Below are 57,671 nucleotides of genomic sequence, written 5' to 3' on the forward strand. Positions count from 1 at the left end.
ACAGCTTCTTGTTCTTCTTTTTTCTTATTAACTTCATTTAAGTCATTTTCAATAGATAATTTAAGATTATTTAAATTATCTTGTTTTTCTTCAACAGTTTTTGCATCATTTTCAAGTTCACTTTTAGTAGTATTAATTTCAGAAACTATTTCTTTATCTATAGAAATAATCTTACTCATAGCTTGTACTCTATAGAATAAATCAAATAGATTATCAGAAGTAATTAAGTATAAAATCATACTAGAAGCTACATTAGTTTTGTACATGGAGCGTAATCGTTTATCCATAGTAGCTTCTCTTTCTTCGATTTGAATTTTAGCATCTTCTATTTTTTTATTAATATTTTCAATTTCGATTTCAGTATTTTCAATTTCAGAATTATTTTTATCTAATTTTAAATTAATACTTTCTATTTCATTATTAAGCTCTGCAATCTCAGAATTAAGCTCTAATGTTTCATTATCTAATTGCTCATATTTCACTTTATTTTCCTGGATTTCTTGTGTTTCTGAAGAATCTTGATCTGCAAAAGTTATAGTTGAGATATTCATAACTATAAGTAAAGTAGCTATAGCAGATAGTAGCCTTCTTTTATTCAAAAAGTCCCACCTCCAATAAATTTATAAGATGCTAATTAAATTATATTCATTATACTACAGCAAATATTTATATATGGCAAGTTAAATGGATATTTATTTATAGGAATATGTAGTTATGATATAATTTGATTTGATTTTAGTAGAATTATTGTTAATAAAAAGTGGATATATATAAGTTTGCTTATTTTAGTTAATTTCAATTAAACTAACACAAACTTATATATATCCAATTAAAAATTGAGGGAAAAAAGTTTAAGGATAAGTAGTTAAACTAAAATTATTCTTAAACTATTAAGTCTATTTCATTAATTTTACCAAAATAGCTTTTTGAACATGAAGTCTATTTTCTGCTTCTTCAAAAATTGTATCTGAATGTTTTTCTAAGATTTCTTCAGTAATTTCTTCTTCTCTATGTGCAGGTAAGCAGTGGAGTACAATGGCATCTTTTTTTGCTAATTTCATAAGTTCAGAATTAACTTGATAGCCCTTGAAGGCTTTAATTCTTTCATTAACTTCCTTTTCTTTTCCCATGCTAGCCCAAACATCAGTAATGATTACATCAGCATCTTTTGCAGCTTCTTTAGGATCATTAACTATATTAAAGTAAAGATTATTATTTTCTGCTATTTTCATACCCTTATTAATATAATCCTCTTTAATCATATAGTTATTAGGAATTGCTAGTGAAATATTCATTCCAGAAGTTAGACAACCAATAAGAAGGGATTGTGCCATATTGTTTCCATCACCAATATAGGCAACCTTTAAGTTATCTAAAATATTTTTACTTTCTCTTATAGTCATTAAATCAGCTAAAACTTGACATGGATGTTCATCGTCAGTAAGACCATTTATTATTGGAATATCAGAACATTCTGCAAGAGATTCTATTTCCTTTTGAGAAAAAGTTCTAATCATTATGCCATTTAAATACCTAGATAAAACTCTAGCAGTATCTTGTATAGGTTCACCGCGTCCTATTTGCAAGTCATTTGAGCTTAAGAATAGTGGATAACCACCAAGTTGATACATTCCAGTTTCAAATGAAACCCTAGTTCTAGTAGATGATTTTTCAAATATCATTCCAAGTGTTTTTCCATCAAGATGATGATGCTTTATTCCATGCTTAAGCTCATATTTTAATTGGTCAGCTATATTTAATATATCTAAAATTTCATCTTTCGATAAATCTTCCATTTTCAATAAATCTTTTTTCATAAATACCCCCAAGTTTAATTGATAATTAGAAATTAATAATGCATAATTATGGAAGTAATTTGTTCGAAATTACTAAAAATTTATTTTAGAAAACTCCATTAGGAGTTTTTTCATCAATTTTACATTTTAAATTCTTCATTTTAAATTATGCATTATGCATTGACATGGTTTCTTTTAATATTTCAACGCCTTTTTCTATTTCTTCTTTGCTTATTATTAGTGGTGGAAGTAGTCTAACAACGTTCTTACCAGCTGTTAATACTAATAAGCCTTTTTCTAAGGCTTTATTTTGAATATCTGATGGAGTAATAGTACCATCAATTTCAATTCCTATCATTAAGCCTTTGCCACGAATATCTTTAATTAGTGGTGAGTTTATATCTTTTAATAAGGACATTAAGTATAACCCGTTTTCTTCTATTTCCTTCAATTTATCCTTATTACATATTTTATCTAAAACTACTAATGCACCAGAGCATACAACAGGATTTCCTCCAAAGGTTGTGCCATGATCTCCAGGATTAAAAGTTTTAGACAATTTTTCATTGCATAGAAAGGCACCAATTGGTAAACCAGCTCCTAGCCCCTTAGCAACTGTAACTATATCAGGCTTAATGTTATAATTCTCATATCCAAATACTTTTCCTGTTCTGCCTATTCCACATTGAACTTCATCAAAAATTAGTATAATATCTTTTTCTCTGCAAACCTCATAAATACTACTAACAAAATCATTTTTTAAAGGATTAACTCCACCTTCCCCTTGGATAGATTCCATCATGACAGCACAAACCTCATTAGATAATTTGTTGCTAAAATCATCTATATTATTAGCTTCAAAATAATCAAATCCTTCAGGAAAAGGGAAGTAGTAATTATGAAATTTATCTTGTCCAGTGGCAGTTAAAGTAGCAAGTGTTCTACCATGGAAAGATTGCTTTAAAGTTAGAATCTTATTTCTATTTGGACCATATTTTTCAAAGCTATATTTTCTAGCAAGCTTTATAGCACCTTCATTAGCTTCAGCACCAGAGTTACAAAGAAATACTTTACTCATTTCTGATATGTTAGTTAGCTTTTCAGCTAGTTTTAAAGTATTTTCATTTAAAAATATATTTGATATATGTTGTAAAGAACTAGCAGTAGCAGTTATAGCCTTAAGCCAATCCGAATCCCCATAACCAAGACTATTTACTCCAATTCCACTAGTAAAATCTATATATTTATTTCCCTTATCATCAAAAAGATATGAACCTTCCCCTTTAACTAAGTTAACAGAAAGATAAGAATAAGTTGACATTAAAGGTAAATTATTTTTCATTTTAAAAAGCCCCCTTTTTTAATTAATAATGAAAAATGAAGAATGTAGAATTATGGATGGAATTTGTTCCAAATTACTAAAAATATATGAATTTAGAAACTCCTTTAGGAGTTTTTTTATTAATTTTTCACTTTTCATTATTCATTTTACATTGTGCGATAGTACAATCAATAAATCATTGTTCCAATACCTTCATTTGATAATAACTCTAATAAAATTGAGTGGGGTAGTGTCCCATCTATAATATGGGTTGTTTTAACTCCCATTCTTATTGCTTCAACACAGCAATTGATTTTGGGAATCATTCCGTCTTTTATTATATTATCTGCATAAAGTTTTTTTACTTCATGAGGACGTAAAGTTGAAATTAGAGTAGAAGGATCTTTTGAATCTTTCATAAGTCCTGGAACATTAGTTAAAAGTATTAATTTTTCAGCATTTAGTGCAGAAGATAACTTTGAAGCACATATATCTGCATTTATGTTGTAGGAAATAGAACAATCCTCACTTATAGCAACTGAGCCTATTACAGGGATATATCCAGAAGATAGTGCAGTTTCAATTATTTTAGTATCTATAGAGGTTATTTCTCCAACATATCCTAGATCATCAGAGCTTTCTAATTTTTTAGCTTTTATAAAAGATCCATCTAATCCACAAAGTCCAAGGGCTTTGCCACCAACACTTTCTATTAGAGATACTATATTTTTATTTACTTTTCCCCCAAGTACCATTTGAACTATTTCCATAGTTTCTTTATCAGTATATCTAAGTCCATTTATAAACTTACTTTCTTGTCCTATTTTATTTAAAAACTCAGATATATCTGGGCCACCACCATGAACTATTACTGGCTTTATACCAACACATTGTAATAGAACAATATCTGTTGCAACGTTTTGTCTAAGTTCTTCACTAGTCATTGCATTTCCACCATATTTAATTACTACTATTTTCCCAGCAAGTGATTGTATATAGGGAAGTGCTTGAGTTAATACTTTAGCATGTTCTATATAATTCATTTTTATACCATCCTTTAGCTTCTATAATCTCCATTGATTTTTACATATTCGTAACTTAAGTCGCATCCCCAAGCTGTAGATAAATGTTCACCACTATTCATATTAATTAAAATAGTAATTTCATCTTGTAATAATATTTCCTTTGCCATAACTTCATCGAAGGGAAGAGGCATTCCATCTTTACAAATTTCTATTTCTCCAACTGAACTTTTAAAAGACAAATCTACTTTATTAGGATTAATATTTACTCCTGCATAGCCAAGAGCACATAAAATTCTTCCCCAGTTAGCATCACTACCAAAGATTGCAGTTTTAACTAAAGGAGAGTTAATTACACTTTTTGATAGAAATTCAGCATCTTTTTCACACTTACAATTGCTAACAATACATTCTATTAGTTTAGTAGCACCTTCTCCATCTTTTGCAATCATTTTAGCTAAGGTAATATTAAGTTTATTTAAAACTTCAAGGAAGATATAATAACTTTCATCTTTTTTAGTTATTTCTTCATTTTTAGCAAGACCATTTGCTAGCACTAAAACCATATCGTTAGTGCTAGTGTCACCATCTACACTTACTCTGTTATAACTTATTTTAACGCTTTCTTTTAACGCTTCATTTAGCATTTCTCCAGAAATATTTAAGTCTGTTGTTATAAAAGAAAGCATAGTTCCCATATTAGGTTCAATCATTCCAGAACCTTTTGCCATTGCCCCAATAGTAATTTTTTTATTATTAATAGTAAATTCAAAGGCTAATTGCTTTTTAAAAGTATCAGTAGTCATTATTGCACTAGCTGCATCTTCAAAGCCTTCCTTTGATAATCTTTCAGTAAGTAATGGAATTCCATCTTTAATAGCATCTATATTTAACGGAACACCAATAACACCTGTAGAGGCTACTAGAACATCACTAGCTTTAAGTTTAAGAGCTTTCCCCTGAAGCTCTGTCATTCTTTTGGCCTTTATTAAGCCATCATCACCAGTACAAGTATTAGCATTTCCACTATTTATAATAATAGCTTGAGCCTTTTTCTTTGATAAATGCTCCTTTGTTATATAAATAGGAGCTCCTTTAACCTTATTTTTTGTATAAACACCAGCAGAATTCGCTGGAACTGTTGAATATACAAGAGCTAAGTCTAGCTTTAAATTATTTTTTTTAAGACCACAATGAATTCCAGATGCAAGAAATCCTTGAGGTGCAGTTATTCCTTCATTAGATAATAAATGCAAAATAAGTCCCCCTTTTTATAATGTAAAATGTAGAATGTAAAATGAAAAATTGTGCTAATAATTTGCATTAAAATAAATTATTACAAATTAGCATTCTTAATTTAGAAGAATGAGAAATTAATTCCTAAATTTTCAATTCTTCATTTTTCATTTCTTAGTGTCCTGGTGACACTAAGAATAATCCATTTTTTTCTTCAAAGCCACAAACTATATTCATATTTTGAATTGCTTGTCCTGCAGCACCTTTAACCATATTGTCTATAGCGCTTACTATAATAATTCCATCTCCTCTATGGTTTAGATGAAGAGATATATTACAGTTATTTGTATATTTAACATCTTTAATAGAAGCTATATCTCCTAATGGCAATATATTTATAAAAAATTCATCTTTATAAAAGTTTGTATATAGATTATGAATTTCTTCTAAGTTTATTTTTTCTTTAGTTTCTTTTTTGGGAATACAGTAGATTGTTGAAATTATTCCTCTATTTATAGGAAGTAGGTGAGGAGTAAAGGTTACTTGAACTTTTTCTTCTGCAATTTCAGATAAACATTGCTCAATTTCTGGTGTATGCCTATGACCACCTATACCATAGGGTGAGAAGTTTTCATTAAGTTCAGGGTAGTGGGACTTTAAAGTAAGTCCTCTGCCAGCTCCTGTTGCTCCTGATTTTGAATCACAAATTATATTATTAAGATTAATTAAGGAATTCTTTAATAAGGGCATTAAAGCAAGCTCTATAGATGTAGGATAGCAGCCTGGATTTGCTATTATTTTATATTCCTTAATTTTCTCTCTATTAAATTCAGGTAATGCATAAATACTTTCTTTATGAAGATTTTTGTATTTATAATCTTTGTTGTACCACTTTTTATAGTCTTCTTCTTTTTCAAGTCTAAAATCTGCCCCAAGATCTATTAAAATCTTATTTTCTTTATGAACTAAATTTGCTATTTCCTCACTTAATCCATGGGGAAGAGCAGCAAAAATTACATCACACTTTTTTATTACATCTTCTTGATTTTCACATATTAAATTAGTTATTCCATAAAAGTTTTTATATATAGACGAAATACTTTCACCTTCGTAAGAAACAGAACTAATAGCTTCAATTTTAACTTTTGGATGATTTAATAAAAGTCTAAATAGTTCAGCGCCTACATAGCCAGTTGCCCCAATTATTCCTACTTTAAGCATTTAATTGCCTCCTTAGTTTTATTTATTGACTCCAATAGTAATTCAAGTTGTGCTTTAACTGAAGAGGAGCTTGGACCTCCAAACACTTTTCTTTCTTCTACACAGTTTACTAAATTTATTGCTTCATATATATCTTCTTCAAATATAGGAAAGAAGGTCTTAAATTCTTCTAAAGTAAGATCATCTATGGATATATTTTCTTTTATACAATGAAGAACAATAGCACCAACTATTTCATGAGCAGTTCTAAAAGCTAAGCCTTTTTTTACTAAATAATCTGCTACATCAGTAGCATTGGTAAAGCCTAAAGATGCTCCTTTTCTCATAGTATCTTTATTTACTTTTAAAGTATCTAGCATACCGGCAAAGGTCTTAAGAGAAAGACTTGCTGTATCTAGTGCATCAAATAAGGCTTCTTTATCTTCTTGCATATCCTTGTTATAAGCTAGAGGCAAGCCTTTCATAACTGTAAGAAGAGTAATTAAATCTCCGTAAACTCTTCCAGTTTTTCCTCTAACTAATTCAGCTACATCTGGATTTTTCTTTTGAGGCATTATGCTACTGCCTGTACTATATTCATCTGATAATTCTATAAAACTAAATTCATTTGTAGCCCAAAGGATAATTTCTTCAGAAAATCTTGATAAATGCATCATTATCATAGATAAGACTGAAAGAGCTTCAATAGCATAATCTCTATCGGATACTGAATCTAAACTATTTACTGTAATTTGTGCAAAGCCAAGATCTTTTGCAATCATATGCCTATCTAAATTATAGGTAGATGTAGCAAGAGCTCCACTACCTAAAGGCATTTCATCTAACCTTTTATAGCAGTCTAAAATTCTACTAATATCTCTTTTAAACATTTCAGCATAAGCTAAAAGATGATGAGAGAAGGTTATAGGTTGAGCCTTTTGCATATGAGTATAACCAGGCATTATAGTATTTATATTTTCACAAGCCTTTTTATATAAGATTTCTTGAAGATTAATTACATCATTAGATAAGCTTATTAAAGCATTCTTTAAATAAAGCTTAGTATCTAAAGTTACTTGGTCGTTCCTACTTCTTCCTGTATGAAGTTTTTTTCCTTCATCACCAATATAATAGGTCAAAGTTGCCTCGATAAAGCTATGAATATCTTCAGAAGCCTCATCTATTTTAATTACTCCATTTTCAATTCTTTTTAATATTGTTTCTAAACCTGCAGCGATTTTATTACTATCTTCCTTTGGAATTATATTTTGCTCTCCAAGCATTTTTACATGAGCTAAGCTACCTAAGATATCTTCCTTATACATTCTAGAATCTATCTTTATAGATGAATTGAAATCATTAACTAAAGAATTAACTCCTTTTTCAAAACGTCCGCCCCAAAGCTTCATGATTATTTGCCAGCTTTCTTTATTGCTTCATTCATCTTTGATTTTACTGTGATAGGTAGTCCAAATAAATTAATAAATCCTGCAGCATCTTTTTGATTATAAACAGCATCTTCGCCAAAGGTAGCATAATCTTCACTATATAATGAATAAGGAGATTTCATTCCTGCATTAACCATATTTCCTTTATATAGTTTTAGTTTTACTTCACCAGTTACTGTTTCTTGAGTTTTATTAACAAATTCAGTTAATGCTTCTCTAAGAGGTGTAAACCATTGGCCATTATAAACTAATTCAGCAAATTTTAAAGCTATAATTTCTTTATAATGGGAAGTTTCTTTATCTAAACAAAGTTCTTCTAAATCTTTATGAGCCTTGTATAAAATACTTCCACCAGGAGTTTCATAAACACCTCTAGATTTCATACCAACTAATCTATTTTCAACCATATCCATTATTCCTATGGCATTTTCTCCGCCAATCTTATTAAGTTTTTCTATTAAAGTAGGTCCATCTAATTCTTCACCATTTAAAGCAACTGGAATACCCTGTTCAAACTTCAATGTAATATATGTTGCTGTATCAGGTGCTTTTTCCAATGTATTAGATAGCTCTAATATTTTTCCGTAATTAGGTTCATTAGCAGGATCTTCTAAATCTAAACCTTCATGACTTAAGTGCCAAAGGTTTTTATCCTTGCTATAATTAGTTTCATAACTTATTGAAATAGGAATTTCTCTATCTAAAGCATATTTAATTTCTTCTTCTCTAGATTTAATATCCCAAATTCTCCATGGTGCTATAATGTCCATATTAGGGGCAAAGGCTTTAACAGCTAGTTCAAATCTAACCTGATCATTTCCTTTACCAGTACAACCATGACATATAGCATCAGCACCTTCAGCTAGTGCTATTTCCACAAGTCTTTTTCCTATTATAGGTCTTGCAAAAGAAGTTCCAAGAAGATATTTACCTTCATAAACTGCATTAGCTTGAATAGTTGGGAAAATATAATCTTCTACAAATTCCTTATTTAAATCTTCAATATAACACTTAGATGCCCCAGTTTTAAGTGCTTTTTCTTCTAAGCCTACAAGTTCATCCTTTTGTCCAACATTACCAACTACTGCAATTACTTCACAATCATAAGTTTCCTTAATCCAAGAGATAATAATTGAAGTATCAAGTCCCCCAGAATAAGCAAGTACAACTTTATTATATTTTTTCATATTAATTAGCCCCCTTTTTGTAATTAAGACTGAAAAATTAAGAATGAATAATTTAGGATGTAATTTGTTCCAAATTACTAAAATAGATTTTTTATAAATTTCTTTAATTCATTTCTAAATTTTCATTATATTTCTAACTTGTTTATAATTATACACTTGATGGTATAATTATGCAAGGATATTTTTTATATTTATGCAAAATTTACGTATAATTGTTGAATAACATCTTATATTGCGAATAATTAACTTATAAATATGTAACTGTTAATTGGAAGAAGGATAATTTTAGATTAAATTCACTTGGTTATTTTTAGAAGAAAATTGAATAGTGTGGAATTTACAAAGTATGCTATAATAAGTTCATAATAGTAGTAGATATTGAGAATAGAAAAAATATAAAGTTAAGGAGGTATATATGAGTAATTCTACAAGATTGTATAGTTATATTATAACCTTAGTTAGTATGTCTATTTTATCAAAAATAATAAAAAATCCTTTTTTAGTATTTTTATGTTTATTGTTATATTTTATAATTTTATGGTTTTTACTTAGTTGGAAAACATTTAATGCTAAATGGGTTTGCGATGAATGTAATAAAAATATCAATATTTCATTTTTAAAAAATATAAGAAGTTTCTTTTCTTTTAAAAATAAGATATATTATCGCAAAGTATATTGTAACAGATGCAAAGAAAAGAAATGGTTTAGATGTATTTTGGAAGATAAATAAAAGTAAGTCTATATGAATTTAAATACAGTATTATTCAAAATATATGGTGTTATTATGCTAGAAGTTGAATTTGTAATAGTAGTTATGGTTTTTATAAGTGTAGAATTTATTTTTAAAAAGGCTTTTTATAAGAAAATTGATACACAATTTTAAATTTACATCATATAGGAGCTTGGAAGAATGAATATTAGAAAAGCAACAAAAAAAGATCTATCAAGAATAGCAGAAATATATGTTTTTAATAATCGAATTAATTATTGGCCAATTTTTAAAGATGATGGATTTTCATTTGGAGAATTGCAAGTAGTTACTATGGTTGATAATTATTTTGGAAAAGATGAAATATTAAAAAATATATTAGTTTATGATGATGGTTTAATAAAAGGATTCATTCAAATGAATGGGACAGAAATTTGTAAAATATATGTAGATACCTTTTTTCAAAGTAAAGGTATTGGAAAAGAACTTATAGAATATGCGATTAATGAGTATCACGCTAATACTCTCTGGGCATTAGAAAAAAATAAAAGGGCAATTTCTTTTTATAAAAAACATGGATTCAATTTAACTGGTGAAAAGAAATTTGAAGAAGATACTATAGAGTATTTAGTTCAGTTGACAAGATAAAAGTATATTCAAGGCTTCACAAAAGATTATAAAAATTTTATATATAAATGTTGAGCAATTCTAAGTCACATTGATAACGAGTGAATATTTTAATATAATATAGGTAATAAATTAATCAAAAGATAAAATAATAAATATAGAGGAATAATATAATGTCAAAAACATTAAAAGAGTTAAACCTAGAAGACGATTTCCTATTTGCGAAAGTAATGAGTAATAAGGAAATTTGTAAAGAGTTTTTAGAGAAACTTCTAGAAATAGAAATTGAAAAGATAGAAATGCCAGAAAATCAAAAAACAATAGATTTACTTTTAGAAAGTAAAGGTATTAGATTAGACATATATGTTAAAGATGAAAATAATACTGTATATAATGTAGAGATGCAACGAGGAAAGCATAGAAGTCTTCCTAAAAGATTAAGATATTATCAAGGAAATATTGATTTAGATTTAATAAGTAAAGGTGATGATTATAGGAAACTTGGTAAGAGTTATATTATATTCATATGTACATTTGATTTATTTGAAGCTGGAAGGCATAAGTATACATTTGAAACTGTATGTGTTGAAGATAGTAGTATAAAGTTAAAAGATGATACCAATAAAATTATTTTAAACACTACAGGAGTTATTAAAGATTTAAGTGATGAACTTATTGAATTTTTAAAATATGTAGAGCACTCAGATGATAAAATAGCAGAAGAAGCTACAGGAACTTTGGTTAAAAATATTCATAAAAGAGTAATTGAAGTTAAGAATAATCCTAAGGTGGAGGTTGAGTTTATGACACTATTAGAACGAGATAGAGAAAAGTTAGAAGAAGGAAGAGAAGAAGGAAGAGAAGAAGGTATTGAACTTGCGAAGAAGGTGTTCAAACTTTTAAGTAAAGGAGAGTCAATCTCTAATATAGCAAAAATATGTAATATATCCGAAGAAAAGGTTAAAGAAATAATAGAATAAAAGATGTTAATAAACCCCAAAAAGTGCCTACTGATTAGGCACTTTTTATTATAGAAGATTTTTTATGTTAGGCATTTGCAAATCTCTTAAGTGTTCTGCAGTTGAACGAACCGCATGAAGGGTTGCAAGAGATTCAGCTCTATCATCTCCTCTTATATATAAAGATAGCTTTAATGCATCATTTTTTAAAACATCATAATCAACATGATTTAAATAAATAGCTGGTACATCAGCTTCTTCTATTATTAGCTCAATTAAAGCCACTGCATCTTCATAGGCTTTATCTTCGTCATAATTATTTAAAGCTTCTTCTATTAAATTGCATTTAACTATAATTTCATTACAAAGGTCAACAAACTTGTTGTTTAAGAAAAAAAGCCCTATAACTAAGGCTATAAAAAGACCAATAGATATAATAGTATTTTTCATTATGTAGCCTCCTTATCTCTATGAAGCTGATAAATAAATTTTCCATTAGTATCTGTCATAGCAATTACAACATCTTTAATTGAATTGACTTTATGTTTTTTTAGTTCATTTATAACCCATTCGTCACCTTTATTAGAAGAAGTTAATGAATTTCTATTAAATTCCCCATCTAAAACATAGATAATAGGTAATTTAGGTTTAGAATTACTATTATTATTTGATGAAGAATTGGAGTTATTTGAAGATCCGTTAGAATTATTATTAGAAGTTAGAAAAGACATTTGTCCGTTGTTTTCTAATATCCCATATTCAATTTCACTTAAGTCGAAATATCCAGCAAGACGTATTTCTTCCATAAGTTCATCTAAATTAATTTGTTGTTTTTTTAAATTTTCATATTTAATTTTTCCTCTAGCAATTAGAATACAAGGTTCTCCTTCAAGTATTTGTCTAGCTTTTTGGCTTTTAAGCTGTAGTAAAGATAATAAGGTTTTAATAAATAGCAGAGTTACTATAGGAATTACACCTAAAATCAAAGGTAATCTTGTATCTTGCATTGGGAGAGCAGCTAAATCAGAAATCATAATAGTGATTACAAATTCATAAGGTTGAAGCTCTCCAATCTGTCTTTTACCCATTAGTCTTATTACTAGAACAACTAAGGCATAAAGAAAGATAGTTCTTAATAATACTATAAACATATAACCACCTCGCAATAAGTATTATTTGTGTAAAGGCAAATTTTATACTTATATCAATTATCTATGTAGAATTTTTGAGTAATAAGTATATAATATTAGATAAGCTGTTAGAATATACTGACAAATATAACTGGCTTATGGCAAGGAGGAGAGACATGAGTAAATTTAAGATTAATTATGAAAATAAAGAGCATTTAATTGAAGAAGGCATTACTTATAAAGAGTTATTAGAAAATCATTTGAAAATTAATCCTTATGATATAGCATTATGTAAATTAAATAGAGAATATTATGAGCTATTTAAAAATATTACAGAAGATGGAGAACTAGAACTTATTACTTTTGATAGCTCAATTGGATATAAAATATATGCAAGAACATTACAATTTATATTTATTAAAGCCACTTTAGATCTATTTGATAATTCAGTAATTACAATAGAACATAGCATTGGAGATGGAGTCTTTGGGGAGCTTCATAAGGAAGAAGCTTTGAAAGAGGAAGATATAATTAAGATTAAGGAAAAAATGACAGAGCTTATAAATAAAGATATTCCTATAAAGAAAATAAAAATGAAGAGAAGAGAAGCTATTGAAATATTTAAGGGATATGGAATGGATGATAAAGTATCCTTATTGAATCATGTATCCTTTGAGTATGTAAATCTATATGAATTAGATGGAAGATATGATTATTTTTATGGACAAATGGCAGCTTCAACAGGAGTAATTAAGGCTTTTGACTTAATGTATTATAGCCCAGGATTCGTTTTAAGATATCCTAAAAGAGAAAATTTAAACGTAGTAGAAGAATTTAAGGAAAATAGAAAACTATCTCAAATATTTTTAGAAACTGAAAGATGGTTAAGTATTTTAGGTGTTGGAGAAGTAGGATCTTTAAATGATAAAGTTGAAAATCACGAACTTAGAGATTTGATAATGGTTTCAGAGGCTTTACATGAAAAAAAGATTGCCCAAATAGCTGATATGATTAATGAAAGAAAAGAAACTAAGATAGTTTTAATAGCTGGTCCTAGTTCATCTGGAAAAACAACTTTTGCCAATAGATTATCTGTGCAACTAAGAGTAAATGGATATGTACCAGTTCCAATATCATTAGACGATTATTTTGTTGATAGAGAGCATACTCCAAAGGATGAAAATGGTGAGTATGATTTTGAAAGCATATATTCTTTAGACTTAGAATTATTCAATTCTCATTTAGGAAGTTTATTAAAAGGAGAAGAGGTAGAAATTCCAAGTTATAATTTTAAAAAAGGCGAAAGAGAGTGGCTTGGAAATAAACTAAAACTACCTAATAACGGAATAATATTAATAGAAGGAATTCATGGTTTGAATCCAATGCTAACATCCTCTATAGCAGATAAACAAAAATTTAAAATATATATATCTGCTTTAACTCAATTAAATTTAGATAATCACAATAGAATAGCAACAACAGATATAAGAAGAGTTAGAAGGATAGTAAGAGATTATCTATCAAGAGGGTATGGGGCAGAAGACACTTTGAAAATGTGGCCATCTATTAGAAGAGGAGAAGAAAAAAATATATTTGTCTATCAAGAAGAGGCAGATGTTATGTTTAACTCCACTTTAGTATATGAGTTATGCGTATTAAAAAAATATGCTTTAGAAGAATTAGATAAAATAGATTCAGATAGTCCAGTGTATATATTAGCAACTAGACTTAAATCATTCTTAGGATTCTTTAAAGAAATAGATAAAGACTATGTACCAACTAATAGTATTCTTAGAGAATTTATTGGTGGTAGTGATTTTTATAAATACTAAATATAATAAAGAGTTGATAATATTTAAAAGATCTCCTACTTTGTAATTTATTTTACAAAATAGGAGATTTTATGATTTTGTTTTAAAAAGTAAAATGATTCAGAAATCATTGCTAAGTTTTTACTTACAAAACCTTTCACCAACTGTAAGTGTTTTATTTTAATAATTCCATTTATAATAATTTTAGAAGATGATAATTAGAAATAAATGAAATTCCGGAGTTTTATTTGTTTGATATAAAGAAATGATGCGAAAGGTGATTACAATGAATGAAAGAATATTAGAAGTTAAAAATTTGAAAAAATATTATGGCAAAAAAGATTCTGCAACTAAGGCTTTAGATGGAATTAGTTTTCAAGTTATGAATGGTGAATTTATTGGAATTATGGGAAGTAGTGGTTCAGGAAAAACAACGTTGCTTAATTGTATTGCAACTACAACTCATCCTACGGAAGGTAATATTTTATTAAATGGAGAAAATGTTGAGAAATTTAAAGGAAATAAATTAGCAGATTATAGAGGGAATAAGATAGGTTATCTATTCCAAAATTTTGAATTGCTAGAAAATTTAACAGCAAGGGAAAATATTTTACTTCCAATAGCTATTCATAATAAATTACAGAATAATAGTAAGGAAGAAGTAGAAATTCTAGCAGAATATATGGAAATTAGAGATGTATTAGATAAATTTCCTAATGAAATTTCAGGTGGACAAAAGCAGCGTGTTGCGGCAGCAAGAGCTCTGATTTTAAATCCACAAATTATTCTTGCAGATGAACCTACAGGAGCATTAGATTCTAAGAATGCAAAATCCTTAATGCAGAAGCTATCTGATTTAAATGAGGAGCAAAAATCAACTATTTTAATGGTTACTCATGATGCAAATGCAGCTAGCTTTTGTTCTAGAATTTTATTTATACAAGATGGAAAGCTCTTTCATGAATTAAGACGCAAAAAGCCAGAGGAATCTAGACAAGATTTTTATGAAAGAATACTTCTAGTTATGGCACAACTAGGAGGTGGAAGTGCAAATGTTTTATGATTTAGTTAATAGAAATAGTAAGAGAAATAGAAAAGAGAATGGATTATTTTTTATATCATTAATAATATCTATTATTGCATTTTATATTATTTTATCTCTTGAAAAACAAGATGTTATTATATTTTTAAAGACTATGGAAAGTCAAGCAGTACGTAAGTTGTTCTTACTTATTCCAACATTATATGGATTATCATTATTCATTTTATTTTTTCTTGTATATTTTGCAGGAAAATATCAGTTAGAAAGAAGAAGCAGGGAGCTTGGAATGTACTTAATGCTTGGTATGAAACGTAGTAAGTTATTGTTAATGCTTTTTGCGGAAGAACTATGGAACAGCCTATTATCATTAATAATTGGAATACCTTTTGCAGTATTTATATCGGAAGTTATAAGCTTAGTAACAGCTAAAATAGTAGGGCTTGGAATAATAGGACATAGTTTTTCATTTTCCTTTTCAGCTGTTATAGGGACTATATTTGGGTATTTTATTATTAGATTTATAGCACTTATTATTTTAAGTGGTAAATTTTCAAAGAAAGAGGTTGTAGAATTACTTTCAGAATCTCAAAGTGAAAAGAAAAGAAAAATAAATAAGGTTATCGTCAGTATTAAATTAATTGTAGGAGTAATATTACTTTCAGTAGCATTTATTATAGGAATTAAGGGAATAGTATGGAGAGAATTAAAGTTTATGGCACTAATAGTTATACTGGGGCTTTTGGGAGTTTTTCTATTATTCCAAGGAATTGGTGTTTTATTTGAAGGAATACTTAAAAAGAAAAATAATATTAGTGGATTAAAGATGTTTACTTTCAGGCAAATACAAGAGTCTGTTTTCTTAAAGCCAAATACTTTAGCTGTTTCATCATTATTAGTGTTAATTGCAATTAGTTGTTTTGCATATGGGGTTCCAGTAGGTTATCTATTTAATTCAAAGGAAGCCCATATTATGGATTATACTTTTGAGGCAAATAAAGAAGAAGTAGAAGCAATAATAAAAGAACTTGATTTGGAAGCGTATATTGATGGAATATATGAAATGAAGATAGGAATGTTTTATAATGATAAATTTTCAGCAGAAGGGTTAATAAAAGCTGTAGAAAAACAAGATGATTCACAAGGTAAGGAAATATTATTAAATAATCTTCAATATCTTGATAGACCTTATTTAATTTCGCTAAGTTCTTATAATAAGCTTTTAGAAATACAAGGGAAGGATCCAATTAAATTAAATGATAATGAGGCAGCACTTTATGAAGACCCAGACTTTAATTTTAGCTCTATTATAGAGTTGGCTTTAAAGGAGAGGCCTATTATAACATTAGAAGATGAAGAGTATAAATTAAAAGATATATGCTATTCGGATAACATTATAACAGATAGTATGATAACCATAAGTACGGGATTAATAGTTTCTGATGATGTGTTTAAGAAATATACTGATGAGAATAATGTTAGTACTTATATTAATATGACTTTAGATAAGGACTTTGTTAAGAAAAAAGGTTTAATGCAGGCAATCAGTGAAGTTAATGAAAAACTTAATACTACAGAAGCAGTTTATGATGAATATAATGGGGTACGATATGAAAGTTATCTTCAAAATATTGGAAGAGAATTATTTTACACTGTTGCAGCAAGCTATACGACAATATATTTAGCTGTTATTTTCCTTATAATAGCTAATACAGTAATGGGTGTACAATTCTTAATGCATCAACAAAAAACTAAGAAGAGATATCAATCATTAACATATCTAGGTGCAAATTATGAAATGCTATGTAAATCTGCTAGAAATCAAATAACGTGGTATTTTTCACTTTCAATAGCAGTTGCAGCAGTAAGTAGCATATTTGCAGTAAGAACATTATTTGCAGGAATGGTTACAACAGCAATGAAAGAATATGTTGGGAAACTAATGGTTATTTCAGCTTCTGTCATTGTATTAATATGTATGATAGAATTAATTTATATGAATATTGTAAAGAAAAGTAGTGATAAAAATATTTTAAAGCTTATGGATATGAAAAGAGAAGATAATTAGAGGTGATGATGGTGAAGAAGATTGTAATTGTAGAAGATGAGCTTTTTATGAGAGAAGAGCTTCAGTATATTTTAGAAAATGAAGGTTATGATACCTTTTGTATAACTAAATTTTCAAATGCAATAGATGAGATTATATCTGCTTCACCAAGCCTTGTATTATTAGATTTAAATTTACCTGGAATATCTGGTTTTGAAATATGTAAGGGACTTAGAAATAAAAGTAATGTGCCAATTCTTGTATTAACGGGGCGTGATCAAATGAAGGATGAGCTACATGCCCTTAATATTGGTGCAGATGAGTATATAAATAAGCCTTGTCATAAAGAACGTTTATTAGCAAGAATAACTAATTTGCTACGTCGTTTAGAAGACAGGACTAATTTTTTAGAAATAAAAGATATTAAATTAGATTTACAAACCTTTACTATTAATGTTAAAGGTAAGGCTACAATTTTACCTGAAAATCAAGGAAAGATAATGGAATTATTGCTTAAAAACTACCAAAAGCTTGTTACTAAAGAGATGCTATTTGAGAAACTTTGGGGTACAACAGAATATATAGATGAAAATGCTCTTCATGTAAATATGACTAGGCTAAAGAAATCATTGCATAATTTAGATACTAATTATAATATAAGTACAATTAGGGGAAAGGGATATTCTTTAGTACCAATAGGAGACAATAAGAATGATTAAAAAGTTAAGTGGAATATTAATAAAAAACAGGATTTGGATTATTGTTATACTTATATTAAATTTTATATTTGGAGTATTGCTATGGTTAGTTAATGATAAGGCTTTTATTTATATTTTCCCTACAATGGTTACTGGATCTTTAATTTTATATCTTTCTATAGTATTTATTCTTTATAAAAATGATTTAAAAAGAGAAGAAGCAATTAACAACTTTTTGAATGAGCCTACTAAAGATAAAGAAAATGAAATTATCAGTTTGTTTTATTATGAAGAAGTAAAAGTAATTAAAAGTATAGGTGAAATTTTAAGAGAAAAGCAAAATACTATAAATACTTATAAGCAAGGAATTAATGAGTATGAGGAGTATGTAGAAGCCTGGGCACATGAGATAAAAACACCATTAGGGTTAATGACCTTTGTATTAGATAATAGAAAAGAAGAAATATCAGAAATAGCATATAAAAGATTACAATATTCAAGGACTAAAATGCAAGAAGATATAGAAAGAATACTATATTATGCAAGGATAAAATCTACTTGTAATGATTATTTTTTCAAAGAGCTATCATTAAAAGAGAGTTGTATAGAAATAATTGAAGAATATAAAGTAATATTACAGGAAAATGGTATAGGGGTAGTATTAGACATTAAGGATTATAATGTTTTATCAGATAAAAGAGGAATTCAATTTATTATAAGACAAGTAATTAGCAATGCAATAAAATATAAAAATATTGAAGTAAGTAAAAAACAGATAGTTATTTCTTCAGATGATAATGAAAAAAATATAAGACTTAATATAAGAGATAATGGAATTGGAGTTAAGGCTTATGATTTACCATTTATATTTGAAAAAGGCTTTACTGGTGAGATTGGAGAACAAAGAAAAAACTCTACAGGAATGGGATTATATTTAGCAAAACAAGTAGCTGACGGCCTAAAAATTAATTTAGAGGTAAATGAAAATTATACTGAGGGATTTGAAATTTCATTAACCTTTCCTAAGGTAATTCATTAAAAGTAAAACATTTGTAGGAGATATATATTTAAGTGATAAATTAATAAGAGCAGGATATAGAATTAATAAAATCCGTGTAGCAGAGTCAATAGTTATTGATTTGCTTAATCCACAGTCACCTAATATATCTACTAATTATGCACCTGTTATAAAAAATTTAGGCTCTGTTAGATTAAATTGTTGATTTACTACGTTAAATTAGGTTGTCTTAATATTAAGACAACCTAATTTAAATGACTTTCAATAATGTGTTGCACAATTTTTTAAAATTGCAAACTTATTTCTTAATTTCTTCGCATACTAATTTTATAAAAATATTCATTTTATTTTCTTCAATTAGTCTATCTAAGTCTTCTTTTGATAAGAATCCCAGTCTATCCATGCTTAAACCGCTACTGCCATCATTAGCATGAAATAAATATACTTCATCCCCTATATCTATTTTTCTATTTCCGCTAAAATAATAATTTGTTAATTTAGATATATCTTCTTCTATTTCTAAATTAGTATATGCCCCGCCAGACATTAGTTTTATTTTATTTTCTTGAATATTTATTGATAGATTAGTATCTTTTATTTTATCCTCTGTTGGTCCATATGCCATACCAAATATCATTTCTTCTTTTACTTTCTCTTTATTTTTATAAATTTCATATACTATCTTCAGTTCATAGCTTTTATCTTTAGGTAAGTTTTTTAAATCATATTTAAATGCTCTGTTTCCAGTTAGTGATAATATTTCATTTTGTTCATCTGTAAATTCTTTAGATTTAATTGTAAAATAGTTATTTTGGGTGCATCCACTAATAATTAAGGCACTCAAAATCGCAATTAAGACCAATACTTTTTTCATCTTTTCCCCCAGTAATTTATATTTTTTAAGTTATATTATTTGCAAAAAAATTGTTTACCCTTAAATAAAATAAATAGTTTTAATATTACTTATTTCTTAGATTAAAAATTCTGTTTCATATTTAAATTTGCATTAAAATAGAATTGTTTGCTTATTATATTATAACCAAATTAATAGTATTTTTCAAATAATTGTAAAATTATTATATAAATTTAGTAACTCTTTCCTTATATCCTTTAATTTTTGTATCAACAAAAGGTATTATGCTATGAATAAGCATATTTTTAGTCTTTATTACTTCTTTATCATTATTGAAGCTTTGTATCCACTTATACCAGCTCATATAGTTAGGTAAAAACTTAGTAGATACTCCTCTAAATTTATACATCCATATTTTAAGATTACTGTGCAATGAATTTACATGATTTATATGATATATATCATTTTTGTAATGTCCTCTGGCTATTTTTTTATGCTCTACTCCAATGTCTTTAGCAAATTGTATATATGATTTATGACTATCTGTGCATATAATCGAATTAGAGTCTATACGTCCTTCATAAAGCCTTTCAAGAGCATTATAAGTAACCCTTCCTTTACATAAAGGTTCTAATATAATATTTCCATTTCTATCGATGGCTGTTGCTATACAAACTTGCTCATTACTTATGCCTCTTTTCTTAACTTCCTTACCTCTTTTACGAGCAGGTCTTGGCATTTCAAATCCGCTCTTTTTATGATTTCCTTTAAAAGACTCGGCAACGAAAGTTTCATCCATCTCTACAATGCCATCGACATCACCAACTCCCATAAAGGCTCTTATGCAATCAAGAATCTTATGTCTCATATAAAAAGATGTTTTTACACTTACCCCTACACTTTCAGCATTCTTTCTTATAGAAAATCCGATAATCATTCCTTTTACATATTCAATCCATGTTTGTAAAGGCAATTTAGTGCAGGATAGTGCAGATTTTGTTAAATCATTAAAGGACTTATTGCATGAGCGACATATATAACGTTGTTTTCCTTTTAATTTACCATTTTTTACTACAGCGGTGGATTCGCAATGAGGACAACATTGACCTTTACTAAATCTTGATTCTCTGAATTCTTTGTTAAGACTTCCATTAGAAGAACCAAGTGTTAGCATTTCACCTATATAGTTAAATAATTCTCTTAGTTGATATTCATTAAGTGAAGTTATATCTGACTTTATATTTGAAATAGTTGTCATAAATCTTACCTCCAATAGTACTAATATCTATATCATAACACTATTTAAGAATTATATGCACATATCAACATTATTATCTAACACAGCCAAAATTTAAAAGAAAGTAATTCTAAAACTTTTAAAGTATCTGATTTTAGAGATTTAGAAGAAGAAATTCATATAATACTAAAAGTTAATTTTGTCGACACTTTTAGGCAGATTTTATAATCTGCTTTTTTTATTAAAGATACTTTAGTGAAATTATAAATAAAATATTTTTATAACATTTTATTATTTATTGATATATAATTTTGCTTCAGAAATTTTATCTTTAGGTATAGGAATAATTAAAAGGTGGACATCTTTATTATTTAGATGGAATCTATTATCATATCTAGTGGCTGATCTACTTATAGTTGCATACTTTATTTCAATATTTCCATTTATAATTTTTTTGCTTTCTAATTGTTTTTCTTTAGGAATATTTAATGGAAATATTTCTTCATTTATGATTATATAATTTTCGTTTAAAATGATACTTTTATTTGTAAAAATAATGTGATCAAGCATACTTATAAACATTTTAATGATTATAGGTAAAAAATAACCAATAATAAATAAAATTAATAAAATTGATAATATAGTTTTATAATGGTCTCTATAATCCTCAACAAAAGCTACAAATATAAGTGCTATAGGAATAATTGTTGAATAGAATTTTATGGCTGCTTTGGATAATGATTCTATTTCAATTGAAAAGTTTAACTTAAAATTATTGATAATAAACTTGCTCCATAACTCATTAGTATATGTCCATTTAATAATATAATCTTTAGGGTTATAAATTTTATAAACTTTATAAGCTTCATATATATATTTAATTGAATATAGCAAGCTTGAAAAAATTCCAATAATACAAAGTGATAGTATAGTAAGGATAATTCCACCTTTAATGGAGTTTTGGGTTAAAATATTCAAATCTATAATACCACTAATTAAAAAAGAAAATACTAAAATAAACATAATTAATTTAATAATATATAAAAAAGAAATTCTAATATTTCTTAAATTTACCAACTAATCATCTCCAAACTTTAGATAAATAGTATTTTGTACAAATTAAATAAACTATATTAAGATGATATCAATAAATTAAATAAAATTCAAATCGTATTTTCCAAATACTTCATTAAGAATCCATTCAAATTTATTTGCAAGAATAAGTTGAATATAACCAAAGTTGAGTTTGTTGTACCATTTCATCAATAGTCATATATAAATCACTTCTTTTTAAAAGTTAATTTTGCTAGCTTGAGTAACTAGTCATTAATTAAAAAGAAGAATTTATTTAATTTGTAAACTAAAAAAGTTATAAAATATAATATGGTACAATATAGAGAATAAGTTAATATATGAAAAAATGAAAGTGATAGTTACTTTTACTTTAATAGGAGGATTTATGAAAGAAATTAGAGTTAAAGAAAATTTACTTAAAATTGCAATCATACACCTAATTGTCTTTGTTGTTTCTACTGTAATATTTATTTGTGATCCATCTAATAGTGATCCTCTGCTTATTGTGGAAATATTACATCCAAATTTTACAATAAAACATTTAGTGATTTGTACCATTTTATTTTTGATATTAGTTATATTATTTAAAGTAGAAAATAAGGTTTTAAATATATATTTGTTAATTATGATGATTATGTCTATCACAATGTCTATGAATTCAAAATTTGGGGGCTATGAGTTTAAGGTAGAAAATCCTTTCATATTGTGGGTTACATATCCACTTGGTTATTATTTATCATTTTGGATTGAAGTGAAAAAAATGACACAGTATAGAATTGTAATAATATCATCTTATTTTATTACTTTAAGTATTCTGCATAAAGTTGCAATTAAGCTTATTAGTAATATTAAGGTTAAAAGGTGATTTAAATGCTCTTTAGAAAGATTATGTAAAATGAAATTATTATTAGAAATATATTAATAAGATCTAAAGAACATTAAAATAACATTAAAATTAAGAAAAGTGGGAATAAATATATTATATGATTTAAATAAATTACTATTCAATAAAATATATGATACTATATTAACTAAACTTTTTAATTAATATGGATATTTATTTGACATAAATATATAATGTTTATATTGAAAAATTATTTACACTAAAGGAGAAAAAATCATGAGTAGCATGGGTGTTTTTGATATATTAGGTCCTATAATGATTGGACCATCTTCTTCACATACAGCAGGGGCTGCAAGACTTGGAAAAGTAGCAAGAACTATTGCAGGTGATGATGTAGTTGAAGTTACTTTTTTATTACATGGATCTTTTGGAAAAACTTATAAGGGACATGGAACTGATAGAGCATTAGTTGCAGGAATAATGGGAATGGAGCCTTCAGATGAGAGACTTAGAGATTCTCTTGAAATTGCAAAGGAAAGAGGAATTAAGATTATATTTAAAGATATAGATTTAGGAGATTATCATCCTAATACAGTTAAATTTTTAATGAAGCTTAAAAACGCTAAAGAATGTGAAGTTATAGGTTGTTCCATTGGTGGAGGAAATATTGAAATAGTTGAAATTAACGGAAATAAAGTTAAGTTTACTGGCGCATATTCTACTATAATCACTTCTCATAGAGATATACCTGGAACTGTGGCAAAGGTTACTAATATTTTATATGATAGTGATGTAAATATAGCATTTTTAACATTAGGAAGAAGTCAAAGAGGGAAAAATGCAACTATGACCTTTGAAGTAGATAGTAAAATATCTGATGAATTAATTGAAGAAATTAAAAAGGTAGATGGAATTGAAAAAGTAATACTTATTAATAAGATAGAGGATGGTGAGTAATATGGAAATAGCGAAATCTGGAGAAGAACTTATTAAAATATGTGAAGAAAATTCTATTTCATTAAGTGAATATGCTATAAGAAGAGAAATGGAAGATAAGGATATATCAAGAGAAGAAGTACTTTCAAAGATGCAAAGAACATTAGAAGCCATGAGAAGTGCAGCAACAGAGGCAAGAAAAAAAGAAGTATATTCTGTAAGTGGATTAATTGGTGGAGATGCTTATAAGCTTCAAGAATATTTAAAAAAAGGAAAATCATTAACTGGAGATACTATGGTGTTAGCAATGGCTATGGCTTTATCATCATCAGAAGTTAATGCATCCATGGGAAGAATAGTAGCTTGTCCTACAGCTGGGTCCTGTGGAATTTTACCATCAGTAATATTAACTGCAGGAGAGAAACTTGGAAAAAGTGATGATGAATTAATAAAGGCTTTATTCGCATCAGCAGCTGTTGGAATGATAATAGGAAGAAATGCAACTTTTGCAGGAGCAGAAGGTGGATGTCAAGCGGAATGTGGTTCTGCATCAGGAATGGCAGCAGCAGCAATTGTAGAAATGATGGGGGGAACTCCAAAGATGTCTTTAGATGCAGCAGCAATAGTATTTAAAAATATCTTAGGACTTGTTTGTGATCCTGTTGCTGGGTTAGTAGAAATACCTTGCGCAAAAAGAAACTCTTCAGGTGCTGTAAGTGCTTTATGTACGGCAGATTTAGTTATGGCTGGTGTAGAATCTAAAATACCATTTGATGATGCATTATCTGCTATGTATAAGGTAGGAAAAAGTTTACCAGCTTCATTAAGAGAAACAGGACTTGGAGGAGTTGCAGTAACTAAAGCAGGTCTAGAACTAAAGAAAAAAGTTTTCGGTGATGAATAAATAATAATGAAAAATTTATAATGGAGAATTAAGGATAAAACTCTTGATGTAGTTTTTAAAATTAAATTTTATTTAAATTATGCATATTAAGGGAAAAGTAGCTGTTGATAAAACATATTTTAAAGTTTTATCAACAGTTACTTTTTTTATAAGATTAAGTTTAAACTTAAAATAGTAATTACAAATATACCTTTCATTACAAGGTGTACTATTAGTAAAGGTTGGTTATTATGGATTATGTAGAATATTATTGAGTAGAAAAAGATAATAACCATGTAAGAAGAGTAGAAATCTTAATCGAAAAAATGTATTTTTAATGGTATGCCAAAACCATTAGTTAGAATGACGAATTTATAAAAATACTCTAAATTAAAGAAACAATTGAACTATTTAATAGAGTGATGAGTTTACAATTAGAAAATTAACAGATGTATAATTAGAATTAAATTATTAATTTATATACTCTAAATGTAGTTTTTATAATTTAGTTTAGATAAATTATTTCTTTTTTGCATTATTATAGAAAAAATGAAAAAAATATATTGAAATGTAATTGTTTTTATTGTATTATATATACATAAACGCGAGTTTATTAAGCGTTTTATATTACACAATGTGTTTATAAATTATACTTACACTTATGATGAAGCTATATTAAATATTATAAATTGATATAATTCAAAGTTATAAATGCGTAACCTATAGTTTATAAATTAATAACTTACAGAATTATATTAAAGTATTTATAAAGTAATAGGAAAGCTATTTATTGCACAGGTGGAAGACAGTTAAACTGATATAACTGAGAAATAAAAGATATAAGATTTTCTAAATCAATACATTAAAATAGTATTTATAGATTAATAGTACTTATAAAATATATGAATTAAAGTTGTTATAAAGACAAAAAAAGTAAACAAATCCCAAAAAAAAGAACATACGGATTTATTTTTTTAACAATAAATAAACACGCGTTTACGAAATGATTCATATTATATTATAAGCAGGTAATTTATAAGACATTTATTTTAAGGAGAGATGTTATGGAAAAAGTTAATTTAGGAATAGATATAGGAGGAACATTCATAAAGTATGCATTAATGGACAAACAATATAACATTAAAGATAAGTGGAAAATTGAAACTATTAAATGTGATACTGCAGCAGAATTTTATGATTACATATGTTCAAACATAAAACTAATTGATGAAATTGATGTAATCGGTATAAGTGCACCGGGGCTTATTGATGAAGATTCAAATGTTAAATCATATGCCGCTCCTAACGTGGCCATTATGTATGGTACAAATATAAACGATGAAATCAAGAAAAGAACACATAAAAAAGTGTCATCAATTAATGATGCAAAATCAGCAGGATTATGTGAATTTAAAATAGGAAATGCAAAAGGAAGCAAATCTTCAGCATTTTTAATTATAGGAACAGGAACTGGAGGATGCATATGTGATGAAAATGGAGTTGTATATGGAAAAGACGCATTTGCAGGAGAATTTCATAATATGCCTTTTGTAAACGATAAGATAGGTGGCCTTGATAAGATGGGCGATTATGCATCGATAACTGGGCTAATAAATATATATAACAGCAAAGTTGACATGGATGAGCAGGTTCAGTATGGATATGAAGTATGCAAGAAGTACTTAGATGGAAACAAAATAGCGGAATTATCAGTAGATGAATGGATAATAAACATAGTAGCTCAATTAATAGTAATTACAGTTTTCTATAATCCAGAAGTTATATGTATAGGTGGAGGAATATCAGAAGAAGACTGGTTTATCAAGAAAGTAAAGGAACAGTATAAGAAGACCTGCATTGCATATCTTGAAGCAGATTTTATTACTACTAAAATTGATAGATGCAAGTACAATAATGATGCCAACATATTGGGTGCAATTATAAATGCTTCTATAAAAAGATAGAGTGTTTTGTTTCAGGAAGAGATAGTTTAAAAATAAATTTATATATAGGTTAATACTAAATAATTAATTTACATTAATATAAAGGAGTGCATATAGTGATATACGAAAAGTTAGACAAATTCAAAGAGGATTTCTTATGGGGATCAGCATCAGCAGCGTATCAAGTTGAAGGTGCATGGGACAAAGATGGGAAGGGAGAAAGTATATGGGATGTATACACAAGAATACCTGGAACAACTTTTAAAAATACAAATGGTAATGTTGCAGTAGATCATTACAACAGATATAAAGAAGATGTAGCTTTAATGGCTGAAATGGGATTAAAAGCTTACAGGTTTTCAATTGCATGGACACGTATATATCCTAACGGAAGAGGAGAAATAAATGAAGAAGGCTTAAAGTTCTATGAAAATTTAATAGATGAACTTATAGCAAATGATATTAAACCAATAATTACATTATATCACTGGGATTTACCTCAACATCTTCAAGATTTATACGGTGGATGGGAATCAAGAGAAATAATTAATGATTTTAATGAATATTGTGTAACATTATTCAAGAGATTTGGAGATAAAGTTAAGCACTGGGTATCATTAAATGAACAAAATGTATTCTTAACATTAGGTTATTTAACAGCTATGCATCCGCCAGGCGTTAAAGATCAAAAGAGAATGCTTAATGCAAATCATATTGCAAACTTAGCTAATGCTACAGTAATTGAGTCATTCAAAACTTACGTACCAGATGGTATGATTGGGCCAAGTTTTGCATATGGACCTGTTTATCCATTCAGCTGCAATCCAGGAGATGTTTTATCAGCAGAAAATGCAGAGGATTTAAACTGCAACTGGTGGCTTGATGTTTACTGTAAAGGAAGATATCCAGCATTTGCATTTAAATATTATGAAAGACTTGGAGTAGCACCGACTATTGAAGAGGGTGATATTGAATTATTAGAAAGAGCAAAACCAGATTTTATAGGTATAAATTATTACCAAACAAGTACAGTTTCAATGAATCCGCTTGATGGAGTGGGAGCATCTGAAGGTATGAATAATACAGGTAAAAAGGGAACTACTAAAGAAAGTGGACTACCTGGAGTTTATAAAAACTCAAAGAATCCACATTTGGAAACAACAAACTGGGACTGGGCAATCGATCCTACAGGTTTAAGAATTGGATTAAGAAGATTAACAAGCAGATATAATCTTCCTATACTTATTACAGAAAACGGCCTTGGAGAATTCGATAAGCTTGAAGAAAATGATGTTGTAAACGATGATTACAGAATTAATTATCTAAGCTCACATGTTAAGGCTTGTAAAGAAGCAATAACAGATGGTGTTGATCTTTTAGGTTACTGCACTTGGTCATTTACAGATTTATTAAGCTGGTTAAATGGATATCAAAAACGTTACGGATTCGTATATGTGGATAGAGATGAAAATAATCAAAAGGATTTAAGAAGAATTAAAAAGAAAAGTTTCTATTGGTACAAGAATGTTATCAGTACTAATGGAGAAGAATTATAAATTTAGTTCATAATCAATTAATATAAATTACAAAAATTTAAGGAGTGATAAATCATGAAAAAAATATTATTAGTATGTTCAGCAGGAATGTCTACAAGTTTACTTGTAAATAAAATGAAAGAAGCAGCAAAGGCAAAAGGAATTGAAGTAGAAATAGATGCTCTTCCAGTAGCAGAATGCAGTACCGCTATTGATGGGGTAGACATAGTTCTTTTAGGACCTCAAGTACGTTTTCAAAAACCAACTGTTGAAAAACTTGTAGATGGCAGAATACCAGTAGAAGTAATGGACATGAGATTATATGGAACTATGAATGGAAAAGCAATTTTAGAAGATGCACTAAGCAAAATTAATTAAGAAATAGGGGGAAATACAATGAGATTTATGGAAAAATTTCAAGGAGCTATTGAAAAAATATTAGTACCTATAGCTTCAAAGTTAAATGCACAAAGACATGTGTGCGCAGTAAGAGATGCCTTTATATTATCATTCCCATTAACTATGGCAGGCTCTTTAATGGTATTACTTAATAGTGTTTTCTTATCAGCAGATGGATTTATGTTTAAATTATTACAGTTTGATAAAATATTTCCTAATATAGTCAAATTCCAGGCTGTATTTGCTCCAGTTGTTAAAGGTTCAGCCGATATTTTCTCAATACTAATAGTATTTTTAATAGCAAGAAACCTTGCAAAGTCACTTAAGGGTGATGATTTACTAACTGGATTAACAGCAATTTCTGTTTACTTTATAATTTATCCTGATTATTTTAATAATGAAGGCGTAAACTATATTACAACTAAATATACTGGAGCTCAAGGATTATTCGTAGCAATTTTAGTTGGTTTATTAGTTGGTGAATTAATGTCTAGATTATCAAATTCTGATAAATTAGAAATTAAAATGCCGGAACAAGTACCACCAGCAGTTGCAAGATCATTTAAAGTATTAATACCAATTATTATTACAACTATATTATTCTCAGTTATTAACTACTTTGTTAAGATGGTTGCACCAGGTGGATTACATGAATTAATATACAACATAATCCAAACTCCATTAACTAAAATGAGTCAAAGTATATTCTCAGTACTTATATTATCATTCTTATCTCAATCACTATGGGTTATGGGTATACATGGACCAAATACTATAGCAGCAATAAGAGATACTATGTTCTCAGAAGCAGCTAATGCAAACATTTTGTATGTTGCTGATAAGGCTACTGCATGGGGAGCTCCTTATCCAATAACATATAGTGGATTAGCTAGTGCTTTCTCTGAATATGGAGGTTCAGGATGTACATTAGGTTTAATTATAGCTATGTTAATATTCTGTAAAACAAAGGAAACAAAGAGTATAGCTAAACTTTCTTTAGCACCAGGAATATTCAATATAAATGAAATGGTTATATTCGGGTTACCAATAGTTTTAAATCCAATTTATATAATTCCATTTATATTAACACCAATTGTAAATATAATGATTGGTTATACAGCAGTTATGGTTCTTAAAATTATGCCACCAGTAGTAATTGGTATTCCTTGGACAACCCCAGGACCATTAATGCCTTTCTTAGGAACAGGTGGAAATATCACAGCATTAATTGTAGGATTCATATGTCTTGCAGTGAGTGTATTAATATATGCACCTTTTGTAATAGCAGCAAATAAAGCAGAAATGGTTGAAGAAGAATCACAAAATGAAATAGTAAAATCAATCTAAAAATATAACTGCTGATGAAGTATGTTAAAGAATTATAGTACATCAAGATAATGAACTAAACAATCATAAAATTTAAGGATTTAGAATAGGAGATTTACAAATGGATGGAATTGAATTAATAGCTTTTGATATAATTAGTAATGTTGGAATGGCAAAATCATTAGCTATTGAAGCATTAAGAGATGTCAGAGAAGGAAAGTATGATGAAGCAGAAAAGAAGATGAATGAAGCATCTGAATATCTTCTAAAAGGACATCATGCACATACTTCATTGATACAAAAGGAAGCAGCTGGAGAAAAGGTTGAATTCTCATTAATAATAATGCATGCAGAAGATCAAATGATGGCAGCTGAGACAATTAAATCATTAATTGAAGAAATGATAGAAATGTTCAAACAGTTAAATGATAAATAAGTTAAAAAGCAAAAAGGATACTAAATAAGTATATTTATAAAAATACCTATATATTAAATTCAAAAAAGTATTTAGTATATAGGTGTTTCGTTATGTTGATAAATAATAAAATATTGAAAAGCCAAATCAAATAATATAGTATTATACTATAAATACGAGTTTATGAGTGAGAGGAGGATACGTTTTTATGAATAGCAGTGAAATTGCAAAACTTGCAGGAGTATCACGTAGTACTGTATCTAGAGTTATAAATAATTATTCAAATGTTCCAGAAGAAACAAGAGAAAAAGTCTTAAGGGTAATTAAAGAATATGATTATGTACCACATGCTTCAGCAAGAATGCTTGCTGGAAGTAAAAACAGGGTTATTGGTTTATTTATTATAGATTTGATACATAAAGAAGAGGGGCTTAAAAATAGAATTACAAAAAGTCCATATTATTTAGAATTTACTAGTTCAGTAATAGAAACCGCCAGTGAAATGGAATATACAGTTCTTGTTCATATAATACATACTGTTGAAGGTTACGAGAAAATTAAAGCGTGTTTTTATAACAAGACTATTTCTGGGGGGATTTTTATAGGACAGAATGATGATGATGAATCCATAAAAACAATAATTGACAGAGGGTATAAGGTTGTATTAGTTGATCAGTCAATTAAACCTGATGATGTTATATACAATAAGTGCATGATAGTAAATGCTGACAATTACAATGGTGCCTATAATGCTACAAAATATCTTATAGATATGAATCATACACAAATAGCACATATTACAGGAGGCACAGCTAAATTTTCATCAAACGACAGAATTAGAGGATATAAAAAAGCGTTAGAAGATTCGGGTATAAAAGTAGATAGAAATTTAATCATAAATAGTGAATTTATTGAAAATGCTGGATATGATGCTACTAAGAAATTATTCAGTAGAAACATTAAGTTTACGGCTATTTTCGCTAGTAATGATAAAATAGCATTTGGTGCAATCAAGGCTATAAAAGAAGAAGGGCTCAAAGTTCCAGAGGATATTTCTGTTATAGGATTTGATGATATTGAGTCATCAAAATATTTTAACCCGCCACTTACTTCAATAAAAATGGAGTTAGTACAAATGGCAGATATAGCAACAAAGTCGATTATTACATCTATAGAAAATGATATGAAATTTTCGGCTAATTATGTAATACCAGTCACTTTGGTGGAAAGAAAGAGCTGTGAAATTTTGAATAAGTAATTAAGGTAAATTCTTTTCTAAAAAATTCTAGAATTCAGCTCAGCTGAATTATTTCCTCTAATATAAATTTCTACTCTCAAATAAGCTTATATTATATGTACGGTAAGAGAAAATAAATAGCTATTGATAACAAAGTATAGCTATTTATTTTCTCAAAGTTACATTATCAATATAAGTGTAATTAAATCTTACTTATGAAGTCGGAGTCTATTGTAATAATGTAATTATATTGAGAATATTCTTTTCTAATTTTACTTTTAATTTCCTCAATTATTTCAGAAACTTTATTAGTTATTGAAAAACCAGCATATAATATTAAAAGAGCAATAACAATTCCCATATATCCATCTATAAGGAAGGTAGTAAATTTAGTTAATAAAAAAGATATTAAAATTATACTTGAAGTAAAAACAGCTCCTATGCATCAACAGTATTTAAAAATATCTTAGGACTTGTTTGTGATCCAGTTGCTGGATTAGTAGAAATACCTTAATATTAGTGCATTTTACATTATTCATTTTTAATATCAGAAATGTATTCTTGTCCATAATCATGCATTGTTTTTAATACAGGAATTATTTTGTTTCCTATTTCAGTTAGTCCGTATTCAACTTTAGGAGGAACTACTGGATAAACTTTTCTATAAATAAGATTATCTTCTTCTAAACTTCTTAGTTGATTTGTTAACATTTTTTGAGTAACATTTGGTAAATTTCTTTTAATATCACTAAATCTTAATGGTCCATTAACAAGATACCAAAGTATAAGAATCTTCCATTTACCAGAGAGTATTTTTTGAACCAAAACCATAGGGCAAACTTCGTGAGGGCTTGTATCATCATCTATATAGCAATCTTTATGTTCGATTATAAATTTTTCCATATATGATCTCCTTGTAAAATTTTTGAATAATAGTTGAGAAACAGTATCAATTTAGATACTATGTATAAAAAAAGTGTCTACTTGTAAATTGATAATATTTAAACTATCATTTATATTATATCAAAGAAGAGAGATATTACCAAAGGTAATTGAAAGTAGGAGGCAAAAATGAGTAAAGTATTATATATAAAAGCAAACATTAAACCAGAAGGTGAATCAAGAACATTTAAGGTGTCAGATAGTTTTATCGAAGAGTATAGAAGGTTAAATCCAGAAGATGAAATTATAACATTAGATTTATATAATGAAAAAATAGACTTTTTAAGACCAGCAGATTTAGGAGCAGTATTTGGACCTAAATCTGAAGAAAGCAAGAATCATCCAATTTTAAAATATGCTTATCAAATGGCAGAAGTAGACAAGGTTGTTATTGCAACTCCAATGTGGAATTTAGGAGCTCCTGCTATAGTTAAGGCTTATTTTGATTATGTAAGTGTAACAGGTATAACATTTAAATATACAGCAGAAGGTCCAGTTGGAATTTGTAAAGCAGATAAGGCTTTAATAGTTTCAGGAAGAGGCGGAGATTATTCAAGTGAAATAGGATCACAATTTGAAATGGGAGAAAGATACTTAAGAACTATACTTTCATTCTTTGGAATTAAGGATATAAAGAGTGTAGCTGCTGAAAATCTTGATGTAGTTGGAGTAGATATAGACAAGATACTTTCAGATACTATAGAAGAAGCTAAGAAAATTGCAAAAGAATTTTAATTTACTTTAAATTACCATTTTGAAAAATAAGCACCTTATGAATAGTATAAGTTTTAACGTAAATACTAAGTGTGTAAGGTGGTGATTTCGGTGGATAAGAATCCAAATATAAAGTGTACAGTTGAACAATGTAAGTACAATAATACACAAGAAAAGTATTGTACATTATCAGTAATTGAAGTTGGTACTCATGAACAAAATCCAACACAAGTACAATGTACAGATTGTAACTCTTTCGTATTAAAATAATAGCAATAGTTATGAAAAGAGAGGTAGAAATTTTTCTACCTCTCTTTTAGGTTATTTAAGGGATAAAATAAAATCAATAGGTAAAAATAATATTTATTAGTATAGGGTTATTATGGAGTAAATATGGAACAAGTAGAAGAAATTATTAAAGCATTATTAAAAGTAAGTATAAGCAAATATATATTGGCTCTAATAATTATAGCTTTTGCTCTTATTATAAATAAGTATGTAATAACTAGAATTTTCGATTATGCTATTAGATTAGTAAAGAAAACTAAAAATTATGCAGATGATAGCTTAGTTAGAGCTTTTGAAAAACCTATGAAATTATATATAACTTTTTATAGTATTTATATTTCGTTAAAATTTATAGATTTTGATGGGTTAAACATTAATACAGTCACAAGTGATAGATTTAAAAAAATATTTATAGTGATAGTTATATGTTATTTTTTTTATAATTTAACTTTAGAAAATTCTTTTATTTATAGGAAAATTAAAAAAAGAGATATTGTTTTTCCTTTTGTATCAATAATAATAAGATTAGTTATCGTTATTATAGGAGTAAGCTGTATTGCTAAAGAGTTTGGCTTTACTGGGTTTATAACAGGGCTTGGTATAAGTGGAATAGCCTTTGCTTTAATGGCTCAAGATGCTTTTTCGAACCTTTTTGGTGGAGTAATTATAGTATTGGATAGACCATTTGCAATAGGAGATTGGATACAGACTGCAGATATAGAAGGTATAGTGGAAGAAATAACTTTTAGAAGTACTAAAATAAAGACTTTTTCTATGGCTGTTGCAACAATTCCTAATTCGAAGCTAGCTAATGAGAATATTATTAATTGGAGCCAAAGAGGTTTAAGAAGAATACATTTTAAATTTACTATTAAGTTTAATATTCCAGTAGAAAATATTAAAAGTTCATTAGATAGAATTAGGGAGTTACTAAATAATCATGAAAAGATAGATAAAGAATTAATTATAGTTAGTTTTAATGAATTATCAACATATGGCTTTGGAGTTTTTGTATATTTTTATACTAATGAAATGAATTATATTAAATATGAGGCATTAAAAGAAGAAATCAATATAGAAATATTACGGATACTTAGAGAAGAAGAAGTTGAGTTAATGTTTTTAAATATAAACTTTGGAGTTTCTGATATACATAGGGGATATAATTGTGAAGGAAATTGTTCAGAGTTAGAATCAATTAGAAAAATAACTGAAGAAGAAAGAGGAAACAGATAAGTGCTGTCAAAAACAATAATCAATTTTTATTGTGAGACAGCACCTTACATTATACATTTCTAATAAAGATTTCTTATCTTTTCATTAAACTTTTCGTAAAGTTTAATCATATCTTCTTCAGTAGAGTATTTAGCAATTTCATCTATTGGAATCCATTTTACTCCACTATTTTCATCTTCTTTAATAGTAAGTTCATCATTTTCATCTGCTTCTAAAAGATAAGCTACAGATAAATGGAGATGTGAAGCTATATTTTTCCCTTTTTTAATATGAGCTGGGACAGGAAGTACATCTAAGGAAAAAATTTTTTCATCTAATGCCTTAATATGTTTAATACCTGTTTCTTCTTTTGCTTCTTTGATAGCTACATAAAGTAAGTCTTCATCTCCATCTGAATGTCCACCAGTCCATGACCAAGATTTATATATATTATGATAAATCATAAGAACTTTAGTCCTATCTTTATTTACTATATATCCTGAACTAGATACATGAGCTAATGGATTTTCTCTAGTAAGTAAGTTGTTAAAATTACTAATGGCATAAAGAATAGCTTCTTTATCAGAAGCTTCTTGTTCATTATATGGTTGATATTCTTTAATTTCTTCAATCCAATTCATAATATGCTCCTTAATCCTAAAATTATTTAATTCTTATTATATACTAACATTTATAAAAATACTATTAAGGGAAAATAAGTGCACATATAAAAATAATGTCGAATATTATAGTATAGATACTATTTGTATTGACATAAATATTTTTAGGATGTAAGAGAGGAAACTAAAAATGCAAATTGGTATAAGGGCATTAGACGATAGCTTAAGCTTGCAGAAAAATAAGCAACCTCTTATACACTGTATTTTCAATTCGATTTATGCAAAGGATTTAGAGAAAAGTATAATAAATTATAATGGAAATCCTATGTTTTCAAATTCTCTAGAGGAATACGCAGAAATTACTTCTAAAGCATACTCTTTATTAATAAGTCTTGATGATTTAAATAATACAAAAATTGATGAAATTGAAAAATCAATAAGGATTGCCAGGCGAAAGGGGATCCCTATAGTTCTAGATATATTAGGAGTAAATATTTCATTCTTAAGGAAGGAAATAGCTTTAAGATTTATAAATAGATACAATATAAATGTAGTAACAGGGAAACTTGAAGAATTTAAGGTTCTAGTATTAAAAAAAGATAAACTAGAAAAAGAAAAATCTTCTAATTATAAATTGAAAGAAGACACAGCACTTAGAGTTAGCTTAAGAAATTTTTCGAAAATATATAACACTATAGTAGTAGTAAAATGTAATAATTACTATTTAACAGATGGATTTAGTGAGTTTTATATAAATAGAGAGATAAATGAAGAAAATAAATTATTAGAAATTCAAGCTATACTAAGTGGATTAATTTCTGTTGGAGTTGCAGCTGCAAGCAATACTGAAGAAAGGTTTAAAGGCGTCTTAGTTGCTATTATGACTATGGCAGTAAGTGAAAAAATAACTGAACAAAAGAATTTAATTTATAGAGAAAATATAAAATTAAAAGAATACTTATTAGATGAAATTATAAATATAAATTCAGATAAATTAAATAAATTTTCAAAAGTTGATTATTTATTCTTGAGATAAACTATTGGAAACTAAAGAAAAAAGACACTTCGGTGTCTTTTTAATTTAGATATAGATTAAAGTATTAAATTGTAAAAAATGACAAAAGTAGTTTAGTATGATAAAATACAAATTGTTATAAAAAATACTATTAATGTAATAAATGTATAAAATAGGGGTGGATTTATGTTTAAGTTTATATCAAATTATTTAAAAAAATTCAAATTTAAAATATTAGTATATCTGCTAATGGCTATTTTTCAATGGGGGAGTTTACTTTTAATACCGATTATTATTTCTGAATATATTGACAAAGTGTTTTACGATAAGATTAGTGATACTAGATTAATAGCTGCATTTATAGGAATAATATTAATTTGGGGAATATCAAGCTATTTAGTTACATTTTTATTGAATTTAATATGTAATTATTTAGCTCATGATATGCAAATTGATGCTTTCAAGCATATAAGAAAATCAAAATTGAAAGAAATAAATGTAGATAATCCAACAGTTATGACTTCTAAAATTAATAATGGAGCTTTTTTAATACCTGCATTTTTTCTGAATACAGGAGTACAGGTATTATTAAGCATTATAGGATTAGTTATTATATTATTTGTAATGGCATATATAAATAAGCTAGTTTTATTAGCAACATTAATTATATTAGGGTTAAATTTAATTGTAGTAAAGTTGTTTAAAAATAAGCTTAATAAAATAAATTATAAGTTGCAAGAAACCCAAAGTGTTTTCTTTGCATCATTGAATAACCAGATTACAAATATAAAACTTGTGAAGACAAATGTATGGTTTAATGAGGTTGAAGAAGAAATTGAAAATTCTTTTGATAATGTAAAAGTTGCTTTTATGAAAAAAACAAAAATTGATAATACATATAAAGTGTTAATAGAATCATTTAAATATATATCTATTTTATGTTTATTATTAATAGTTGCGGATGGAATGATAAAAGGTAATATTAGCGTAGGTAATTTTCAATTAATATACTCTTATTCAAGTATTGCATTAGGATATTTAGCTACAGCAATAGGAATTATACCAAGTTATCATGAGATAAAAGCATATTATTCTAGATTTAAAGAAGTTTTAGATATACCTAGAGAACACAATGGAAATAAGGTTATAGATGAAATTAATACTATATCGGTAAATAATTTAACATTTGGATATGATAATAAAAATGATATATTGAAAAACATAACTACCAATTTTGAAAAAGGCAAGCTTTATATTTTAAAAGGGCATAATGGAAGAGGAAAAAGTACTTTTTTAAATGTTGTTTTAGGTTTATATGAAGATTACGATGGAGAAGTATTATATAATAGTGAATCAATAAAAAATATTGATTTATATGATACTAGAAAAAGATTAATTTGCAAGGTTGAGCAGGAACCGAAACTAATAAATGCATCTGTTTTAGAAAATCTCATTTATGGCAATAAAAATTATGATTCTGAGTATTTAAGTTATTTAATAAATAAATTTAATATCCCAGCACTTGACACTATAATTGATAGCAAATCAGATAATATTTCTGGTGGTCAGAAGCAAAAAATATCAATAATTAGATCATTACTAAAGCTTCATAATACCAATAATAGTCTTTTGATATTAGATGAACCATCTTCTGCTTTAGATAAAAAAGGAGGAGAATTATTAGTAGAAGAGATATCTAAGATTAAAGAAGATAATATTATAATTGTTATTTCTCATGATGAATTATTTGAAGAGGTCTGTGATGAGGTAGTCTCATTATAGAGTGAGTTTAATAATATTAAATAGAATAATGATAAATTATATATGTATATTACTGAGGCCAAGTAAATGGAAGTTTACTTAATCTATATAAATATTTTAATAGAAATATTTATAAAAATTTAAAAGGGGTAATATCTAAATAAATAAAGCAGTATAAATATTTTTTAAGTAGAATATTTATACTGCCAAATTATTTAGAAAGAAGATATATTAAATTGAATTCATTTCTAGAGCAAATTTATTTATATTATCTTTTAATATATTGGACTTATCAGATGAGGTTTTTGAAATCATCTTAACAATCATTTTCTCAAAGAATTTCATTTTAGAGAAAGTAAATTCTCCTCCGAAATGTTCTTTTACAATTGAGATTTCAAGCAATTCTTTAGGAAAGTTTTCATTTATCTCTGTGTTTATGGATTGACCTTTTTGCATTCCGCAGATAAAAAGACCGATTTGTTTTCCTTTTAAGATTTCTAAATTATTATTGCAGAATTCTTTCACTTCTTTTTGAATCATTCCCATATAAATAGAGCCACCAATAATTACTTTGTCATACTTTGAAAGTTCAATATTCTTTGAAGTTTGTAAATTAATTATATCTACATTTCCATTAAGTTCTTTGTGTAGTAAATCTACACATTTTTTTGTACATCCGTATTTACTGGAATAAGCAATTAAAGCATTCATATAAACTCCTCCATTTTAATTATTTAGGGCATTTTCTATTGATTTTAAATATGCTTTTGAAGTAACAGTTGCCCCTGAGATAGTATCAACTGTTGCATTTTGAGATTTAATTACATCACTAAACAATTCATCACTTAGATTAGGGATAGGAAATTTTACATCATCTTTTAGAATGATTTCTGTGATTTTATGATCTTTCACTATAACATTAAGAGTATTAGACCATCTTCCTTCCTTAAATTCTCCTAAGTAAACTCCATCACTTAGATTAGATAAGTATATAATGTTAATAGTAATATTTTCACCTTCTTTAAGACCCCTAGTTAAATAAAATATTCCACTAACAAAAATAATTACTAAGATAAGCAGTAATGAGATTAGTATTTTAAAGATCTTTTTCAAATTATCATCCCCTAATTTTTAATTTGAATGGTAGTAGCTATTTTTAATATAATTTCTTTTGAATAGAAATCAATTAATTTTTCCTTTTGTTCTTCAGAGATAACTTCTTTTTCAACAATTAACTTTATAATAAGTCCAAGAGTAGAAACTGCTATAATTTGAGCAGTTAATTCAATTTTATCTTCACTTATTAATTTATCATTTTGCATATCTGTAAGACATTTATATAATGCAGATAGTGCAAGTTTATCTTTTGAAGCGCCTTTAAATAAATAAGATGTATGATTCAAAGCTTCCTTAGATGTATTTAACTGAGCTGCTAGAAATTCATCGGGCATTTTTAGCGCTGTATATATGTAGTTTTTAGTCATTTCAGTTAGTCTTTCTTCTATAGAAAGACTTTCAGTATTTACAGAAGATACTGCAGATATAATTTTTTTATATCCTCTTTGCATTAGAATATTAATAATTTCTTCTTTATCTTTAAAGTAGTGATAAATAATAGCAGGGGAGTATTCAATACTTTTTGCTATTTTTCTAATTGATAGTTTTTCAAATCCTTCTGATGCAACAATAGCACTTGCTGATGAAAGAATTAATTCTTTCATTTCTTCAATTTCACGTTCTCTTCTATTTTCTATAGCCATTGTAATTCTCCTAATATAATATTCCTCGTAGTTAAACGATGTTTATTTATTGAACAGTGTTTAATATAATGGTAGCAATGTAGGAATAAAATGTCAATACATTAATACTAATTGAAAAAAATATAAAACAATAAAAAAACAGTGTAGAACTAATTTAGTTTTACACTGTTTTTATTGGTTGCGGGAGCAGGACTTGAACCTACGACCTTCGGGTTATGAGCCCGACGAGCTACCAACTGCTCCATCCCGCGATATTATGTTGTGTTTTCTATATACTTATTATATATCTATTATATGAATAAGTAAAGCATTATTTAATATTTATTTAAATTTTCTAAATAATAAGAAAATACAATTCAAAAATTTTAAATTATATGATAAATTATAAGTATAGGAATAAAGTAGGGGGACACGGTGATGGATTCTATGATATACGGACTAGTTTTAGATTACTTAAATAATAAAGTAACAGGGGATCTTAAGGATGAGTTTATAAATGCATCAGTTCACTTTAATATAAATAATGATATTTATAAAAAATATTCATCTGTAGAAATTGAATATATGTTTAGTACTATAGCTGATAGTAATATTCTTGATTATGTTGAATTATGTTCTGTATGTGGATATATTTTATATAGATTAATAGAGCATAATGAGTTGAATAATGAAGATAGGATAGAAGCACTTCAGATAGTATTAGAAATAAGTAATGATATAAGCAACTATTTAAGAGGAGCACTTCAAGAAGAAGAATTATATGAAAAATTATTAAAAGTGACTAAAAAGGTAAACTTAACAGAAGATCAAAGTGAAAAATTAGTTAGTATTTTAAAATAATATTTATGTAAAGGTTAACTGTGATGGATTTTAAAGAAAAAAGTGCTGCATCAGATTGATTTATAAAATCGATTTGATACAGTACCTTTTTATTTTCTTACTCTTTAGGAAATTATAAAGATGTTACCCTGTAAATAACTTTTTTATAATTTCCTTCCTTCAGCTTTGAAGTGCTTCTATTAATTTTGCGATGACTTGGAGCTTGCGACGGAATAAGCAAAATTATATAGAAGTACTTTCTTATAAGATATTGAATTCCAGAAATGATTCCATAAGTTAAAAATGAAAAAGATATAGAGCGAAAAATAAACCCCATAGTTGTATCTATATTGATTACAAAAATATTAATACCTATACTAATTAATATGGTAAAAATAGAAATAAAAATTAACTTGTTATTTTCCATATCATGCTGAAGAACTATACAAATAAAAGAAATAAATAAAATTGCAAAGAATATTAAAGCGATAAGCATAACACAACCTCCATATAATAAAAATTTTTATCATAATTATATCATTAGTAGTTTAATATGTAAAAAATATGGTAAAATCTTAAGAAGAAAGGAGTGATTAGCATTTTAAATAAAGCAATAGAAATTTTACAAAAATATTATGGATATAACTCCTTTAAGGAAGGGCAAAGTGAAATTATAAGTAATATTTTAGGAGGTTCAGATACCCTTTGTATTATGCCAACAGGAGGGGGAAAATCTGTCTGCTACCAAATTCCTGCTTTGATTTTTAATGGAATAACCTTAGTAGTATCTCCTTTAATATCTTTAATGAAGGATCAGGTAGATTCAATAAATGATGTTGGAATTAGTGCAGCTTATATAAATAGTACTCAAAGCTTAGAAGAGATAAAGGGAATATTAAATCTTTGCTATGAGGGTAAAATAAAACTTTTATATATAGCTCCTGAACGGTTAGAAAGTGAATACTTTAATAAGATGTTAAGAAAGCTTTGGATAAGTCAAGTTGCAGTAGATGAAGCACATTGTGTTTCTATGTGGGGACATGATTTTAGAAAAAGCTATAGATATATATTACCTTTTATTAATAGCTTAAAGGTTAGGCCTGTTGTTACAGCTTTTACAGCAACAGCAACTAAAGAAGTTAGAAAAGATATTTTAAATTTATTAGGATTAATTAATCCCTATACATATCTAGGTAGTTTTGACAGGGAAAATTTAGCTATATCTATTCATAAGGAAGAAGATAAGGCAGAGTTTGTTAAAGATTATATAAGAGAACATGAAGAAGAAAGTGGAATTGTTTATTGTGTCACAAGAAAAGAAGTAGATGCTTTATATTATTACTTAAAAGAAAGAGGATTATCTATAGCAAAATATCATGGTGGTCTTAAGGATGAAGAAAAAAACTACTATCAAGATGAATTTTTAAAAGATAATTATAATGTAATGATAGCAACTAATGCCTTTGGAATGGGAATAGATAAATCAAATGTAAGATACATAATACACTTTACTCTTAGCAAAAATATTGAAAGTTACTATCAGGAAATAGGTAGGGGTGGAAGAGATGGAGAGCGAACTGAATGTCATCTTTTGTTTAATAGAGATGATATAAGAACCTTAGAATATTTAATTTATACTACTGCTGGAAGTACGAGAAAAGAAATTGAAATTAAGAAGCTTCAAGCTATGATTGACTTTTGTGAATATGATAAATGTTATAGAAGTTATATATTAGATTACTTTGGAGATAAAGATGTAAAGCCTTACTGTAACAGTTGTAGTAATTGCTTAAATAATGAGGAGCTTAGAGATTTTACAACAGAAGCTCAAATGATTTTATCATGTGTTTATAGAAGCAGAGAAAAATTTGGGATTTCAGTTTTAGTAGATGTGTTAAGAGGTTTTACTGGACCAAAAATAATTCAAAATAAATTAAATGAGCTAACTACATTTGGAATAATGAAAGAATATAGTAGTAAATTTATAAGAGATTTAATTAAAACATTGATAGATTTAGGGTATGTAAACTTAAAAGAGGGGACATATTCAATGTTAAAGTTAAATCCTAGATCAATTAAGGTATTAAAATCACAAGAAAAAGTCATTTGTAAGCTTAGTGAAGATATGGAAGAAAAAATAATCAATAAAGATTTATTTAATAAACTAAGGTTATGGAGAAAAGATAAAGCAAATTCTCAAGGAATTAAGCCATATATTATATTTTCAGATTCAACCCTTATGGAGCTTGCAAATAAAGTTCCACAAACTAAAGAAGAACTTCTAAGTATAAGAGGAATGGGAGAAAAGAAATACGAAAAGTATGGAGAAGATATACTTAAGATAATGAATAATTAAGTAAGTATTGTAGGAGTGACAATTATGGGAGAGTTATCAAGGTGCCTTAACATAGGAGAAGTTGTTGAAAAGCAATTAAATGAGGTTGGAATATCAACTTATGAAGAATTAAAAAAAGTTGGAAGCAAGGATGCATGGTTAAGAATACAAGAAATAGATAATTCAGCTTGTATCCATAGGTTATATGCCTTTGAAGGAGCTATTAGAGGAATTAAGAAGAATTTTATTCCAGATGATGTAAAAGCAGATCTAAAAGAATTTTATAATAGTCATAAGTAGAATATAATTTAATAATTAGGTATTGGAGAATATTGCTGCATGTGTTATTTAAGAAAAACTAATAAATATGGTAAGGAGGTTTAGATAGAATGTTAACTAAGTTGAAATTAACTGAAGTTGATGCAATAGGTATCTTTTCCCCGTCGACACATATAACTAGTAATTGTCCAAATAGGAGTAAGAGAGCTATTGATTATATTGAAAGTAAAGGCTTTAAGATAATTAAAGGCTCTTTAACAGGAAAAAGCGATTTTTATAGATCGGGTAGTATAAAAGAAAGAGCTGAGGAATTAAATATTCTTATAAGAGATCCTAATGTTAAATGTATTATGTCAACTATTGGAGGCATGAATTCTAATTCACTACTTCCATATATAGATTATGAATTCTTTAAAAAGAATCCTAAACCAATAATAGGATATTCTGATGTTACAGCTATATTACTTGGTATTTATGCTAAAACGGGTATTTCTACTTATTATGGACCAGCATTAGTAGCTTCTTTCGGAGAGCTAGAGCCATTTGTCAGTGAAACTTATAATTATTTTAAGAATATATTAATTGATAAACTAGATTATCCACATGAATTAGAAAAGCCAAAGTTTTGGACAGAGGAATATATTAATTGGGAAAAACAAGATAGGTCTAAAATTATATTAGAAAATAGTTGGATCACAGTTAATGACGGAATTTGTGAAGGAAGATTAATTGGAGGAAATTTAAATACTATGATGGGAATTTGGGGGACTGAGTATATGCCAGAAATAAAAAATGGAGATATCCTCTTTATAGAAGATTCTTTAAAAGATTGTGCAACTATTGAAAGAAGTTTTTCATTACTAAAATTAAGTGGAGTATTTGATAAAGTTTCTGGAATTATATTAGGAAAACATGAACTATTTAATGATAATAATACGGGTAGAAAACCTTATGAGATATTATTAGAAGTTATAGGAGAAAACACGATTCCATTTTTAGCAGACTTTGATTGTTGCCATACACATCCAATGTTAACATTACCTATTGGGTGCAAGATCAAACTAGATGCAACTAATAAAAGAATATTTATATTAGAAGAGTGAATTAAAAGTATACAAAAATATTACATTATAAAGTAAAAGAATTTAAAGAGGAAAATAAGTAGGTAGGGGATTACTATGAGCAATATTTGGAAGGATATAAGAGAGAATAATGATATTAAAGATATTTTAGATAAGTATTCCTATTTTCATGATTCTTGTATTGGACATATAGAATATGTTAGTGGAGCAAAAGTAGATAAGGAAGATAATATGGGATGTGAAGGTTCAGAAAGCTTTAAACTTAATATTACTTTTCAAAGTCAAATTATAAAAAAATCTTTAGAGATGCAATTTAGTGGATTGAGAAGAATTAATTTAATTGGATATAGAGAAAATTACTTTTGTGATATTTTTTCATGTTACTTAGCTTTATATAAGGGATATATAATTTGGGCAGACAATGATTGTTTTAATCCTGATAGTCCATGTGAAAATGTACTTTTAGATGAGGATATGGCTTCTTTTATTGTAGCAGATAGTCTTAGATGGAGGTTTATAGATGGTTAGGGACTAAAATTTAAATTTATTATATTTATAGGGGGAAGAGAATTATGGAAATTGAGTATAAGAATAGTATTGGGGATATAGAATTTTTAATTAAATATTGGAATTTAAAATTAGGATTTACTAAATATAAGTATGTAATCAGCTCCATTGGCATTATTAGTGGTATATATTATTCAATAACTTTAAAAACTCCACTATACATTTTTACAAATACAATAATAATGACTGGTATAGTATTTTTCTTTTTAAAGAAGAGAGAAATTTATTATTTAAATAGAATTTCTAAAAGAGATGCTAGAAAGTATTGTAGAAAAGATGAATATTTTACTGCTGAAAAGACTTTAACTTTAGATAAAGATTCACTTATTATAAATTGTATTAATGATAGAATAGAAATAAATTTGAACAATCCTTTTATTGGAGTATATGTAGTAGATAACTATGTAATAATAGTACCTAAGAGTTTATATAGTTATAAAAGTAAAATTATAATTCCAAATAATGCTTTTAAAAGCGAAGATGAAAAAAATAATTTCATTAATTATATTAAAAATAAAATATTAAATAGTAAAATAAAAAATATAATTTTAAAAAGAAAAGAGCTTAAAAATTAATAGCTTTAAGATGAGAAATTTTTTTGAAAAGATATATGATTCAAAAGTAGGATTAATACCTCTATCATCAATAGGGTTAATTATAAATTTTTTAATTTAGATAATAGTTTTTATGTTAATTATATACCTTTAGTAAAAACTATAAGTATGTTTAATGATAATTTTATGGAAATAGGGAATGCATTATATAATGTTATAGGAAATATAATATTATTTATTCCATTACTTTTTATAAAAAGAATAAGCTTTGTTTAATAGCATTATATGTTTTTTTAGCATCTCTTATAATAGAGATAATTCAGCTAGTTACATCATTTAATACTACAGATATAGATGACATAATATTTAATACTTTAGGCGCAATTATAAGGTATATTATATTTAATATTTTTTATTATCTAATCAAGAAAACTAAGCTAGGAAATTTAGTTAGAGTTATTACAAGTTCATTTGAGATATATAATATTTATAATGGGGAAGAAAGTAAAGATTTAAAGATATATTTTCACGATGCTAGTGATAATGAATATAAAGATATGAAACTTGCGACGGAGTAGCTAATATAACATATTTACTTCTTTTTTTAATAGGTATAGTATATAATTATATTATTTAAAATGTTATTAAGGGAATTGGGAAACATGAATATAGAGAAATTAATTAATGAACTAGCAAGGAATTTTGGAAAAGCTTTAGTTAAGAAAGAGGATGATAATATGCAAGTAATGAATTTAGAAGATACAGGTTCATCTGAGATTCTTCGTATTATTTTAAAAAGCCTAATAGTTAAGAAGGAATATAATAAGGCAGAGAATTTTCTTTTTGAGGAAATAGAAAAAGATAAGTCCGAAGCAAATTATAAGGTTGCAGTTGATTTTTATGAAGAATTATTAACAAAAAGTGATGAAGATTTAATAGAAAATAATTTTTCAAGAGAAGAAGTATTACAAGGATTAAGAGATTTAGAGTTAATATTTAAGAGAATTTAATTAAATAATGAACAATAGAAATGTTATTTTAAAATTTAATATAAATTAATTATAATACCGTAGTATTCGCAATGATATTCTTCCTTTAAGGTAGACAGATTTAAAATAAAAATCTGTTAATTGAAAGGGAGCATGTAACAAGCAAATATACGGTATTTTTTACTCTGGAGAAAATTATTAAAATGTTAATATATCAATAACGTCTTATAATTTCATTCCTTTAGTTCTGAAGTGCACTTATTAATTTTTCCATGACTTGGAGTATATGCGACGGAATAAGCAAATTATATAGAAGCACCTTTTTACTTTAAAATTCAAAAATAAAATTCAATTATGAAATTGTTGGGGATTAAATGATCTTTGAAAAGTGAATAGTCTTATATTGGTTAAATATGATATAATTAACTTATATTGTATATGGTTGTGCTTAAAAAATAGGAAGTTGAAAGGGACATGTAAAATGGGGATAGAATTTTTTATTATGGCATTAATTTTATTAATTATATTTAATGTTGTTTATTATATACCTAATAAGTTAAAGGAACAAGAAGAGAAACAATCATTGTACTTAAAAGAATTGTATATCAGACTAAATAGACTTGAGAGTAAAATAGATGAAATAATAGATTATAATGATAAATAGTTATACATGGTTCACTTGCTTTTGGATGTTTTAATCCTAATAAAAGTGATTATGGTATAAGGAGGAATCAGAGTGAAATGTCCGTTTTGTAATAAAATAATGATTGAAGGTTTTGTGTATTCAGCTAAAGAGGATATAAAATGGACTCCAAAGGATGAAAAGGTAGGGAGAGTAATAAATACTCCGAAAGATACTGAAATTTTATTAGCAAAGCTTAATTTCTTAAAAGGATGCAAAATACCTGTATATAGATGCAGTACCTGTGAGATTCAATTGATTATTGAAAAGGAATGTAATGGTAGATAATGATATGTCTTAGGGTTAAATTATAATTGTAATGTTTAATAACTTTCTAAAAATTAAATAGGAGGAGATTATGAAATTTAATAAGAAAATTTTTAATATGTCAGCATGGATAGTAGTTTTGTTAGCATATTTATTACCTTCCCATAATTATGGAGAATTTGCAAAAAACTTTGGTTATCCATTTGCTTATTTAACAATATATGATAACTCTTTAAATAAAAGATTATTATCTTCATTCTATATAAATCTTGGAACATTGCTTATAAATATATTAATTATCTACTTTATTATTTATGTAGTTCAAAAATTATTGACTAAAAAAGATAATATAAATATATATTGATTCCATTGTAAAAAGCAATATATAAATAGCAAGTTTATTGGAGGTAGCTATGGAAAGAATAAACAGAAGTTATTTGGGAGTAGGATTATGCTTTGGTGTTACTTTTGGTATAATATATAAAAATTTAGCAATTGGTATAGCAATTGGTTTAGCCATTGGAGTAGCAATAGATAACAGACAAAAGAAAAAAATAGATAAATAAAAAGTAAATCTAAATTAATGAAATAAAATTAAGTTATGCATAGAAAGAGGGAATATGAAAAATATAAGTGAAAAACGTAAAACTATAGGTGTTATAGCAGTATTAGTAGTAATAATTTTTTATCAGTTTATTAAATTGTTTAATTATAACCAATTAATAGAACAGAATGATGTCGAGTTTAGATATACATTAGATATGCTCTCTAATAGGATAGAATCAATTGAAGAAAGTAGACATAGCCAGATTGTGGATATGTCAGGATTAGCTTCTGCAACGGGTCAGGCTTATTCTGTATATAGGTCAACATCATTTTATAATAAAAATGAGCTATTAAGTGCTGCTTTAATGATGTTAAATAATAATCTAACTAATGTTAGTAATATTGAAGATGTGTTAAATGAAAATGACTTATCGATTTTGATACCTGTAATAGAAAAACTTCAAAATAATCCTTTAGATGAGAAAGTTACTGAAGAGTTTTATTATCTAGTAAGAAAACATACAGTGATAGGATCTCCCCTACCTTAAAAAGAAATAATTTGGAGTTACTGTGAACTAAAATTAATTTTTGAAAACTCAATAGTAATATATTGAAAAAAATGCTATGCTAAACTTATAATATAGTTATATTTTGGATATAAAAAATATAGAGTCAAAATGAGGAGAATTATGGAAAAAGTTATTAATATACGAAAGGTAGAAGTTAGCGATGCTAATGTATTAGCTTATATACAAACAGAATCATGGAAAAGTTCATTTAATAAAATTTTATCTAAAGAAGATTTAGATAAATACACTAATCTGGATAAAGCAATAGAATTATATAATATGTTGCTAAGTAAAAACATTGGAAATGGATTTATTATGGCAATTGATGATAACCCCCATTGTATAGCATATTGGGATAAGGCAAGAGATGAAGAAATGGAAGGATACTCAGAAATTATTTGTATTCATAGTTTATGTGATAATTGGGGAAAAGGATATGGAACAGCCATGATGGATTATATCTTAAAAGATATTAAAAATGCTGGATTTAGTAAAGTTATGTTATGGGTGTTTAAAGAAAATAGTAGAGCACGTAAATTTTATGAAAATCATGGATTTGTTTTAACAGATAAGTCTAAGAATTTTAGTGGTGCTATTGAAGTTATGTATTGCAAAGATTTATAGAAAAATAAGTATAATATATGGTGAAAAATTTAATTTAACGAATAATTTTAATATATTACTAGGATAAAATTAAATATTAAATTAGAGAGATACCGTATTATTCAAGAGAATATGCGGTATTTTTAGTGTGTATATCAAAATTATATAAATTATTTTCAACGAACATATTTTTATAAATTTATTATGAAATAACTAATAAGATAGACAAATTATAGATGGAGAGAAAAGCATGTTTACGGTAATGATAATAGATGATAATGAACAACTCCAAAATGAAATTGGAAGTGTATTAACAATAAATGGTTATTCAGTTTTAAAACCAAAAGCTTTTGACAAGATACCTGAAATAGTAAAAGAAAATAATCCGAATTTAATTTTATTAGATATAAATTTACCTAAGGATGATGGATTTAAAATATGTACAGAGATACGTAGTTTCTCAAAGATACCTATAATCTTTATAACAAGTAGAAATACAAATATAGATGAACTTATGGCAATTACTTTAGGTGGAGATGATTTTATTACGAAACCCTATAATACTCAAATACTTTTAGCGAGAATAAATGCACTTATTAAAAGAGCATATCCAAATGATACTAATTTAGATGTAATTGAGTATAGTGGTTTAAAGTTAAACATTTTAACAAGTACAATTGAACATAATGGAAGTAGTGAAGAGCTTACAAAAAATGAGTTAAAAATATTATATTACTTATTAATTAATAAAGGAAAAATTGTATCTAGGGCTGAGATAATGGAGTATTTATGGGATAGTTCAATGTTTGTAAATGATAATACACTTACAGTAAATATTACAAGAATAAGAAATAAAATAGAAGAAATAGGCATAAAAGATTTTATTAAGACTAAAAGAGGACAAGGTTATATGATATGAGATTGAAAGATTACTTAAAAAGTAAGATAGGAACAATATTCTTAAATATTATAGCTTTAATAGTTTTATCTATCTTTCTTCTTAGTATAGGTAATGAATTTGAATCAGTAAGTATAATAGTGTTCTCATGGATTATTATTTTATTTATATACTTAGCGATTGCCTATAGAAAAAGAAAGGATTATTTTGAAATAATCGAGAAATGTGTTTCAAATATAGATAAAAAATACTTAATAAGCGAAGTAGTAGAAGTGCCACCTTTCATTGAAGCAGAACCATATTATTATCTTCTAAAGAAATCAAGCAAATCTATGAGAGAAGAAATTAACAAAGAAAAATCAAGACTTAAAGATTATAAAGAATATATAGAACAGTGGATTCATGAAGTAAAAACACCTATATCTCTTATAAAGTTAATAGAAGAAAATAATAGAACAACTAAAAGTTCAGCGATACTTATGCAATTAGAAGAAATTGATAGATATGTTGAGCAAGCATTATTTTATGCAAGAAGTGAAGATGTAAATAAGGATTATCTTGTTAAGGAAATAAGTCTACAGGATTGTGTGAACAGTGTGATTACAAGAAATAAGCAAGGCTTTATTTTAAATAACATAGATATATGTATTGATAATATAGATAAAACAGTATATTGCGATAGCAAATGGCTTGAATTTATTTTGAATCAGATAATAGTAAATGCTATAAAATACAGGAATAACAAAAATCCTAAAGTTAAGGTATATGTATGTAGTATAAAAAATGGAATTAAATTAATTGTTGAAGATAATGGAATTGGTATACCTAGAGACGAGTTAGAGAGGGTATTTGAAAAAGGATTTACAGGAAATGCAGGTCGATTAAATAGTAAATCTACGGGGATTGGATTATATTTATGCAAAAAACTATGCGATAAATTAGGATTATTAATAGACATAGAATCAGAAATAGATAGTTATACAAAAGTTATTATTACTTTTCCAATAGGAAGTTTTGTAATGAAACTTACTACTCAAAAATGTTAGTAGGAGTGCACTATGTAAAAGTTCCATTAACCCAGAGCAAGTTTTGAATGTCATTTAACTTTCACTGATTAAATTAGAGATTTAGAGTGTTAATTAAGTTTTGATTTAGTAATGTTACAACATTGTCACCTAAAAGTAATATTAAATCGAATCTAGCATGTGATATATAAGTTAAAATATCTTTGAGGTGATAATCAATGAATGAAGTATTAAGAATAAGTAATATTGAGAAATACTATGGAAATAAGGGAAATATAGTTAAAGCAATTGATGATATAAGCTTTAATGTGAAAAAAGGTGAATTTGTTGGTGTAATGGGACCATCTGGATCAGGTAAGACAACACTATTAAATTTGATAGCCACAATTGATGATGTTAGTTCAGGTAATATTTATTTAGATGGAAAAGATTTAACAGAAATAAATCAAAAGAATATAGCAAAATTTAGAAGAGAAAATTTAGGATTTATATTTCAAGATTTTAACTTATTAGATACATTAACTATTCATGAAAATATAGCTTTAGCTCTTACTATAAATAAAACTAAAAAAAGTGAAATAGATAAGAAAGTTTTAGGGGTGGCAAGAGAGCTAGGAATAGAAGACTTACTTTCAAAATATCCTTATGAAATATCAGGAGGACAAAAACAAAGAACAGCTTGTGCAAGAGCATTAGTAACTAATCCAAAATTAATCTTAGCTGATGAACCAACAGGAGCACTTGATTCAAAATCAGCTCAAATGTTAATAGAGATGATATCAAATTTAAATAAAGATTTAGATGCAACAATATTAATGGTAACACATGATTCATTTACAGCTAGTTATTGTGATAGGATATTATTTATTAAGGATGGGAAAATATTTGCAGAATTAATGAAGGGTGAAAATACTAGAAGACAATTTTTCAATAAAATATTAGATGTAGTAGCATTATTAGGTGGTGATGTTAGAGGTGTACGTTAAGTTAGCCAAGGGTAATGCAAAAAAATCTATTAAAGATTATTTGATTTATTTTATAACTATAACAATATGCGTAAGTTTATTTTATGCAATTACATCACTTTCTAGTTCAAGTTATGAACTAATTACTGAAGAATCTTATAATTTTAGAGCTTTAAAATTAATATTACAATATGCAACTTATGTAATTACAGCAACTCTTATTTTACTTGTAGCTTATGTAAATAAATATATGATAAGAAGACGTAAAAGAGAATTTGCAACATATGTATTGCTTGGAGCAGAACAAAAAATTGTGGCATTTATGTTCTTTGTTGAAACGCTGATAATTGGAATTTTGGCTATAATAGCAGGAATATTTATAGGAACTTTATTTTCTCAAGCAATTACAGCTATAGTTTTAATAAGTGCAAAGCAAGAAGTAATATTTAGCCTAAAGTTATATATGGATACATTAGGAATTACATTTATATTCTTTATATCTATGTTTTTTATAATAGGATTATATAACGTTATAGTTTTAAGAAAAATAAAACTTATAGATATGTTAAATGCACATAAACAAGTTGAGTTCCAATTTAAAAGAAGTGGCAAAGTATATAGTGGAATATTTGCATTATCAGTAATTTTATATGTTATTTGTGGTAGTTGTACTATTAAATTAATGAATTTGAAAATTGATTATAGTGTAAAATCATTGATGTATGTAGGCATATCTTTAATTACTTTTATAATGGGAACTTATGCATTGTTTTATTCTATTTCTTATATAATGATATACACAAAAAATAAGTGGGTTAATTTTAAATATGAAGGAACAAATTTATTTTTAATAGGATCAATAGTATCTAAAATAAAGACAGCTCCAATATTAATGGCTACAATATCAATGACTTTTTTAGGAGCTATGATAAGTTTTATAATAACTATTGTAATGGCTCAATGGGCGCTTGGATATTTAGATATGAGGGTTCCTTATGATATAGATATAAGAAATAATTATAGTACAAGCTTTTTGAAAGAAGTTAATATAGATGGTGTTAAAGAGCTACCTAAGTTAGATTATAGTGATGTTATAGATTACTTAAACAATAATGGATATGATGTAAAAAGTTACTGCCAGGTAGAAAAATATATTGTAAATGCAAATAATGAATCAATTTTAGCAATTAGATTAAGTGACTTTAATAAGCTAAGAAGTATGTTAGGATATGAAGAAATGGAGCTTAAAGATAATGAGTTCACTACTCAATGGCATAATGCTACTAAAGATGAAGTAATAAATAATTATGTAAGTAAAAATCCAAGTTTGAATATTAGAGGAGAAATATATAATATTAGCGGTAATTCAGCTTATAAAGAATCTATTGGAGAAGGAATTTATAGGAGTACAGAGAATATTATAATTTTGCCAGATAAAGTATGTGATAATCTTGATTTTGTAGAAACTAATTTTGTAGCTAATATTGAAAATGAAATGAGTTATGAAGAGGCTAATTATTTTCAAAGTAACTATATAAATGATTGGTTTATAAAAAATAATTCTGAGTTTGTAAAAAAATATAGTACCGAAGGGGACATGACATTTAGAGTAATTGATCCAAGAATTAAATCCCTAGAAACTAATAATATTTTAAATACAACTTTAGCTATGAGAATACTTGGTATATATTTGGGAGTAGTACTTTTAATGATAAGCTTAACTATTTTATCACTTAGCCAACTTTCAGATTCCATTGAGCATAAGGATAGGTTTAATGTGCTTAGAAAATTAGGTATTGAAGAAAATGAAGTAAATAAGATTATTTTAAAACAAATTTCAGTATATTTTATAGTTCCTATTACTATAGCAATAATTGGGGTCTCAATATTTATATATAATTATTATCTGTTTTATAAGAATATAATCACAGTTTTTGTTGGAGATAAAACATTTATTTTAAGCTCGATCTTTGGAGTTGCTTTAATGCTTGGTGTTTATATATGTTACTTTGGAGGAACCTATTATACTTTTAAGAGAAATGTTAATAATTAAATTGGGGGCTCTCATGGCCCAAAAACTCAGTTAAACTATAGATTTCCTAAGTGAAATATCAACAAGATAACTGTTAAAATTATAAATATTATTTAAATTATTTAGGTTTATTTTTTATAAAAATTTGATATAATATAAGTAAGAATTCAAATTTATTATTTGGACATTCGTGCTTACACAGAGGTGTAAATAAGAAAAGCTTAGTGCGTCAACACTAAGCAATCCTTAGAACATTTATTTTGTTTTAGGGCTATTGAATGAATTAAATAATTTAATTAAGATGAAAGCACACTATTTTTAGCGGAATGGGTGCTTTCTTTCTTTGCCATCAACCTCTATATGAATTCCAAGAAAATTAATCTTGATAATTAATTTAGAAATAAAAAGATTATGTTTTAAGATTAATCTTATAATATAAATAACAGAAATGCTTTTTATAATTAATTCTAGCATATTCAATACCACCCCCTAACTACGATGAGATATCACCAATAGTCCTAGGGAGATAAAACGTTCAAAACCTCCGTAGCCATTCTCTACGGTATTTCAAAATATTACTTTAGAATTATACCATATTTAGGCATGAATATTACAAGAAATAAATAGTAAATTATAAAGTCAATATGTTATAATGATGAAACTCACTACTTACATATGTTAGTAGAAGTAATTTCCACTAGCTAAATCAGAGATTTAGAGTGTCAGTTAAATTCTAATTTTATGTTGATATATAGAGAAATTTTAAGGAGAGATTTTTATGAGGATATGTTCTGAATGTAATACAGAAATGGTTGAAGGACTTAATTTAATTGGGGGATTTCATGGTGAAAAGATTCAGTTAAGTGATAGATTACCTAAAGGAAATATGAATAAAATAACTGTTAAGGCGGCAGTTTGTCCAAAGTGTGGGTATATATTTTTTTATACAGATGACATCGAGAATGTTAAAAAGCTAGTGAAGTAAATTAGAGGCATATATTTATTTTTAAGGATAAGTTTAGCCTTAGCTAGTGATATTAATAGCTAAGGCTTTTTATTTAAGTAAAAATAACCTAAAGAACTATGATTTATTATTAGAATTTTTGCATACTTTGTTAACTTTTTCTGTCAATATAAGCATAAGTATCATTAATATCAATATAAAATATGGTAAAATTTCAAATCCAACAACTTGTGATAGTGCACCGAATAAAGGTGGCATAAAAGTACTTCCAACATATGCAGTAGCCATCTGTATTCCCATTATTCCTTGAGATAATTCTTTTCCAAATCTATTTGGAGTTTCATGTAGCATAGCTGGATAAATAGGAGCACAACCAAGACCTATTGATATTAATCCTATTAACTGAATATTGCTTGAGTAAGTTATACTTAATAAAATTCCTCCAATAATACAAATAACTTGTCCTATTCTTAGCATTTGCTTATTATTTAATTTAATAGATATAAAACCAGCTAAGAATCTACCTATAGTAATACCTAAATAATATAATGATACCCATTTTGCTGCTATTTTGGCAGATAAACCATTGCTTATAACTAAATAAGAGCTAACCCATAAACCTGTAGTAAGTTCTACTGCACAATAGCAAAAAAATGATATAAGTGCAGGCTTGGCGCCAGGTAAGTTAATTAAAGTAGAGATTTTTACTTCTTTAGTATTACTAATTTCTTCATTGCTATCAATATCAAACTTTTTCCATAATGGCAGAGAGATAAATAGACATATAACTAACACAGCTTGAATACTACCTATAGTAGCGTATCCAAGTCTCCAACCATTTTCTTTTAACAAATAAACAGACATTATAAATGGTCCTGTTGTAGCACCTACTCCCCAAAAACAATGAAGCCAGTTCATATGTTTAGCTTTATAATGTAATGCTACAAAATTATTCAAGGCAGAGTCTACAGCCCCAGCACCTAATCCTAATGGTATTCCAAGTAAGCATATCCATATAAAGCTAGGGGAAAAATAAACTCCTAACAAGCCTATAGCTGTTAAAAATACACTAAAGGTTGTAACTTTACCAGTTCCAAACTTTCTTATAAATTTTTCGCTAAAGAAACTTGATATAATTGTGCCACCTGAAATTATCATTGTAACTAGTCCTGCATATGATATAGGAACATTTAAGTCTTGGTGAATCATTGGCCAAGCTGATCCTAATATTGCATCAGGTAGTCCTAAACTAATAAAAGATATATAGATTATTAGTAGTAGTAATGTTAACATTTCTTGTCCTCCTTCATAAGTAGAAATAGATATAATTTTTAAAACTTAATAATAGTGAATATATTAAATAAATACAGTAATAAAGTGATATTTAGTAAGATTGAATAGCAATAGATTTTATATTATAATTATATTCCATATATTAGTATAGAAAATTGGAGAAATATAAGGAGATTATAATGAACATTTTTAACAAATTAAGTAATACTAAAAATCTAACTAATAATGAAAAACAGATAGTAGATTTTATTTTAGAAAATCCAAATAAGTTTTTAAATATGAGTTCTGATGCAATTTGTAAAGAATGTTTTGTTTCAACAACTACATTATATCGTCTTTGTCAAAAATTAGATATCTCAGGATTATCTGAGCTTAAAGTTAAAATATCTGGTGCAATAAATAGTTATCTAAAAGAAAATAAGGAATTTGATTTTGACTTCCCCGTTAAACAAAATCAAACTCATTATGAAATACTTACAAAAATCAGAGAAGACTATGATCAAACCATACTTTCAACATTCAATCTTTTTAATCTTGATCAGTTGAAATTGGCTGTTAAAGCTATGAAAAAAGCAAAGCAAATTGATGTTTATACTTCAGCAGGAAATATATTTTTTGCTGAAAATTTTAAGTTTCAAATGCAAGAAATCGGGATTAACATTAATGTGCCTATAGAAGAATATAATCAAAGATTAGTAGCTTCATGTAGTGATGAAACACATATGGCTATATTAATATCCTTTGGTGGTAGAGGAATTTTAGTTAATAAACTTGCAAAAACTCTAAAGAATAATGAAACACCAATATTATTAATATCATCAACTGAAGAGAATCCAATGATGGCTCTTTCAGATTATCAATTATATTTATGCTCTAATGAAAATCATTATAATAAAATATCATCTTTCTCTACTAGATTATCTTTGCTATATATTTTAGATATTTTATTTGCTTGCT

At 26.9% G+C, this 57,671-nt stretch carries 64 protein-coding genes, 1 tRNA gene and 1 pseudogene (2 of these 66 cut by a window edge); 44 read left to right on the forward strand and 22 right to left on the reverse strand.

The genetic code is table 11. The annotated features are described in order from the left end of the window. The 8 genes from ACQPVP_RS05255 to ACQPVP_RS05290 all read right to left on the reverse strand — a co-directional run. Window positions 1-599: the 5' portion of a 3D domain-containing protein gene (locus ACQPVP_RS05255; RefSeq protein ID WP_430847955.1), read on the reverse strand. Its footprint begins 607 nt before the window's first position; only the first 599 of its 1,206 coding nucleotides appear in the window; the start codon lies at window positions 597-599; the stop codon falls past the left edge of the window. A gap of 297 nt (window positions 600-896) precedes the next feature. Next, entirely contained in the window at window positions 897-1,817 is a 921-nt protein-coding gene (gene argF, locus ACQPVP_RS05260; RefSeq protein WP_430847957.1) for an ornithine carbamoyltransferase, read from the reverse strand. A gap of 145 nt (window positions 1,818-1,962) precedes the next feature. Further along, window positions 1,963-3,138: an aspartate aminotransferase family protein gene (locus ACQPVP_RS05265; protein WP_430847959.1), complete on the reverse strand. Its 1,176-nt coding sequence runs from the start codon at window positions 3,136-3,138 to the stop codon at window positions 1,963-1,965. A 167-nt stretch (window positions 3,139-3,305) separates the two neighbouring features. Next, entirely contained in the window at window positions 3,306-4,160 is an 855-nt protein-coding gene (argB, locus tag ACQPVP_RS05270; protein ID WP_430847961.1) for an acetylglutamate kinase, read from the reverse strand. 14 nt (window positions 4,161-4,174) lie between these two features. Further along, window positions 4,175-5,395, reverse strand: coding sequence for a bifunctional glutamate N-acetyltransferase/amino-acid acetyltransferase ArgJ (gene argJ / locus ACQPVP_RS05275; protein WP_430847962.1), 1,221 nt, complete (start codon window positions 5,393-5,395; stop codon window positions 4,175-4,177). Between the two features lie 154 nt (window positions 5,396-5,549). Further along, the gene (gene argC, locus ACQPVP_RS05280; protein WP_430847964.1) at window positions 5,550-6,596 is read right to left on the reverse strand and encodes an N-acetyl-gamma-glutamyl-phosphate reductase; all 1,047 of its coding nucleotides are present in this window, start codon (window positions 6,594-6,596) and stop codon (window positions 5,550-5,552) included. Next, the gene (argH, locus tag ACQPVP_RS05285; protein WP_430847966.1) at window positions 6,584-7,984 is read right to left on the reverse strand and encodes an argininosuccinate lyase; all 1,401 of its coding nucleotides are present in this window, start codon (window positions 7,982-7,984) and stop codon (window positions 6,584-6,586) included. Before argH ends, argC begins: the two co-directional genes overlap by 13 nt. 2 nt (window positions 7,985-7,986) lie before the next feature. Then, on the reverse strand, window positions 7,987-9,210 hold the full coding sequence (locus tag ACQPVP_RS05290) for an argininosuccinate synthase (protein WP_430847968.1): 1,224 nt from the start codon (window positions 9,208-9,210) through the stop codon (window positions 7,987-7,989). Window positions 9,211-9,625: 415 nt separating this feature from the next. Here ACQPVP_RS05290 and ACQPVP_RS05295 point away from each other — a divergent pair, with 415 nt between their 5' ends. From ACQPVP_RS05295 to ACQPVP_RS05310, 4 genes are all read left to right on the forward strand, one after another. Continuing rightward, window positions 9,626-9,940, forward strand: a complete 315-nt coding sequence (locus ACQPVP_RS05295; RefSeq protein ID WP_430847970.1) for a hypothetical protein — start codon at window positions 9,626-9,628, stop codon at window positions 9,938-9,940. 12 nt (window positions 9,941-9,952) lie between these two features. Continuing rightward, complete coding sequence (locus ACQPVP_RS05300; protein WP_430847972.1) at window positions 9,953-10,093, forward strand: hypothetical protein; 141 nt, start codon at window positions 9,953-9,955, stop codon at window positions 10,091-10,093. A 27-nt stretch (window positions 10,094-10,120) separates the two neighbouring features. Further along, window positions 10,121-10,567, forward strand: a complete 447-nt coding sequence (locus tag ACQPVP_RS05305) for a GNAT family N-acetyltransferase (protein ID WP_430847974.1) — start codon at window positions 10,121-10,123, stop codon at window positions 10,565-10,567. Window positions 10,568-10,719: 152 nt separating this feature from the next. Then, complete coding sequence (locus tag ACQPVP_RS05310) at window positions 10,720-11,526, forward strand: Rpn family recombination-promoting nuclease/putative transposase (protein ID WP_430847976.1); 807 nt, start codon at window positions 10,720-10,722, stop codon at window positions 11,524-11,526. 48 nt (window positions 11,527-11,574) lie between these two features. Here the strand turns inward: ACQPVP_RS05310 and ACQPVP_RS05315 are convergent, their stop codons facing one another. Both ACQPVP_RS05315 and ACQPVP_RS05320 read right to left on the reverse strand, forming a co-directional pair. Beyond that, window positions 11,575-11,955: a DUF4363 family protein gene (locus ACQPVP_RS05315; RefSeq protein WP_430847978.1), complete on the reverse strand. Its 381-nt coding sequence runs from the start codon at window positions 11,953-11,955 to the stop codon at window positions 11,575-11,577. Further along, entirely contained in the window at window positions 11,955-12,656 is a 702-nt protein-coding gene (locus ACQPVP_RS05320; RefSeq protein WP_430840455.1) for a YetF domain-containing protein, read from the reverse strand. Before ACQPVP_RS05320 ends, ACQPVP_RS05315 begins: the two co-directional genes overlap by 1 nt. Before the next feature lie 155 nt (window positions 12,657-12,811). On the opposite strand from ACQPVP_RS05320, the gene ACQPVP_RS05325 reads away from it, so the two are divergent. The 5 genes from ACQPVP_RS05325 (at window position 12,812) to ACQPVP_RS05345 (ending at window position 19,269) form a co-directional block, all read left to right on the forward strand. Further along, on the forward strand, window positions 12,812-14,467 hold the full coding sequence (locus tag ACQPVP_RS05325) for a nucleoside kinase (protein WP_430840456.1): 1,656 nt from the start codon (window positions 12,812-12,814) through the stop codon (window positions 14,465-14,467). 265 nt (window positions 14,468-14,732) lie between these two features. Further along, window positions 14,733-15,509, forward strand: coding sequence for an ABC transporter ATP-binding protein (locus ACQPVP_RS05330; protein WP_430847980.1), 777 nt, complete (start codon window positions 14,733-14,735; stop codon window positions 15,507-15,509). After that, the gene (locus ACQPVP_RS05335; RefSeq protein ID WP_430847982.1) at window positions 15,499-17,553 is read left to right on the forward strand and encodes an ABC transporter permease; all 2,055 of its coding nucleotides are present in this window, start codon (window positions 15,499-15,501) and stop codon (window positions 17,551-17,553) included. The genes ACQPVP_RS05330 and ACQPVP_RS05335 overlap by 11 nt, the downstream gene beginning before the upstream one ends. An 8-nt stretch (window positions 17,554-17,561) precedes the next feature. Beyond that, the gene (locus tag ACQPVP_RS05340) at window positions 17,562-18,251 is read left to right on the forward strand and encodes a response regulator transcription factor (protein ID WP_430840459.1); all 690 of its coding nucleotides are present in this window, start codon (window positions 17,562-17,564) and stop codon (window positions 18,249-18,251) included. After that, entirely contained in the window at window positions 18,244-19,269 is a 1,026-nt protein-coding gene (locus ACQPVP_RS05345; RefSeq protein WP_430847984.1) for a sensor histidine kinase, read from the forward strand. The genes ACQPVP_RS05340 and ACQPVP_RS05345 overlap by 8 nt, the downstream gene beginning before the upstream one ends. Window positions 19,270-19,546: 277 nt before the next feature. Here ACQPVP_RS05345 and ACQPVP_RS05350 read toward each other — a convergent pair whose 3' ends face one another. From ACQPVP_RS05350 to ACQPVP_RS05360, 3 genes are all read right to left on the reverse strand, one after another. Then, window positions 19,547-20,122: a hypothetical protein gene (locus ACQPVP_RS05350; protein WP_430847986.1), complete on the reverse strand. Its 576-nt coding sequence runs from the start codon at window positions 20,120-20,122 to the stop codon at window positions 19,547-19,549. Window positions 20,123-20,324: 202 nt separating this feature from the next. Beyond that, complete coding sequence (locus tag ACQPVP_RS05355; RefSeq protein ID WP_430847988.1) at window positions 20,325-21,359, reverse strand: IS1595 family transposase; 1,035 nt, start codon at window positions 21,357-21,359, stop codon at window positions 20,325-20,327. Between the two features lie 270 nt (window positions 21,360-21,629). Further along, on the reverse strand, window positions 21,630-22,415 hold the full coding sequence (locus tag ACQPVP_RS05360) for a hypothetical protein (protein WP_430847990.1): 786 nt from the start codon (window positions 22,413-22,415) through the stop codon (window positions 21,630-21,632). A gap of 382 nt (window positions 22,416-22,797) precedes the next feature. Between ACQPVP_RS05360 and ACQPVP_RS05365 the strand changes: the two genes are divergently transcribed. The 9 genes from ACQPVP_RS05365 to ACQPVP_RS05405 all read left to right on the forward strand — a co-directional run bounded on the left by ACQPVP_RS05365 (window position 22,798) and on the right by ACQPVP_RS05405 (window position 31,951). Next, entirely contained in the window at window positions 22,798-23,277 is a 480-nt protein-coding gene (locus ACQPVP_RS05365; protein WP_430847992.1) for a hypothetical protein, read from the forward strand. 255 nt (window positions 23,278-23,532) lie between these two features. Next, window positions 23,533-24,213 carry an L-serine ammonia-lyase, iron-sulfur-dependent subunit beta gene (gene sdaAB / locus ACQPVP_RS05370; protein ID WP_430840464.1) on the forward strand — a complete coding sequence of 227 codons (681 nt, stop codon included), beginning with the start codon at window positions 23,533-23,535 and terminating at the stop codon, window positions 24,211-24,213. A 1-nt stretch (window position 24,214) separates the two neighbouring features. Further along, window positions 24,215-25,096 carry an L-serine ammonia-lyase, iron-sulfur-dependent, subunit alpha gene (gene sdaAA, locus ACQPVP_RS05375; RefSeq protein ID WP_430840465.1) on the forward strand — a complete coding sequence of 294 codons (882 nt, stop codon included), beginning with the start codon at window positions 24,215-24,217 and terminating at the stop codon, window positions 25,094-25,096. A 1,043-nt stretch (window positions 25,097-26,139) separates the two neighbouring features. Then, window positions 26,140-27,039, forward strand: coding sequence for an ROK family protein (locus ACQPVP_RS05380; protein ID WP_430840466.1), 900 nt, complete (start codon window positions 26,140-26,142; stop codon window positions 27,037-27,039). Window positions 27,040-27,134: 95 nt separating this feature from the next. Beyond that, window positions 27,135-28,574, forward strand: a complete 1,440-nt coding sequence (locus ACQPVP_RS05385; protein ID WP_430840467.1) for a glycoside hydrolase family 1 protein — start codon at window positions 27,135-27,137, stop codon at window positions 28,572-28,574. Between the two features lie 54 nt (window positions 28,575-28,628). Continuing rightward, window positions 28,629-28,931, forward strand: coding sequence for a PTS sugar transporter subunit IIB (locus tag ACQPVP_RS05390; protein ID WP_430840468.1), 303 nt, complete (start codon window positions 28,629-28,631; stop codon window positions 28,929-28,931). Window positions 28,932-28,949: 18 nt separating this feature from the next. Beyond that, window positions 28,950-30,299: a PTS sugar transporter subunit IIC gene (locus tag ACQPVP_RS05395; protein WP_430847994.1), complete on the forward strand. Its 1,350-nt coding sequence runs from the start codon at window positions 28,950-28,952 to the stop codon at window positions 30,297-30,299. Between the two features lie 100 nt (window positions 30,300-30,399). Beyond that, window positions 30,400-30,714, forward strand: a complete 315-nt coding sequence (locus ACQPVP_RS05400) for a PTS lactose/cellobiose transporter subunit IIA (RefSeq protein WP_430840470.1) — start codon at window positions 30,400-30,402, stop codon at window positions 30,712-30,714. Between the two features lie 187 nt (window positions 30,715-30,901). Further along, window positions 30,902-31,951 carry a LacI family DNA-binding transcriptional regulator gene (locus ACQPVP_RS05405; RefSeq protein ID WP_430840471.1) on the forward strand — a complete coding sequence of 350 codons (1,050 nt, stop codon included), beginning with the start codon at window positions 30,902-30,904 and terminating at the stop codon, window positions 31,949-31,951. Between the two features lie 181 nt (window positions 31,952-32,132). Here ACQPVP_RS05405 and ACQPVP_RS05410 read toward each other — a convergent pair whose 3' ends face one another. Then, window positions 32,133-32,291, reverse strand: a complete 159-nt coding sequence (locus ACQPVP_RS05410) for a hypothetical protein (protein ID WP_430840472.1) — start codon at window positions 32,289-32,291, stop codon at window positions 32,133-32,135. An 81-nt stretch (window positions 32,292-32,372) separates the two neighbouring features. Between ACQPVP_RS05410 and ACQPVP_RS05415 the strand changes: the two are divergent. Further along, window positions 32,373-32,441: pseudogene (locus ACQPVP_RS05415) on the forward strand (L-serine ammonia-lyase, iron-sulfur-dependent, subunit alpha); the annotation flags it as partial. Window positions 32,442-32,461: 20 nt separating this feature from the next. On the opposite strand, the gene ACQPVP_RS05420 reads toward ACQPVP_RS05415, so the two are convergent. Then, entirely contained in the window at window positions 32,462-32,833 is a 372-nt protein-coding gene (locus tag ACQPVP_RS05420) for a winged helix-turn-helix transcriptional regulator (RefSeq protein WP_430840473.1), read from the reverse strand. Window positions 32,834-33,001: 168 nt separating this feature from the next. Here ACQPVP_RS05420 and ACQPVP_RS05425 point away from each other — a divergent pair, with 168 nt between their 5' ends. The 3 genes from ACQPVP_RS05425 to ACQPVP_RS05435 all read left to right on the forward strand — a co-directional run bounded on the left by ACQPVP_RS05425 (window position 33,002) and on the right by ACQPVP_RS05435 (window position 35,110). Further along, a complete protein-coding gene (locus ACQPVP_RS05425; RefSeq protein ID WP_430840474.1) occupies window positions 33,002-33,607 on the forward strand; it encodes an FMN-dependent NADH-azoreductase in 606 nt (201 codons plus the stop codon). A 90-nt stretch (window positions 33,608-33,697) separates the two neighbouring features. After that, complete coding sequence (locus ACQPVP_RS05430) at window positions 33,698-33,856, forward strand: DUF1540 domain-containing protein (RefSeq protein WP_430840475.1); 159 nt, start codon at window positions 33,698-33,700, stop codon at window positions 33,854-33,856. 123 nt (window positions 33,857-33,979) lie between these two features. Continuing rightward, window positions 33,980-35,110 (forward strand): mechanosensitive ion channel family protein, encoded by a 1,131-nt coding sequence (locus ACQPVP_RS05435; RefSeq protein ID WP_430840476.1) that lies wholly within the window; start codon window positions 33,980-33,982, stop codon window positions 35,108-35,110. Window positions 35,111-35,169: 59 nt separating this feature from the next. Here ACQPVP_RS05435 and ACQPVP_RS05440 read toward each other — a convergent pair whose 3' ends face one another. Further along, window positions 35,170-35,730: an NUDIX hydrolase gene (locus tag ACQPVP_RS05440; RefSeq protein WP_430840477.1), complete on the reverse strand. Its 561-nt coding sequence runs from the start codon at window positions 35,728-35,730 to the stop codon at window positions 35,170-35,172. A 169-nt stretch (window positions 35,731-35,899) separates the two neighbouring features. Between ACQPVP_RS05440 and ACQPVP_RS05445 the strand changes: the two genes are divergently transcribed. Both ACQPVP_RS05445 and ACQPVP_RS05450 read left to right on the forward strand, forming a co-directional pair. Continuing rightward, the gene (locus tag ACQPVP_RS05445; protein ID WP_430840478.1) at window positions 35,900-36,745 is read left to right on the forward strand and encodes a hydroxyethylthiazole kinase; all 846 of its coding nucleotides are present in this window, start codon (window positions 35,900-35,902) and stop codon (window positions 36,743-36,745) included. A gap of 165 nt (window positions 36,746-36,910) precedes the next feature. After that, window positions 36,911-38,506, forward strand: a complete 1,596-nt coding sequence (locus ACQPVP_RS05450; protein ID WP_430847996.1) for an ATP-binding cassette domain-containing protein — start codon at window positions 36,911-36,913, stop codon at window positions 38,504-38,506. A 210-nt stretch (window positions 38,507-38,716) separates the two neighbouring features. On the opposite strand, the gene ACQPVP_RS05455 is transcribed toward ACQPVP_RS05450, so the two are convergent. From ACQPVP_RS05455 to ACQPVP_RS05470, 4 genes are all read right to left on the reverse strand, one after another. Further along, window positions 38,717-39,196, reverse strand: a complete 480-nt coding sequence (locus ACQPVP_RS05455) for a flavodoxin domain-containing protein (RefSeq protein ID WP_430840480.1) — start codon at window positions 39,194-39,196, stop codon at window positions 38,717-38,719. A gap of 15 nt (window positions 39,197-39,211) precedes the next feature. After that, the gene (locus tag ACQPVP_RS05460) at window positions 39,212-39,598 is read right to left on the reverse strand and encodes an FMN-binding protein (protein WP_430847998.1); all 387 of its coding nucleotides are present in this window, start codon (window positions 39,596-39,598) and stop codon (window positions 39,212-39,214) included. A gap of 11 nt (window positions 39,599-39,609) precedes the next feature. Next, a complete protein-coding gene (locus ACQPVP_RS05465) occupies window positions 39,610-40,245 on the reverse strand; it encodes a TetR/AcrR family transcriptional regulator (RefSeq protein WP_430848000.1) in 636 nt (211 codons plus the stop codon). A 175-nt stretch (window positions 40,246-40,420) separates the two neighbouring features. Beyond that, window positions 40,421-40,496 (reverse strand) — tRNA-Met (locus ACQPVP_RS05470). A gap of 166 nt (window positions 40,497-40,662) precedes the next feature. Between ACQPVP_RS05470 and ACQPVP_RS05475 the strand changes: the two genes are divergently transcribed. Further along, window positions 40,663-41,085 (forward strand): hypothetical protein, encoded by a 423-nt coding sequence (locus ACQPVP_RS05475; protein ID WP_430848002.1) that lies wholly within the window; start codon window positions 40,663-40,665, stop codon window positions 41,083-41,085. Between the two features lie 112 nt (window positions 41,086-41,197). Here the strand turns inward: ACQPVP_RS05475 and ACQPVP_RS05480 are convergent, their stop codons facing one another. Next, window positions 41,198-41,560 carry a hypothetical protein gene (locus tag ACQPVP_RS05480; RefSeq protein WP_430848004.1) on the reverse strand — a complete coding sequence of 121 codons (363 nt, stop codon included), beginning with the start codon at window positions 41,558-41,560 and terminating at the stop codon, window positions 41,198-41,200. A 96-nt stretch (window positions 41,561-41,656) separates the two neighbouring features. Between ACQPVP_RS05480 and recQ the strand changes: the two genes are divergently transcribed. From recQ to ACQPVP_RS05570, 18 genes are all read left to right on the forward strand, one after another. Then, window positions 41,657-43,420, forward strand: coding sequence for a DNA helicase RecQ (gene recQ / locus ACQPVP_RS05485; RefSeq protein ID WP_430848142.1), 1,764 nt, complete (start codon window positions 41,657-41,659; stop codon window positions 43,418-43,420). 24 nt (window positions 43,421-43,444) lie between these two features. Beyond that, on the forward strand, window positions 43,445-43,699 hold the full coding sequence (locus ACQPVP_RS05490; RefSeq protein WP_430840485.1) for a TfoX/Sxy family protein: 255 nt from the start codon (window positions 43,445-43,447) through the stop codon (window positions 43,697-43,699). A gap of 89 nt (window positions 43,700-43,788) precedes the next feature. Continuing rightward, window positions 43,789-44,781, forward strand: a complete 993-nt coding sequence (locus tag ACQPVP_RS05495; protein WP_430848006.1) for a S66 family peptidase — start codon at window positions 43,789-43,791, stop codon at window positions 44,779-44,781. A 75-nt stretch (window positions 44,782-44,856) separates the two neighbouring features. Beyond that, the gene (locus ACQPVP_RS05500; RefSeq protein ID WP_430848007.1) at window positions 44,857-45,288 is read left to right on the forward strand and encodes a hypothetical protein; all 432 of its coding nucleotides are present in this window, start codon (window positions 44,857-44,859) and stop codon (window positions 45,286-45,288) included. A 44-nt stretch (window positions 45,289-45,332) separates the two neighbouring features. After that, window positions 45,333-45,902 carry a hypothetical protein gene (locus ACQPVP_RS05505; RefSeq protein WP_430840488.1) on the forward strand — a complete coding sequence of 190 codons (570 nt, stop codon included), beginning with the start codon at window positions 45,333-45,335 and terminating at the stop codon, window positions 45,900-45,902. A 221-nt stretch (window positions 45,903-46,123) separates the two neighbouring features. After that, entirely contained in the window at window positions 46,124-46,459 is a 336-nt protein-coding gene (locus tag ACQPVP_RS05510; RefSeq protein ID WP_430840574.1) for a VanZ family protein, read from the forward strand. Between the two features lie 84 nt (window positions 46,460-46,543). Continuing rightward, window positions 46,544-46,891 carry a DUF6483 family protein gene (locus ACQPVP_RS05515; RefSeq protein WP_430840489.1) on the forward strand — a complete coding sequence of 116 codons (348 nt, stop codon included), beginning with the start codon at window positions 46,544-46,546 and terminating at the stop codon, window positions 46,889-46,891. Between the two features lie 460 nt (window positions 46,892-47,351). Beyond that, entirely contained in the window at window positions 47,352-47,534 is a 183-nt protein-coding gene (locus ACQPVP_RS05520) for a hypothetical protein (RefSeq protein WP_430848009.1), read from the forward strand. A gap of 72 nt (window positions 47,535-47,606) precedes the next feature. After that, on the forward strand, window positions 47,607-47,840 hold the full coding sequence (locus ACQPVP_RS05525) for a PF20097 family protein (RefSeq protein WP_430840491.1): 234 nt from the start codon (window positions 47,607-47,609) through the stop codon (window positions 47,838-47,840). 70 nt (window positions 47,841-47,910) lie between these two features. Further along, complete coding sequence (locus ACQPVP_RS05530; protein ID WP_430848011.1) at window positions 47,911-48,183, forward strand: hypothetical protein; 273 nt, start codon at window positions 47,911-47,913, stop codon at window positions 48,181-48,183. A 49-nt stretch (window positions 48,184-48,232) separates the two neighbouring features. Continuing rightward, entirely contained in the window at window positions 48,233-48,385 is a 153-nt protein-coding gene (locus ACQPVP_RS05535) for a hypothetical protein (RefSeq protein ID WP_430840493.1), read from the forward strand. 54 nt (window positions 48,386-48,439) lie between these two features. Then, a complete protein-coding gene (locus ACQPVP_RS05540; protein WP_430848013.1) occupies window positions 48,440-48,913 on the forward strand; it encodes a hypothetical protein in 474 nt (157 codons plus the stop codon). 141 nt (window positions 48,914-49,054) lie between these two features. Continuing rightward, window positions 49,055-49,558: a GNAT family N-acetyltransferase gene (locus ACQPVP_RS05545; RefSeq protein ID WP_430840495.1), complete on the forward strand. Its 504-nt coding sequence runs from the start codon at window positions 49,055-49,057 to the stop codon at window positions 49,556-49,558. A gap of 229 nt (window positions 49,559-49,787) precedes the next feature. Further along, window positions 49,788-50,456 carry a response regulator transcription factor gene (locus tag ACQPVP_RS05550; RefSeq protein WP_430848015.1) on the forward strand — a complete coding sequence of 223 codons (669 nt, stop codon included), beginning with the start codon at window positions 49,788-49,790 and terminating at the stop codon, window positions 50,454-50,456. Beyond that, window positions 50,453-51,481: a sensor histidine kinase gene (locus ACQPVP_RS05555; protein WP_430848017.1), complete on the forward strand. Its 1,029-nt coding sequence runs from the start codon at window positions 50,453-50,455 to the stop codon at window positions 51,479-51,481. Before ACQPVP_RS05550 ends, ACQPVP_RS05555 begins: the two co-directional genes overlap by 4 nt. Window positions 51,482-51,678: 197 nt before the next feature. After that, entirely contained in the window at window positions 51,679-52,446 is a 768-nt protein-coding gene (locus ACQPVP_RS05560) for an ABC transporter ATP-binding protein (protein ID WP_430848018.1), read from the forward strand. Beyond that, window positions 52,436-54,478, forward strand: coding sequence for an FtsX-like permease family protein (locus ACQPVP_RS05565; RefSeq protein WP_430848020.1), 2,043 nt, complete (start codon window positions 52,436-52,438; stop codon window positions 54,476-54,478). The genes ACQPVP_RS05560 and ACQPVP_RS05565 overlap by 11 nt, the downstream gene beginning before the upstream one ends. Window positions 54,479-55,235: 757 nt before the next feature. Then, window positions 55,236-55,442, forward strand: a complete 207-nt coding sequence (locus tag ACQPVP_RS05570; RefSeq protein ID WP_430840500.1) for a hypothetical protein — start codon at window positions 55,236-55,238, stop codon at window positions 55,440-55,442. A 96-nt stretch (window positions 55,443-55,538) separates the two neighbouring features. Here the strand turns inward: ACQPVP_RS05570 and ACQPVP_RS05575 are convergent, their stop codons facing one another. After that, the gene (locus tag ACQPVP_RS05575) at window positions 55,539-56,714 is read right to left on the reverse strand and encodes an MFS transporter (protein WP_430848022.1); all 1,176 of its coding nucleotides are present in this window, start codon (window positions 56,712-56,714) and stop codon (window positions 55,539-55,541) included. Between the two features lie 179 nt (window positions 56,715-56,893). On the opposite strand from ACQPVP_RS05575, the gene ACQPVP_RS05580 reads away from it, so the two are divergent. Further along, on the forward strand, window positions 56,894-57,671 hold the 5' portion of the coding sequence (locus ACQPVP_RS05580; RefSeq protein WP_430840502.1) for a MurR/RpiR family transcriptional regulator. The gene runs 71 nt beyond the window's last position; the window shows 778 of its 849 coding nt (coding positions 1-778); its start codon is at window positions 56,894-56,896; its stop codon lies off the right edge, out of view.

The organism is Clostridium nigeriense, from assembly GCF_050585265.1.
Lineage (GTDB): Bacteria > Bacillota > Clostridia > Clostridiales > Clostridiaceae > Clostridium > Clostridium nigeriense_B.

Excerpts from the sequence above, each read along its gene's own strand:
- ACQPVP_RS05530 (WP_430848011.1), top strand. The coding sequence starts at position 47,911 with ATGAAATTTAATAAGAAAATTTTTAATATGTCAGCATGGATAGTAGTT.
- ACQPVP_RS05335 (WP_430847982.1), top strand. The coding sequence starts at position 15,499 with ATGTTTTATGATTTAGTTAATAGAAATAGTAAGAGAAATAGAAAAGAG.
- ACQPVP_RS05555 (WP_430848017.1), top strand. The coding sequence starts at position 50,453 with ATGAGATTGAAAGATTACTTAAAAAGTAAGATAGGAACAATATTCTTA.
- ACQPVP_RS05425 (WP_430840474.1), top strand. The coding sequence starts at position 33,002 with ATGAGTAAAGTATTATATATAAAAGCAAACATTAAACCAGAAGGTGAA.
- ACQPVP_RS05480 (WP_430848004.1), bottom strand. The coding sequence starts at position 41,560 with ATGCTTATCGCTTTAATATTCTTTGCAATTTTATTTATTTCTTTTATT.
- ACQPVP_RS05450 (WP_430847996.1), top strand. The coding sequence starts at position 36,911 with ATGTTTAAGTTTATATCAAATTATTTAAAAAAATTCAAATTTAAAATA.
- ACQPVP_RS05545 (WP_430840495.1), top strand. The coding sequence starts at position 49,055 with ATGGAAAAAGTTATTAATATACGAAAGGTAGAAGTTAGCGATGCTAAT.
- ACQPVP_RS05475 (WP_430848002.1), top strand. The coding sequence starts at position 40,663 with ATGGATTCTATGATATACGGACTAGTTTTAGATTACTTAAATAATAAA.
- ACQPVP_RS05500 (WP_430848007.1), top strand. The coding sequence starts at position 44,857 with ATGAGCAATATTTGGAAGGATATAAGAGAGAATAATGATATTAAAGAT.
- argB (WP_430847961.1), bottom strand. The coding sequence starts at position 4,160 with ATGAATTATATAGAACATGCTAAAGTATTAACTCAAGCACTTCCCTAT.
- ACQPVP_RS05305 (WP_430847974.1), top strand. The coding sequence starts at position 10,121 with ATGAATATTAGAAAAGCAACAAAAAAAGATCTATCAAGAATAGCAGAA.
- ACQPVP_RS05455 (WP_430840480.1), bottom strand. The coding sequence starts at position 39,196 with ATGAATGCTTTAATTGCTTATTCCAGTAAATACGGATGTACAAAAAAA.
- ACQPVP_RS05380 (WP_430840466.1), top strand. The coding sequence starts at position 26,140 with ATGGAAAAAGTTAATTTAGGAATAGATATAGGAGGAACATTCATAAAG.
- ACQPVP_RS05355 (WP_430847988.1), bottom strand. The coding sequence starts at position 21,359 with ATGACAACTATTTCAAATATAAAGTCAGATATAACTTCACTTAATGAA.
- ACQPVP_RS05405 (WP_430840471.1), top strand. The coding sequence starts at position 30,902 with ATGAATAGCAGTGAAATTGCAAAACTTGCAGGAGTATCACGTAGTACT.
- ACQPVP_RS05345 (WP_430847984.1), top strand. The coding sequence starts at position 18,244 with ATGATTAAAAAGTTAAGTGGAATATTAATAAAAAACAGGATTTGGATT.
- ACQPVP_RS05340 (WP_430840459.1), top strand. The coding sequence starts at position 17,562 with ATGGTGAAGAAGATTGTAATTGTAGAAGATGAGCTTTTTATGAGAGAA.
- ACQPVP_RS05535 (WP_430840493.1), top strand. The coding sequence starts at position 48,233 with ATGGAAAGAATAAACAGAAGTTATTTGGGAGTAGGATTATGCTTTGGT.
- ACQPVP_RS05410 (WP_430840472.1), bottom strand. The coding sequence starts at position 32,291 with ATGGGAATTGTTATTGCTCTTTTAATATTATATGCTGGTTTTTCAATA.
- ACQPVP_RS05520 (WP_430848009.1), top strand. The coding sequence starts at position 47,352 with ATGGGGATAGAATTTTTTATTATGGCATTAATTTTATTAATTATATTT.
- sdaAA (WP_430840465.1), top strand. The coding sequence starts at position 24,215 with ATGGAAATAGCGAAATCTGGAGAAGAACTTATTAAAATATGTGAAGAA.
- ACQPVP_RS05445 (WP_430840478.1), top strand. The coding sequence starts at position 35,900 with ATGCAAATTGGTATAAGGGCATTAGACGATAGCTTAAGCTTGCAGAAA.
- ACQPVP_RS05420 (WP_430840473.1), bottom strand. The coding sequence starts at position 32,833 with ATGGAAAAATTTATAATCGAACATAAAGATTGCTATATAGATGATGAT.
- ACQPVP_RS05505 (WP_430840488.1), top strand. The coding sequence starts at position 45,333 with ATGGAAATTGAGTATAAGAATAGTATTGGGGATATAGAATTTTTAATT.
- ACQPVP_RS05395 (WP_430847994.1), top strand. The coding sequence starts at position 28,950 with ATGAGATTTATGGAAAAATTTCAAGGAGCTATTGAAAAAATATTAGTA.
- argF (WP_430847957.1), bottom strand. The coding sequence starts at position 1,817 with ATGAAAAAAGATTTATTGAAAATGGAAGATTTATCGAAAGATGAAATT.
- ACQPVP_RS05350 (WP_430847986.1), bottom strand. The coding sequence starts at position 20,122 with ATGAAAAAAGTATTGGTCTTAATTGCGATTTTGAGTGCCTTAATTATT.
- ACQPVP_RS05315 (WP_430847978.1), bottom strand. The coding sequence starts at position 11,955 with ATGAAAAATACTATTATATCTATTGGTCTTTTTATAGCCTTAGTTATA.
- ACQPVP_RS05300 (WP_430847972.1), top strand. The coding sequence starts at position 9,953 with ATGAATTTAAATACAGTATTATTCAAAATATATGGTGTTATTATGCTA.
- ACQPVP_RS05265 (WP_430847959.1), bottom strand. The coding sequence starts at position 3,138 with ATGAAAAATAATTTACCTTTAATGTCAACTTATTCTTATCTTTCTGTT.
- ACQPVP_RS05400 (WP_430840470.1), top strand. The coding sequence starts at position 30,400 with ATGGATGGAATTGAATTAATAGCTTTTGATATAATTAGTAATGTTGGA.
- ACQPVP_RS05490 (WP_430840485.1), top strand. The coding sequence starts at position 43,445 with ATGGGAGAGTTATCAAGGTGCCTTAACATAGGAGAAGTTGTTGAAAAG.
- ACQPVP_RS05310 (WP_430847976.1), top strand. The coding sequence starts at position 10,720 with ATGTCAAAAACATTAAAAGAGTTAAACCTAGAAGACGATTTCCTATTT.
- ACQPVP_RS05550 (WP_430848015.1), top strand. The coding sequence starts at position 49,788 with ATGTTTACGGTAATGATAATAGATGATAATGAACAACTCCAAAATGAA.
- ACQPVP_RS05465 (WP_430848000.1), bottom strand. The coding sequence starts at position 40,245 with ATGGCTATAGAAAATAGAAGAGAACGTGAAATTGAAGAAATGAAAGAA.
- ACQPVP_RS05325 (WP_430840456.1), top strand. The coding sequence starts at position 12,812 with ATGAGTAAATTTAAGATTAATTATGAAAATAAAGAGCATTTAATTGAA.
- ACQPVP_RS05320 (WP_430840455.1), bottom strand. The coding sequence starts at position 12,656 with ATGTTTATAGTATTATTAAGAACTATCTTTCTTTATGCCTTAGTTGTT.
- ACQPVP_RS05560 (WP_430848018.1), top strand. The coding sequence starts at position 51,679 with ATGAATGAAGTATTAAGAATAAGTAATATTGAGAAATACTATGGAAAT.
- argC (WP_430847964.1), bottom strand. The coding sequence starts at position 6,596 with ATGCTTAAAGTAGGAATAATTGGGGCAACTGGCTATGTAGGCGCTGAA.
- ACQPVP_RS05435 (WP_430840476.1), top strand. The coding sequence starts at position 33,980 with ATGGAACAAGTAGAAGAAATTATTAAAGCATTATTAAAAGTAAGTATA.
- ACQPVP_RS05365 (WP_430847992.1), top strand. The coding sequence starts at position 22,798 with ATGAAAGAAATTAGAGTTAAAGAAAATTTACTTAAAATTGCAATCATA.
- ACQPVP_RS05540 (WP_430848013.1), top strand. The coding sequence starts at position 48,440 with ATGAAAAATATAAGTGAAAAACGTAAAACTATAGGTGTTATAGCAGTA.
- ACQPVP_RS05570 (WP_430840500.1), top strand. The coding sequence starts at position 55,236 with ATGAGGATATGTTCTGAATGTAATACAGAAATGGTTGAAGGACTTAAT.
- ACQPVP_RS05495 (WP_430848006.1), top strand. The coding sequence starts at position 43,789 with ATGTTAACTAAGTTGAAATTAACTGAAGTTGATGCAATAGGTATCTTT.
- ACQPVP_RS05440 (WP_430840477.1), bottom strand. The coding sequence starts at position 35,730 with ATGAATTGGATTGAAGAAATTAAAGAATATCAACCATATAATGAACAA.
- ACQPVP_RS05295 (WP_430847970.1), top strand. The coding sequence starts at position 9,626 with ATGAGTAATTCTACAAGATTGTATAGTTATATTATAACCTTAGTTAGT.
- ACQPVP_RS05515 (WP_430840489.1), top strand. The coding sequence starts at position 46,544 with ATGAATATAGAGAAATTAATTAATGAACTAGCAAGGAATTTTGGAAAA.
- ACQPVP_RS05390 (WP_430840468.1), top strand. The coding sequence starts at position 28,629 with ATGAAAAAAATATTATTAGTATGTTCAGCAGGAATGTCTACAAGTTTA.
- argH (WP_430847966.1), bottom strand. The coding sequence starts at position 7,984 with ATGAAGCTTTGGGGCGGACGTTTTGAAAAAGGAGTTAATTCTTTAGTT.
- ACQPVP_RS05330 (WP_430847980.1), top strand. The coding sequence starts at position 14,733 with ATGAATGAAAGAATATTAGAAGTTAAAAATTTGAAAAAATATTATGGC.
- sdaAB (WP_430840464.1), top strand. The coding sequence starts at position 23,533 with ATGAGTAGCATGGGTGTTTTTGATATATTAGGTCCTATAATGATTGGA.
- ACQPVP_RS05575 (WP_430848022.1), bottom strand. The coding sequence starts at position 56,714 with ATGTTAACATTACTACTACTAATAATCTATATATCTTTTATTAGTTTA.
- ACQPVP_RS05290 (WP_430847968.1), bottom strand. The coding sequence starts at position 9,210 with ATGAAAAAATATAATAAAGTTGTACTTGCTTATTCTGGGGGACTTGAT.